Annotated in this window: 58 protein-coding genes, 1 pseudogene and 1 riboswitch (1 of these 60 cut by a window edge); of the genes and pseudogenes, 26 read left to right on the top strand and 33 right to left on the bottom strand. The window is 73.1% G+C overall.

All coding sequences use genetic code 11. From position 1 onward, the window contains the following. Positions 1-403: pseudogene (locus tag V6U81_RS14450) on the top strand (glycogen debranching N-terminal domain-containing protein); the annotation flags it as partial. 14 nt (positions 404-417) lie between these two features. Here V6U81_RS14450 and V6U81_RS14445 read toward each other — a convergent pair. Together V6U81_RS14445 and V6U81_RS14440 are read right to left on the bottom strand one after the other, a co-directional pair. Beyond that, the gene (locus V6U81_RS14445) at positions 418-1,101 is read right to left on the bottom strand and encodes a response regulator (protein ID WP_334489358.1); all 684 of its coding nucleotides are present in this window, start codon (positions 1,099-1,101) and stop codon (positions 418-420) included. 293 nt (positions 1,102-1,394) lie between these two features. Next, entirely contained in the window at positions 1,395-2,309 is a 915-nt protein-coding gene (locus V6U81_RS14440; protein ID WP_334489356.1) for a RecB family exonuclease, read from the bottom strand. Between the two features lie 144 nt (positions 2,310-2,453). Between V6U81_RS14440 and V6U81_RS14435 the strand changes: the two genes are divergently transcribed. The 3 genes from V6U81_RS14435 to V6U81_RS14425 all read left to right on the top strand — a co-directional run bounded on the left by V6U81_RS14435 (position 2,454) and on the right by V6U81_RS14425 (position 5,218). Continuing rightward, complete coding sequence (locus V6U81_RS14435; RefSeq protein ID WP_420884023.1) at positions 2,454-3,545, top strand: M50 family metallopeptidase; 1,092 nt, start codon at positions 2,454-2,456, stop codon at positions 3,543-3,545. After that, positions 3,542-4,564 carry a tRNA (adenine-N1)-methyltransferase gene (locus V6U81_RS14430; RefSeq protein WP_420884022.1) on the top strand — a complete coding sequence of 341 codons (1,023 nt, stop codon included), beginning with the start codon at positions 3,542-3,544 and terminating at the stop codon, positions 4,562-4,564. The genes V6U81_RS14435 and V6U81_RS14430 overlap by 4 nt, the downstream gene beginning before the upstream one ends. 81 nt (positions 4,565-4,645) lie before the next feature. After that, entirely contained in the window at positions 4,646-5,218 is a 573-nt protein-coding gene (locus V6U81_RS14425) for a hypothetical protein (RefSeq protein ID WP_334489351.1), read from the top strand. A 75-nt stretch (positions 5,219-5,293) separates the two neighbouring features. On the opposite strand, the gene V6U81_RS14420 is transcribed toward V6U81_RS14425, so the two are convergent. Next, positions 5,294-5,590, bottom strand: coding sequence for a ferredoxin (locus tag V6U81_RS14420; RefSeq protein ID WP_334489348.1), 297 nt, complete (start codon positions 5,588-5,590; stop codon positions 5,294-5,296). Positions 5,591-5,768: 178 nt separating this feature from the next. Between V6U81_RS14420 and arc the strand changes: the two genes are divergently transcribed. The 6 genes from arc to prcA all read left to right on the top strand — a co-directional run bounded on the left by arc (position 5,769) and on the right by prcA (position 11,916). Beyond that, a complete protein-coding gene (gene arc, locus V6U81_RS14415) occupies positions 5,769-7,550 on the top strand; it encodes a proteasome ATPase (protein WP_334489345.1) in 1,782 nt (593 codons plus the stop codon). A gap of 165 nt (positions 7,551-7,715) precedes the next feature. Beyond that, positions 7,716-9,233 (top strand): depupylase/deamidase Dop, encoded by a 1,518-nt coding sequence (gene dop / locus V6U81_RS14410; RefSeq protein WP_420884021.1) that lies wholly within the window; start codon positions 7,716-7,718, stop codon positions 9,231-9,233. 106 nt (positions 9,234-9,339) lie between these two features. Then, positions 9,340-9,555: a ubiquitin-like protein Pup gene (locus V6U81_RS14405; RefSeq protein WP_030332902.1), complete on the top strand. Its 216-nt coding sequence runs from the start codon at positions 9,340-9,342 to the stop codon at positions 9,553-9,555. 22 nt (positions 9,556-9,577) lie between these two features. Further along, positions 9,578-10,264: an endonuclease VII domain-containing protein gene (locus V6U81_RS14400; RefSeq protein WP_334489325.1), complete on the top strand. Its 687-nt coding sequence runs from the start codon at positions 9,578-9,580 to the stop codon at positions 10,262-10,264. Beyond that, on the top strand, positions 10,183-11,022 hold the full coding sequence (gene prcB / locus V6U81_RS14395) for a proteasome subunit beta (RefSeq protein WP_334489322.1): 840 nt from the start codon (positions 10,183-10,185) through the stop codon (positions 11,020-11,022). The genes V6U81_RS14400 and prcB overlap by 82 nt, the downstream gene beginning before the upstream one ends. Positions 11,023-11,082: 60 nt before the next feature. Further along, positions 11,083-11,916, top strand: coding sequence for a proteasome subunit alpha (gene prcA / locus V6U81_RS14390; protein WP_334489320.1), 834 nt, complete (start codon positions 11,083-11,085; stop codon positions 11,914-11,916). 90 nt (positions 11,917-12,006) lie between these two features. On the opposite strand, the gene V6U81_RS14385 is transcribed toward prcA, so the two are convergent. The 6 genes from V6U81_RS14385 to rfbB are packed head-to-tail and all read right to left on the bottom strand — an operon-like array spanning position 12,007 to position 17,298. Then, positions 12,007-13,035, bottom strand: a complete 1,029-nt coding sequence (locus tag V6U81_RS14385) for a glycosyltransferase family 2 protein (RefSeq protein WP_334489317.1) — start codon at positions 13,033-13,035, stop codon at positions 12,007-12,009. After that, positions 13,032-14,339, bottom strand: a complete 1,308-nt coding sequence (locus V6U81_RS14380; protein WP_334489314.1) for a lipopolysaccharide biosynthesis protein — start codon at positions 14,337-14,339, stop codon at positions 13,032-13,034. Before V6U81_RS14380 ends, V6U81_RS14385 begins: the two co-directional genes overlap by 4 nt. Further along, entirely contained in the window at positions 14,336-15,037 is a 702-nt protein-coding gene (locus tag V6U81_RS14375; RefSeq protein WP_334489311.1) for a glycosyltransferase family 2 protein, read from the bottom strand. Before V6U81_RS14375 ends, V6U81_RS14380 begins: the two co-directional genes overlap by 4 nt. Continuing rightward, positions 15,030-15,416, bottom strand: coding sequence for a DUF2304 domain-containing protein (locus V6U81_RS14370; RefSeq protein ID WP_334489309.1), 387 nt, complete (start codon positions 15,414-15,416; stop codon positions 15,030-15,032). Before V6U81_RS14370 ends, V6U81_RS14375 begins: the two co-directional genes overlap by 8 nt. Continuing rightward, positions 15,413-16,300, bottom strand: a complete 888-nt coding sequence (rfbD, locus tag V6U81_RS14365; protein WP_334489306.1) for a dTDP-4-dehydrorhamnose reductase — start codon at positions 16,298-16,300, stop codon at positions 15,413-15,415. Before rfbD ends, V6U81_RS14370 begins: the two co-directional genes overlap by 4 nt. Continuing rightward, entirely contained in the window at positions 16,297-17,298 is a 1,002-nt protein-coding gene (gene rfbB / locus V6U81_RS14360) for a dTDP-glucose 4,6-dehydratase (RefSeq protein WP_334489303.1), read from the bottom strand. Before rfbB ends, rfbD begins: the two co-directional genes overlap by 4 nt. A gap of 88 nt (positions 17,299-17,386) precedes the next feature. On the opposite strand from rfbB, the gene rfbA reads away from it, so the two are divergent. The 4 genes from rfbA to V6U81_RS14340 all read left to right on the top strand — a co-directional run bounded on the left by rfbA (position 17,387) and on the right by V6U81_RS14340 (position 20,570). After that, complete coding sequence (rfbA, locus tag V6U81_RS14355) at positions 17,387-18,268, top strand: glucose-1-phosphate thymidylyltransferase RfbA (protein ID WP_334489300.1); 882 nt, start codon at positions 17,387-17,389, stop codon at positions 18,266-18,268. After that, complete coding sequence (locus V6U81_RS14350; RefSeq protein ID WP_334489298.1) at positions 18,265-18,888, top strand: dTDP-4-dehydrorhamnose 3,5-epimerase family protein; 624 nt, start codon at positions 18,265-18,267, stop codon at positions 18,886-18,888. Before rfbA ends, V6U81_RS14350 begins: the two co-directional genes overlap by 4 nt. A gap of 68 nt (positions 18,889-18,956) precedes the next feature. Next, positions 18,957-20,315, top strand: coding sequence for a Pup--protein ligase (pafA, locus tag V6U81_RS14345; RefSeq protein ID WP_334489295.1), 1,359 nt, complete (start codon positions 18,957-18,959; stop codon positions 20,313-20,315). A gap of 60 nt (positions 20,316-20,375) precedes the next feature. Beyond that, the gene (locus tag V6U81_RS14340; RefSeq protein WP_334489293.1) at positions 20,376-20,570 is read left to right on the top strand and encodes a hypothetical protein; all 195 of its coding nucleotides are present in this window, start codon (positions 20,376-20,378) and stop codon (positions 20,568-20,570) included. A gap of 15 nt (positions 20,571-20,585) precedes the next feature. On the opposite strand, the gene V6U81_RS14335 is transcribed toward V6U81_RS14340, so the two are convergent. Together V6U81_RS14335 and V6U81_RS14330 are read right to left on the bottom strand one after the other, a co-directional pair. Continuing rightward, a complete protein-coding gene (locus V6U81_RS14335) occupies positions 20,586-21,671 on the bottom strand; it encodes a DUF3866 family protein (RefSeq protein WP_334489290.1) in 1,086 nt (361 codons plus the stop codon). 52 nt (positions 21,672-21,723) lie between these two features. Further along, positions 21,724-22,737, bottom strand: coding sequence for a cation diffusion facilitator family transporter (locus tag V6U81_RS14330; RefSeq protein ID WP_334489287.1), 1,014 nt, complete (start codon positions 22,735-22,737; stop codon positions 21,724-21,726). A 116-nt stretch (positions 22,738-22,853) separates the two neighbouring features. Here V6U81_RS14330 and V6U81_RS14325 point away from each other — a divergent pair, with 116 nt between their 5' ends. From V6U81_RS14325 to tatC, 5 genes are all read left to right on the top strand, one after another. After that, entirely contained in the window at positions 22,854-23,852 is a 999-nt protein-coding gene (locus V6U81_RS14325; RefSeq protein WP_334489284.1) for a helix-turn-helix transcriptional regulator, read from the top strand. After that, positions 23,849-24,868 carry a helix-turn-helix transcriptional regulator gene (locus V6U81_RS14320; RefSeq protein WP_334489281.1) on the top strand — a complete coding sequence of 340 codons (1,020 nt, stop codon included), beginning with the start codon at positions 23,849-23,851 and terminating at the stop codon, positions 24,866-24,868. The genes V6U81_RS14325 and V6U81_RS14320 overlap by 4 nt, the downstream gene beginning before the upstream one ends. A gap of 10 nt (positions 24,869-24,878) precedes the next feature. Beyond that, positions 24,879-25,127, top strand: coding sequence for a hypothetical protein (locus V6U81_RS14315; protein WP_334489278.1), 249 nt, complete (start codon positions 24,879-24,881; stop codon positions 25,125-25,127). A 214-nt stretch (positions 25,128-25,341) separates the two neighbouring features. Then, a complete protein-coding gene (tatA, locus tag V6U81_RS14310; protein WP_334489275.1) occupies positions 25,342-25,683 on the top strand; it encodes a Sec-independent protein translocase subunit TatA in 342 nt (113 codons plus the stop codon). Positions 25,684-25,701: 18 nt separating this feature from the next. Beyond that, positions 25,702-26,655 carry a twin-arginine translocase subunit TatC gene (tatC, locus tag V6U81_RS14305; protein ID WP_334489272.1) on the top strand — a complete coding sequence of 318 codons (954 nt, stop codon included), beginning with the start codon at positions 25,702-25,704 and terminating at the stop codon, positions 26,653-26,655. A gap of 89 nt (positions 26,656-26,744) precedes the next feature. Here tatC and V6U81_RS14300 read toward each other — a convergent pair whose 3' ends face one another. The 6 genes from V6U81_RS14300 to V6U81_RS14275 form a co-directional block, all read right to left on the bottom strand. Next, positions 26,745-27,062, bottom strand: a complete 318-nt coding sequence (locus V6U81_RS14300) for a putative quinol monooxygenase (protein ID WP_334489269.1) — start codon at positions 27,060-27,062, stop codon at positions 26,745-26,747. A 158-nt stretch (positions 27,063-27,220) separates the two neighbouring features. Continuing rightward, the gene (locus V6U81_RS14295; protein ID WP_334489266.1) at positions 27,221-27,967 is read right to left on the bottom strand and encodes an amino acid ABC transporter ATP-binding protein; all 747 of its coding nucleotides are present in this window, start codon (positions 27,965-27,967) and stop codon (positions 27,221-27,223) included. Then, positions 27,964-28,749 (bottom strand): amino acid ABC transporter permease, encoded by a 786-nt coding sequence (locus V6U81_RS14290; RefSeq protein WP_334489264.1) that lies wholly within the window; start codon positions 28,747-28,749, stop codon positions 27,964-27,966. The genes V6U81_RS14295 and V6U81_RS14290 overlap by 4 nt, the downstream gene beginning before the upstream one ends. A 43-nt stretch (positions 28,750-28,792) precedes the next feature. Then, positions 28,793-29,647: an ABC transporter substrate-binding protein gene (locus V6U81_RS14285; RefSeq protein WP_334489261.1), complete on the bottom strand. Its 855-nt coding sequence runs from the start codon at positions 29,645-29,647 to the stop codon at positions 28,793-28,795. Between the two features lie 102 nt (positions 29,648-29,749). Next, a complete protein-coding gene (locus V6U81_RS14280) occupies positions 29,750-29,893 on the bottom strand; it encodes a hypothetical protein (protein WP_334489259.1) in 144 nt (47 codons plus the stop codon). Between the two features lie 32 nt (positions 29,894-29,925). After that, positions 29,926-30,037: riboswitch (SAM riboswitch) on the bottom strand. A gap of 169 nt (positions 30,038-30,206) precedes the next feature. Beyond that, positions 30,207-31,193, bottom strand: a complete 987-nt coding sequence (locus tag V6U81_RS14275; protein ID WP_334489256.1) for a sigma-70 family RNA polymerase sigma factor — start codon at positions 31,191-31,193, stop codon at positions 30,207-30,209. A 116-nt stretch (positions 31,194-31,309) separates the two neighbouring features. Here V6U81_RS14275 and V6U81_RS14270 point away from each other — a divergent pair, with 116 nt between their 5' ends. After that, a complete protein-coding gene (locus V6U81_RS14270; RefSeq protein ID WP_334489253.1) occupies positions 31,310-31,954 on the top strand; it encodes a maleylpyruvate isomerase family mycothiol-dependent enzyme in 645 nt (214 codons plus the stop codon). Positions 31,955-31,998: 44 nt separating this feature from the next. On the opposite strand, the gene V6U81_RS14265 is transcribed toward V6U81_RS14270, so the two are convergent. Beyond that, a complete protein-coding gene (locus V6U81_RS14265) occupies positions 31,999-32,367 on the bottom strand; it encodes a winged helix-turn-helix transcriptional regulator (protein ID WP_477463332.1) in 369 nt (122 codons plus the stop codon). A gap of 104 nt (positions 32,368-32,471) precedes the next feature. Here V6U81_RS14265 and V6U81_RS14260 point away from each other — a divergent pair, with 104 nt between their 5' ends. Next, complete coding sequence (locus V6U81_RS14260) at positions 32,472-33,320, top strand: SDR family oxidoreductase (protein WP_334489246.1); 849 nt, start codon at positions 32,472-32,474, stop codon at positions 33,318-33,320. Between the two features lie 83 nt (positions 33,321-33,403). Continuing rightward, the gene (locus tag V6U81_RS14255; RefSeq protein WP_334489241.1) at positions 33,404-33,940 is read left to right on the top strand and encodes an RNA 2'-phosphotransferase; all 537 of its coding nucleotides are present in this window, start codon (positions 33,404-33,406) and stop codon (positions 33,938-33,940) included. Here the strand turns inward: V6U81_RS14255 and V6U81_RS14250 are convergent. Further along, entirely contained in the window at positions 33,928-34,314 is a 387-nt protein-coding gene (locus V6U81_RS14250; protein WP_334489370.1) for an STAS domain-containing protein, read from the bottom strand. The two genes, V6U81_RS14255 and V6U81_RS14250, sit on opposite strands and share 13 nt — an antisense overlap. A 419-nt stretch (positions 34,315-34,733) precedes the next feature. Between V6U81_RS14250 and V6U81_RS14245 the strand changes: the two genes are divergently transcribed. Continuing rightward, entirely contained in the window at positions 34,734-35,444 is a 711-nt protein-coding gene (locus V6U81_RS14245; protein WP_334489237.1) for a GAF and ANTAR domain-containing protein, read from the top strand. 8 nt (positions 35,445-35,452) lie between these two features. Here the strand turns inward: V6U81_RS14245 and V6U81_RS14240 are convergent, their stop codons facing one another. The 6 genes from V6U81_RS14240 to V6U81_RS14215 form a co-directional block, all read right to left on the bottom strand. Continuing rightward, positions 35,453-36,205, bottom strand: a complete 753-nt coding sequence (locus V6U81_RS14240; RefSeq protein WP_334489234.1) for a GAF and ANTAR domain-containing protein — start codon at positions 36,203-36,205, stop codon at positions 35,453-35,455. A 224-nt stretch (positions 36,206-36,429) separates the two neighbouring features. Continuing rightward, entirely contained in the window at positions 36,430-37,446 is a 1,017-nt protein-coding gene (locus V6U81_RS14235) for a LacI family DNA-binding transcriptional regulator (protein ID WP_334489231.1), read from the bottom strand. A gap of 146 nt (positions 37,447-37,592) precedes the next feature. Further along, positions 37,593-38,027 carry a Rieske (2Fe-2S) protein gene (locus tag V6U81_RS14230; RefSeq protein ID WP_334489228.1) on the bottom strand — a complete coding sequence of 145 codons (435 nt, stop codon included), beginning with the start codon at positions 38,025-38,027 and terminating at the stop codon, positions 37,593-37,595. A 14-nt stretch (positions 38,028-38,041) separates the two neighbouring features. Beyond that, positions 38,042-38,602 carry a DUF6529 family protein gene (locus tag V6U81_RS14225; protein WP_334489367.1) on the bottom strand — a complete coding sequence of 187 codons (561 nt, stop codon included), beginning with the start codon at positions 38,600-38,602 and terminating at the stop codon, positions 38,042-38,044. Positions 38,603-38,676: 74 nt separating this feature from the next. Further along, the gene (locus V6U81_RS14220) at positions 38,677-39,417 is read right to left on the bottom strand and encodes a hypothetical protein (RefSeq protein ID WP_334489226.1); all 741 of its coding nucleotides are present in this window, start codon (positions 39,415-39,417) and stop codon (positions 38,677-38,679) included. Positions 39,418-39,491: 74 nt separating this feature from the next. Next, complete coding sequence (locus tag V6U81_RS14215; protein ID WP_334489225.1) at positions 39,492-40,862, bottom strand: glycosyl hydrolase family 18 protein; 1,371 nt, start codon at positions 40,860-40,862, stop codon at positions 39,492-39,494. A gap of 179 nt (positions 40,863-41,041) precedes the next feature. Between V6U81_RS14215 and V6U81_RS14210 the strand changes: the two genes are divergently transcribed. The 3 genes from V6U81_RS14210 to V6U81_RS14200 all read left to right on the top strand — a co-directional run bounded on the left by V6U81_RS14210 (position 41,042) and on the right by V6U81_RS14200 (position 43,907). Beyond that, positions 41,042-42,307 (top strand): ROK family transcriptional regulator, encoded by a 1,266-nt coding sequence (locus V6U81_RS14210; RefSeq protein ID WP_334489222.1) that lies wholly within the window; start codon positions 41,042-41,044, stop codon positions 42,305-42,307. Positions 42,308-42,323: 16 nt separating this feature from the next. Further along, positions 42,324-43,016 (top strand): ElyC/SanA/YdcF family protein, encoded by a 693-nt coding sequence (locus tag V6U81_RS14205; RefSeq protein WP_334489221.1) that lies wholly within the window; start codon positions 42,324-42,326, stop codon positions 43,014-43,016. Between the two features lie 93 nt (positions 43,017-43,109). Then, positions 43,110-43,907: a glycosyltransferase family 2 protein gene (locus V6U81_RS14200; RefSeq protein ID WP_334489219.1), complete on the top strand. Its 798-nt coding sequence runs from the start codon at positions 43,110-43,112 to the stop codon at positions 43,905-43,907. 58 nt (positions 43,908-43,965) lie between these two features. On the opposite strand, the gene V6U81_RS14195 is transcribed toward V6U81_RS14200, so the two are convergent. From V6U81_RS14195 to V6U81_RS14160, 8 genes are all read right to left on the bottom strand, one after another. After that, positions 43,966-44,925 (bottom strand): acetyltransferase, encoded by a 960-nt coding sequence (locus V6U81_RS14195; protein WP_334489216.1) that lies wholly within the window; start codon positions 44,923-44,925, stop codon positions 43,966-43,968. A 195-nt stretch (positions 44,926-45,120) separates the two neighbouring features. Then, positions 45,121-47,004, bottom strand: coding sequence for a ricin-type beta-trefoil lectin domain protein (locus V6U81_RS14190; RefSeq protein ID WP_334489213.1), 1,884 nt, complete (start codon positions 47,002-47,004; stop codon positions 45,121-45,123). Between the two features lie 184 nt (positions 47,005-47,188). After that, entirely contained in the window at positions 47,189-48,601 is a 1,413-nt protein-coding gene (locus V6U81_RS14185; RefSeq protein ID WP_334489210.1) for a GH1 family beta-glucosidase, read from the bottom strand. A gap of 50 nt (positions 48,602-48,651) precedes the next feature. Then, positions 48,652-49,659 carry an ABC transporter ATP-binding protein gene (locus V6U81_RS14180; RefSeq protein ID WP_334489208.1) on the bottom strand — a complete coding sequence of 336 codons (1,008 nt, stop codon included), beginning with the start codon at positions 49,657-49,659 and terminating at the stop codon, positions 48,652-48,654. Next, entirely contained in the window at positions 49,656-50,702 is a 1,047-nt protein-coding gene (locus V6U81_RS14175) for an ABC transporter permease (RefSeq protein ID WP_334489206.1), read from the bottom strand. Before V6U81_RS14175 ends, V6U81_RS14180 begins: the two co-directional genes overlap by 4 nt. A gap of 4 nt (positions 50,703-50,706) precedes the next feature. Next, positions 50,707-51,687: an ABC transporter permease gene (locus V6U81_RS14170; protein ID WP_334489204.1), complete on the bottom strand. Its 981-nt coding sequence runs from the start codon at positions 51,685-51,687 to the stop codon at positions 50,707-50,709. Between the two features lie 55 nt (positions 51,688-51,742). Beyond that, a complete protein-coding gene (locus tag V6U81_RS14165; RefSeq protein ID WP_334489201.1) occupies positions 51,743-52,798 on the bottom strand; it encodes an ABC transporter ATP-binding protein in 1,056 nt (351 codons plus the stop codon). A gap of 83 nt (positions 52,799-52,881) precedes the next feature. Further along, positions 52,882-53,655, bottom strand: partial view of an ABC transporter substrate-binding protein gene (locus tag V6U81_RS14160; RefSeq protein WP_334489199.1) — the 3' end only. Its footprint extends 900 nt past the window's final position; the window shows 774 of its 1,674 coding nt (coding positions 901-1,674); its start codon lies off the right edge, out of view; the stop codon is at positions 52,882-52,884.

Below are 53,655 nucleotides of genomic sequence, written 5' to 3'. Positions count from 1 at the left end.
CTGGCCCTTCGACAACGCGTTCATCGCCTGGGGCCTTCGGCGCTACGGCTTCACCCACGAGGCGGGACGCATCGCCGAGGGGATCATCGACGCGTCCCGGTATTTCGATGGGCGCCTGCCGGAGGCCTTCGGCGGCTACGACCGCGAGCTGACCGGGCACCCGGTCTCGTACCCCGCAGCGAACAGCCCGCAGGCCCTGGCCACCGGAGCGCCCCTTCTGTTGGTACGCACCGTGCTCGGCCTCGAGCCGTACGGGGAGGATCTGGTGGTCGCGCCGGCGGTGCCCGAGCGGTTCGGCCGGATCGAGCTGCTCGACATTCCAGGGCGGTGGGGCCGGGTCGACGCCATCGGCGCGGCGAACGCCCGGGAGAGGGAAGCATCCGGACGCATGAGCACGGCGTAACGGTGACCGGGGGGTCACCGTTGAGGACGTACCAGGCCCGTCTCGTACGCCAGCACCACCGCCTGCACCCGGTCACGCAGCCCCAGCTTGGTGAGCACGTGCCCGACGTGGGTCTTGATGGTGGTCTCGCTGATCGACAGGGCGACGGCGATCTCGGCGTTGGACAGCCCACGGGCCACCTGCACCAGCACCTCGCGTTCCCGCTCGGTCAGCGTGCCCAGCACCTTCGGCGGCGTGAACGCGGGGTCGGGCAGCGCGTCGGCGAACCGGGTCAGCAGCCGCTTGAGGATCCGCGGCGCGAGCACCGCCTCCCCGGCGGCCACCGTCCGGATCGCGGTGACCAGGTCCTCGGCCGGCACGTCCTTGGTCAGGAACCCGCTGGCCCCGGCGCGCAGCGCGCCCACCACGTACTCGTCCAGGTCGAACGTGGTCAGGATGAGCACCCGCACCGGCAGGCGGGCGTCGACGATCGCCCGGGTGGCGGCCAGCCCGTCCAGCCGGGGCATCCGGATGTCCATCAGCACCACATCCGGCAGCAGCCGGCGGGACAGCTCCACCGTCTCCTGGCCGTCCCCGGCCTCGGCCACGACGTCCAGGTCGTCGTGGGTGCCCAGCACCATCCGGAAGCCGGCGCGCAGCAGGGGCTGGTCGTCGGCGAGCAGGATCCGGACCGGTCGCCCCGCCGTGACCTGCCCCATCCGCGCCCCCCGTCGTGCTCGCCGTCCGCAGGCTCCCACCGTAGAGGGCCACCCGTGGCCGGCGGCGCCCGGCTGGCCTGCCGTGAGAGCGGCGTGCCGGCGGTGATCGAACGCGGCCCTGGCCCAGCTAACCGTGCGTGGCGGCGGTGATCGAACGGACCCTGGCCCGGCTAGCCGGGCGCACCGGCGGCCGTGCCGCTGGCCGCCGGCCGCCGCGACGGGCCGCCCGTTACTCCCGGCCTCCCGTGGCAGGGCGGCCCGTTACTCCCGGCCTCCGGTGGCAGGGCGGAGGTTCACTCGTCGGCGCCGGGGGCGGCCGGGGCGGACCGGGCGTCGCGCAGCGGATCGGGGGCCGCCGGCCGCTGCGGGAACGGCGGCGGGGTGCCGCCGAAGGTCGGGCAGTGCGCCTGGTGGCTGCACCAGTCACAGAGCCGGCTCGGCCTCGGCCGGAAATCCTGCCGGGCGGTGGCCTGCTCGATCGCCTGCCAGAGCGCCACCACCGTGCGCTCGAAGCGCAGCAGCTCGTCGGCGTCGGGGGAGTAGTCGCAGACCTCGGCGTCCTTGAGATAGAGCAGGCGCAGCACCCGGGGCACCACGCCGCGGGTCCGCCAGAGCACCAGCGCGTAGAACTTCAGCTGGAACAGCGCCCGCGCCTCGAACGCCTCCCGCGGCGCCCCGCCGGTCTTGTAGTCGACCACCCGCAGCGCGCCGTCCGGCGCCACATCGAGCCGGTCGAGGTAGCCCCGGATCAGCAGCTCGTCGTCGACCACCGCGGAGATCAGGCTCTCCCGCTCGGCCGGCTCCAGCCGGCGCGGGTCCTCCACCGCGAAGTAGCCCCCCAGCAGGGCGGCCGCCGAGCGGAGGAACTCTGCGGCGCCCACCTCGTCGCCCGGGGCGAACAGGCCGGCGAGCTCCGGCTGCTCGGTGACCAGCCGGTCCCACTGCGGGGCGACCAGGTCACCCGCGGCGTCCGGGGTGCGCCCGCCCGCCGGCAGATCGAACAGCCGCTCCAGCACGGCGTGCACCAGCGTGCCCCGGGCCTGCTCGACGGTCGGCCGCTCGGGCAGCCGGTCGATGCTGCGGAACCGGTAGAGCAGCGGGCAGGTCTTGAAATCCGCCGCCCGGGACGGCGACAGCGACGCCCGGACTGTGGCGGGCAACGCTGCCGCCGGGGTGTCCTGCTGGTCGATCACCGGTTCCGCCGTCATGCCCCGAAGGTTAGGGCACCGGTGTGACAGCGCCGTGATCGCCGCACCGGTGCATGATCTCCACCGCGTAGCATCGGGCCGGTGGAGACCCGCACCCGCGCCCCGCGCCGGCCCGGCCGGCGCACGAGCGTGACCGTCGGGCGGGTGTTCGGGGTGCCGCTGCGCCTCAACGTCTCCATGCTGCTGCTCACCCTGCTGATCACCGTGGCGTACGCCGAGTTCGCCCGGGACCGGCTGGGCCTGCCCCCGCTCGGCGGCTACCTGATCGGCCTGGGGTTCGTGATCTCGCTGCTCGGGTCGGTGCTGCTGCACGAGCTGGGCCACGCCCTCACCGCCCGGCACTTCGGCATCGGTGTGCGCGGGATCACCCTGGAGCTGCTCGGCGGCTACACCGAGCTGGACCGGGACGCCCCGACCCCCCGGGTGGAGCTGCTGGTCTCGCTGGCCGGTCCGGCGGTCTCCGCGGTGCTCGGCGCGCTGGCCGTCGCCGCCACCCTGGCCCTCCCGCCGCACACCCTGGCCCACCAGCTCGCCCTGCAGGTGGCGCTGAGCAACGTCATCGTGGCGCTGTTCAACGCCCTGCCCGGGTTGCCGCTGGACGGGGGCCGGGCGCTGCGCGCCGCGGTCTGGGCGGCCACCCGTGACCGGCACCGGGCCACCGAGGTGGCCGGCTGGGTGGGCCGGGCCGTCGCGGTCGCCACCGCCGTCGGAGTCGTCTGGCTCACCGTCGAGGAGCTCCTCGTCCCCCTGGCGCTGCCGCTGATGCTGCTGGTCGCGCTCACCCTCTGGCGGGGCGCCGGCCAGTCCGTCCGGTACGCCCGGATCAGCCGCCGGGTCCCGCTGATCGACCTGTCCCGGCTGGCCCGCCCGATCTTCGGCGTACCCACCGGCACCCCGCTGGCCGAGGCCCAGCGTCGGCGCGACGCCCAGGCCCCGCCCGGGGCTGCGCTCGCCGTGCTCGACGGTGCCGGTCGGCCGGTCGCCCTGGTCGAGCAGGCGGCGGCGGACGCCGTACCCCCGCAACGCCGGCCCTGGGTGGCGGTGGACGCGGTGGCCCGGTCGCTGGCCGGACTGCCCACCGTGCCGGCCGGGCTCGACGGCGAGCGGGTGATGGCGGCCGTGCGGGCCCACCCGGGCGCACGGTACGTGGTGACGTCAGGCGAAGATGTCGTCGGCGTTCTGCACATCGCGGATCTCGCACAGGTCCTCGAACCCACACGGAAGATGAACAGGTGACCGCAGCACATCCCCCCGCCCTCCCGGCCCAGAACGGCACGCCGGTGCCCGCCGCCATCCCGGAGCTGCCCCCGGTGCACCGGGGGCCGTTCCGCCCCGGCGACCGGGTCCAGCTGACCGACCCGAAGGGGCGGATGCACACGGTCATCCTGGAACCCGGCAAGGAGTTCCACACCCACCGCGGCATCCTCAAGCACGACGCGCTGATCGGGCAGCCCGACGGCAGCGTCGTCACCACCTCCGGCGGCGGGACGGCGTTCCTCGCGCTGCGTCCCCTGCTGTCGGACTACGTGCTCTCCATGCCGCGCGGCGCGCAGGTCATCTACCCCAAGGACTCCGCGCAGATCGTCGCCATGGGCGACATCTTCCCCGGCGCCAAGGTGCTGGAAGCCGGCGCCGGCTCCGGCGCGCTGAGCTGCTCGCTGCTGCGCGCCGTCGGCACCGGCGGCGAGCTGCACTCCTACGAGATGCGCGACGACTTCGCCCAGATCGCCCGGCGCAACGTGGAGGCGTTCTTCGGCGCCCCGCACCCGGCCTGGAAGCTGCACGTCGGCGACGTCGCCGACTGCCCGGAGACCGGCTTCGACCGGATCATCCTGGACATGCTCACCCCCTGGGAGACCCTCGACATGGTCGAGCGGGCGCTGCTGCCCGGCGGCGTGTTCATCGGCTACGTGGCCACCACCCCGCAGCTCTCCGAGCTGGTGGAGGCGCTGCGCGAGCGCGGTGGCTGGACCGAGCCGCGGGCCTGGGAGTCGCTGGTGCGCGACTGGCACGCCGAGGGGCTGGCCGTCCGGCCGGACCACCGCATGATCGCCCACACCGCCTTCCTGGTCTCCGCGCGTAAGCTCGCTCCGGGCGTCACCGCCCCGCCGCGGCGCCGCAAGCCCAGCAAGGGCGCCGAGGCGTACGCCGAACGCAAGCAGGCGCTGCGCGAACTGGCGGAGGCCCGCCAGGCGGCGGCCGCGCAGGCCGCCGGTGCGGCGCCGACCACCGCGGACGAGGTGGAGCTGCCGTGACGGTGGTGCGGGGCGGCTGGGAGTGAACGGGTGGACTCCGCCGGCCGGTGCGGGTCGGCGGCACGACCTGGTGGAGGTGGCATGAGTCGGCCCGGCTTCGGCGGCGGCGACCTGCCGGCCGTGTTCCCCGACTGGTCGCCCTACACCGACCTCGAGTCGGCGGCGCGGGCGTACCTGCGTGACCCGGACATCGCCCTGGAGGCGCTCGGCGGGGTGCTGCGCGGGGCGTCGGTGCTCGGCTTCACGCTGGAACGCTTCGTCAACGAGGTCAACGGGGTGTGGCAGGAGGTCGTCGTCTGCGACGGCAGCCGGCTGGTGCTCTGGCACGGCGAGGACGTGCCGCCGGGGGAGGGGCCGCCCGGCTCGATGACCTCGTCGCTGCGGGTGGTGCCGGTCTCCACGGTCACCGAGGTCGGCTGCCGGCGGCGGCTGACCCGGTCCGACAGCGGTGAGGTACGGGTCGACAGCATCGACGTCTACCTGCTGCTGACCTCGCTGGACGAGGCGCCGCCCGGCGACGAGATCGTCGGCGCGCCGCGGCACGACGCGCTGCGCTTCGGCAAGACCCTCGACGACGGCGGCGCCGGCCAGATCGCCCGGCTGGAGGAGTTCGCCCGGCTGGTCGCCTCGGTGGTCGGCCGCCCGATGCTCTGACCGGCCGGGCCCGGGAACCGACACGGGCCGCGGACGACGTCGTCGTCCGCGGCCCGCTTCGTCGTCTGCCGACGGTCAGTCGTCCTCGGCCTCCGGGCCGGCGACCTCGACGCCGTCGCTGCCGCGCACCACGTGGATGCAGTCGCCCGGGCACTCCTTCGCGGAGTCGATCACCTCGAGGCGCAGGTGCTCCGGCACGTCGACCCGGCTGCCCGGGGCCAGCCGCAGCTCGCCGTCGGGGCCCTTGACGTATGCCAGGCCGTCGACGTCGAACTCGAAGACCTCCGGCGCGTACTGCACGCAGAGCCCGTCACCCGTGCAGAGATCCTGGTCCACCCAGACCTGCAACTGGTCGGTCGCGACCTCGGCCACCGGTGCACCCCCCATGTTCTCCCGTCCCACCCCCCGACGGTACCCGAACGCCCGGACCTGCCCCTCACGCGTCCCTTGGCGATCAAGGTTCGGTGACGAGGGCGTTGCGTGGGACCGAATCGGCCGCATAGCGGCTAGTGTTAGGGCAGAACGTTCAAGCCCCCCGGGGAGGTGGGACGTGGCACGCAGCGACGACGCGGACTCGCGCGCCGCACGGTGGGAGAAGGAAGCCCACGATCTCTCCACGCAGGTCGCGTTCCTGCAAGAGGAACTCGCTCTGGTGCGGCGCAAGTTGACCGAAAGCCCCCGACACGTCCGGCAGCTCGAAGAGCGGCTGGCGGCCACCCAGGCACAGTTGGCGCGGCTCACCGAGAACAACGACCGGCTCGTGAGCACCCTCAAGGAGGCTCGCGCGCAGATCGTGACGCTCAAGGAGGAGATCGACCGGCTCGCCCAGCCGCCCAGCGGCTACGGCGTCTTCCTCGCAGCGCACGACGACGGCACGGTGGACATCTTCACCGGCGGACGCAAGCTCCGGGTCGCCGTCTCGCCCTCGCTGGACGCCGCCGAGCTGCGGCGTGGCCAGGAGGTCCTGCTCAACGACGCCCTCAACATCGTCGACGCGTTCGGTTACGAACGGGTCGGCGAGGTGGTCATGCTCAAGGAGATCCTGGCGGGTCCCGAGGGCGCTGCGGGTGACCGGGCGCTTGTGGTCTCGCACTCCGACGAGGAGCGGATCGTGCACCTCGCCGAGACCCTGATCGGCACGCCGATCCGGGCCGGCGACTCGCTCATGATCGAACCCCGTTCGGCGTACGCGTACGAGCGGATCCCGAAGAGCGAGGTCGAGGAGCTGGTCCTGGAGGAGGTGCCCGACGTCGGCTACACCGACATCGGTGGCCTCCAGTCGCAGATCGAACAGATCCGCGACGCCGTGGAACTGCCCTTCCTGCACGCCGACCTCTTCCGTGAGCACCAGCTCCGGCCGCCGAAGGGCATCCTGCTCTACGGTCCGCCCGGCTGCGGCAAGACGCTCATCGCCAAGGCGGTGGCGAACTCGCTGGCCAAGAAGATCGCCGAGCGGGAGGGCAAGGAGAAGCACACCAGCTTCTTCCTCAACATCAAGGGCCCCGAGCTGCTCAACAAGTACGTCGGCGAGACCGAGCGGCACATCCGGCTGATCTTCCAGCGCGCCCGGGAGAAGGCCGGCGAGGGCACCCCGGTGATCGTCTTCTTCGACGAGATGGACTCGATCTTCCGGACCCGTGGCTCCGGCGTCTCCTCCGACGTGGAGAACACCATCGTCCCGCAGCTGCTCAGCGAGATCGACGGTGTCGAGGGGCTGGAGAACGTCATCGTGATCGGCGCCTCCAACCGGGAGGACATGATCGACCCGGCCATCCTGCGCCCCGGCCGGCTCGACGTGAAGATCAAGATCGAGCGTCCGGACGCCGAGGCGGCCAAGGACATCTTCTCCAAGTACATCCTCTCCGGGCTGCCCCTGCACCCGGACGACCTGGCCGAGCACGGCGGCGACCCTCAGGCCACCGTGGCGGCGATGATCGACGCGGTCGTACTGCGGATGTACTCCGAGACCGAGGAGAACCGCTTCCTCGAGGTGACCTACGCCAACGGCGACAAGGAAGTCCTCTACTTCAAGGACTTCAACTCCGGCGCGATGATCCAGAACATCGTCGACCGGGGCAAGAAGATGGCGATCAAGGAGTTCCTCACCTCCGGGCGCAAGGGGCTGCGGTTGCAGCACCTGCTCGACGCCTGCGTCGACGAGTTCCGGGAGAACGAGGACCTGCCCAACACCACCAACCCCGACGACTGGGCCCGCATCTCCGGCAAGAAGGGCGAGCGGATCGTCTACATCCGCACGCTCGTCTCCGGCGGCAAGGGCGCCGAGGCCGGCCGGTCCATCGAGACCGCCAGCAACACCGGCCAGTACCTCTGAGAAGGACCAGCTCCGACGGAGGCCCGTGGCGCGCGACGCGCCGCGGGCCTCCGCGCTTGGAGGCCGACACGTACGCCCGCCGGTCGGCACGCCCCCATCCCGCGTGCCGGCGACTACGCTCGACGTGACGGCGCACCGGGATGGGCGAGCGAAGCGGGTAGGTCGATGAGCGTCAGACGAATCATGGGCACCGAGGTCGAGTACGGCATCTCCGTGCCCGGCCAGGCCGGGGCCAACCCGATGGTCACCTCGTCCCAGGTGGTCAACGCCTACGGGGCGCGCCCCGAGCTCAACCGTGGCGGCCGGGCCCGGTGGGACTACGAGGAGGAGTCGCCGCTGCGCGACGCTCGCGGCTTCACCTACTCCGGCGCCGCGTACGACCCGGCCGAGGCGCTCGCCGACGAGGACCTCGGCCTGGCCAACGTGATACTCACCAACGGTGCCCGGCTCTACGTCGACCACGCCCACCCGGAGTACTCCACCCCCGAGGTGACCAACCCCCTCGACATCGTCCGCTGGGACAAGGCGGGGGAGCGGGTGATGGCCGAGGCGTCCCGCCGGGCCGCCACCATCCCCGGCACCCACCCGATCCACCTGTACAAGAACAACACCGACAACAAGGGCGCCAGCTACGGCGCCCACGAGAACTACCTGATGCGGCGGCAGACCCCGTTCGCCGACATCGTGGCGTACCTGACGCCGTTCTTCGTCACCCGGCAGATCGTCTGCGGCGCCGGCCGGGTCGGCATCGGCCAGGACGGCGGCCAGAGCGGCTTCCAGATCTCCCAGCGCGCCGACTTCTTCGAGGTCGAGGTCGGGCTGGAGACCACCCTCAAACGGCCGATCATCAACACCCGCGACGAGCCGCACGCCGACGCCGACAAGTACCGCCGGCTGCACGTCATCATCGGCGACGCCAACCTCTCGGAGATCTCCACCTACCTCAAGGTGGGCACCACGGCGCTGATCCTCTCCATGATCGAGGAGAAGGCGCTCGGCAGCGACCTGGGCATCGCCGACCCGGTCGCCGAGCTGCGCGCGGTGAGTCACGACCCGGGCCTGACGCACCTGATGCGGCTGCGCGACGGCCGGAAGCTGACCGCGCTGGACGTCCAGTGGGCGTACCTGGAGCGGGTCCGGTCCTTCGTGGACGACCGGTACGGCAACGACGTCGACGAGCAGACCGCGGACGTGCTGGCCCGCTGGGAGAGCGTGCTGGACCGGCTCGGCCGGGATGCCTTCCTCTGCGCCGACGAGCTGGACTGGGTGGCCAAGCTGCGGCTGCTCGAGGGCTACCGGGAGCGCGAGAAGCTCTCCTGGGGCTCGCACAAGCTCCAGTTGGTCGACCTCCAGTACTCCGACGTCCGGCCGGAGAAGGGCCTCTACCACCGGCTGGTCTCCCGCGGCTCGATGAAGACGCTGCTGACCGACGAGCAGACGCGTACCGCGATGACCGAGCCGCCGGAGGACACCCGGGCCTACTTCCGGGGCCGCTGCCTGGCCCAGTACGCCTCCGAGGTGGTCGCCGCGAGCTGGGACTCGGTGATCTTCGACGTCGGCCGGGAGTCCCTGGTCCGGGTGCCGATGATGGAGCCCGAGCGGGGCACCCGCAAGCACGTCGGCGCGCTCTTCGACCGGTGCGACACCGCCAAGGACCTGTTGGAGACGCTGACCGGCAACTGAGCCGTACCGGACGGACGCCCGTCGAGTGCCGGAAGCTGGCGCGCGGCGGGCTTTTCGTCGCTCCCGCGAGGTAAGTTCATCGCAGACGATCGTGGAGGAGGCAGCAATGGCCACTCATGACAGCGGCGGCCAGTCGCAGTCCGGCAAGTCCCGCCAGGGCGAGGAGATCGAGGACGTCACCACCGAGGCCAACCCCGAGGTGGCCGAGCGACACGCCGAGATCACCGAGGACGTCGACGACCTGCTCGACGAGATCGACTCCGTTCTTGAGGAAAATGCCGAGGAATTTGTCAGGGGGTACGTACAAAAAGGGGGCCAGTAGGGCATAGCCGGTCAATTCGGACATGCCTAGCTCCCCAAATGATCGCGACGGAGAGCGCCGCTGTCGCGACTGCCGCGAGTGGAAACCGCTCGAGCAGTTTTGCAGTAACAGCAAGCGTCCCGATGGACGTGGCAGCTACTGCAAACCGTGCTTCAACCTGCGCTCGAAGGCCAGCTATGCCAAGCGGCTGAAGGAGCAGCAGGGCCGGGACGTCCGTTCCGCACCGGTGGTGCCGGATGGACACCGCCGGTGCCCGGCATGCGGCGAGACGAAGGCGCTCGCGGACTTTCCCCGTAACCGCTCCGCCCGGTCTGGCTACGGCCGATACTGCAAGCCTTGCCACAACGACAAGGGCAACGAGACCCGGCAGCGGCTCTACGGCGGTAGCCGCGAGTACCACCTGCGGCACCGCTACGGCGTGGGGCAGAAGGAGTTCGACGAGCTCCTCGCCGAGCAGGGCGGCGTCTGCGCGATCTGCGGCGGCGCGGACCCGCAACATCTGGACCACGATCATCGCACCGGATGGGTGCGCGGGATACTCTGCTTCAACTGCAACGGTGGTCTTGGCCAGTTCCGTGACAGTCCCACGAGGCTGGCCAGGGCGATCACGTACCTGAGAGGAACCACGTGGCAGCGGGCTTTGATCCATCCGGGCGTCTACCAGATGTGTTCACCAACGCGGGGACGTCCTCCTTCACCTCGTTCCTGAGTCGGGTGGCCCCGGAGATGCTGCCCGGCCGGCGGCCGCTGCCGCCGGGCATGGCCGCCGACCTGGCGCCGCACGCGACGACCATCGTGGCCATCTCCGCCGCCGGTGGTGTCGTCATGGCCGGCGACCGGCGAGCCACCATGGGCAACCTGATCGCCCAGCGCGACATCGAGAAGGTGCACCCGGCCGACGCGTACTCGCTGGTCGGCATCGCCGGCACCGCGGGCATCGGGATCGAGCTGATGCGACTGTTCCAGGTGGAGCTGGAGCACTACGAGAAGATCGAGGGCGCGATGCTCTCGCTCGACGGCAAGGCCAACCGGCTCGCCTCGATGATCCGCGGCAACCTCGGCGCGGCGATGCAGGGCCTCGCGGTCGTCCCGCTCTTCGCCGGCTTCGACCTGGCCGCGAGCGACCCGGCCCGGGCCGGTCGGATCTTCAGCTTCGACGTCACCGGCGGCCCCTACGAGGAGACCGGCTACGACGCGATCGGCTCCGGCTCGCTCTTCGCCAAGTCCGCGCTGAAGAAGCGCTTCCGCGCCGGCATCTCGATCGACGACGCGACCCGCCTGGCCGTCGAGGCGCTCTACGACGCCGCCGACGACGACACCGCCACCGGCGGGCCGGACCTCACCCGTCGGATCTACCCGGTGGTGATGACGGCGACGGCCGAGGGCACCCACCGGCTCACCGACGCCGAGACGGCGGCGATCGCCGAGTCGGTCGTCGCCGGCCGGATGGAGAACCCGGGCGGCTGACCCCGCTCCCGTCCACCTGTCAGCAGTCGTCAGCACAGCGCCCGAAGGAGAACCGCCGCCGTGGCCATGCAGTTCTACGCCTCGCCCGAGCAGATCATGCGCGACCGCTCCGAGCTGGCCCGCAAGGGCGTCGCCCGGGGCCGGAGCGCGGTGGTCCTCAGCTATGCCGGTGGGGTGCTCTTCGTCGCGGAGAACCTCTCCAGCGCCCTGCACAAGGTCAGTGAGATCTACGACCGGATCGGCTTCGCCGCGGTCGGTCGCTACAACGAGTTCGAGAACCTGCGCCGCGCCGGGGTGCGGATGGCCGACCTGAACGGCCTGAGCTACGACCGGCGCGACGTCACCGGCCGGGCCCTGGCGAACGCGTTCGCGCAGACGCTGGGGTCCATCTTCACCGAGCAGTCCAAGCCGTTCGAGGTGGAGATCTGCGTGGCGCAGGTCGGTGCCACCGCCGAGGACGACGAGCTGTACCGGATCACCTACGACGGCTCGGTCAACGACGAGCCGGGTCGGATGGCGATGGGCGGCCAGGCTGAGGCGATCACCGGGGTGCTCAAGGCGCAGCACCGGCCGGAGATGTCGCTCAGCGAGGCGGTCAAGGTGGCCGTGCAGGCGTTGAGCAGCGTCGGCGGTGAGGGCGGCGCCTCCCGGACGATCGCCGCCAACCAGCTCGAGGTGGCGGTGCTGGATCGCGGCCGGGTGGGGCGTACGTTCCGGCGGGTGACCGGGGCGGCGCTGACCGGGCTGCTGGACGGCGACGCGTCGGCCGACGCGGCGCCGGCCGGTGGGCGGGCGAAGACGCCGACCGTGCCCACGGAGGAGGCGCACAAGCCGACGACGTCCGCCGGGTCGGCCGACCTGGAGGGTGTTCGGCCGGAGCAGCCGGAGGCGTAGCGCGCGCACGTCACGCGGGGGTCGGGGTGTCATCCCGGCCCCTGCGGCGTGTCCGGGCCGCGTGGGCCGCGGCCGGCGGCGGGACCTGACTCAGCGCGTGCGCAGCAGCGGCTTCGCGGCGGCCCAGTAGCCGGCGGCGATGACGTTGTAGATGGCCATGCCGGGGGGCGACTCGACGTTCGACGGGTCGACCTTCGCGGTCATCAGCTCGGCGATCAGCCCGTCGGGCACGGTCCGCTCGTCCTGGAGCCGGCGGCGGCGCGCGCGCAACCAGGCACGGTTGGCCCAGAGCCAGCCCCAGCCGCGGACCTTCTCCCGGCTCCAGCCGCCGAGCAGCGCGGCGACCAGCATGGCCGCCTCGGTGAGCAGCAGCATCGGCGCGAGCACCGCCAGGGTCCGCGTCTCGTACGCGGTGAGCAGGGAGATCAGCCGGTTCCGCTCGAGCAGGTAGTGCTTGAGCTTGTTGCGGGAGAACTCGTAGTGGTGCACGACCACGGCGTCCGGGACGTACTCCTGGCGGAGCCCGCGCTGCCACAGCCGCAGGCTGAGTTCGGTGTCCTCGTGGTAGGCGAAGTACTCGGCGGCGAAGCCGTCCAGCTCCCGCCAGAGCTCGCGGTTGATGACGAAGCAGCAGCCGCTGACCGAGGGGACGGTGGTGCGCACGGCGTGCGCGCTGGCGGGTTGGCCGTTGCCGCCGGCCCAGGAGAGGCCGATGAAGTGCAGCGGGTTGCCGGAGGTGTTGATGATCTCGGGGTTCTCGGCGAGCCGGATGGAGGCCATCGCCGCGCCGACGCCGGGTTCGCCGGCGACGGCGACGGTCCTGGCCAGGGCGTCGGGTGCGACGATCGCGTCGGAGTTGACGAAGGCGAGCCATTCGCCGGTCGCCTCGGCCGCGCCGATCCGGCAGCCGCCGGAGTAGCCGGTGTTCGTCTCGGGGCGGATCACCCGGACGCCGGGGAGACCCTTGACGATGTCGATGCCGTCGCCGGTGCAGCCGTTGTCCACGACGATCAGCTCGAGGTCGAGGCCGGTGGAGTCGAGGACGGCCCGGGCGGCGTCGACCAGGTAGGGCTCCGCGCCGTAGGCCAGCATCACGGCGGTCACCTGTGGGTGGGTCATCGCGGGCCTCCGGATACTCCAGCGGTGGCCGCCTCGTCGAGGGGCCGCGTCGGTGCGGGGGTGGGGGAGCCGCCGCGCAGCAGCAGCGCCATGACGGCGACGACCACGACGGAGGCGGCGGTGTACGCCAGTTCGACCCGCAGCGCCACCGGCGCCGGGGTGACGGTGACGGCGACCAGGGCGGCCACGCCGACGGTCCAGGCGAGTGCCTGCGCGCGGTGCCGGTCGAGGGCGAGCAGCGCCTGGCCGAGCACCATCGCCCACAGGTAGGCGAGGGTGGCGACGGCCAGCCAGGCGAAGTCGCCGTGGCCGAGCACGTCGGGGGCGTCGAAGAGGGTACGGACCAGCCAGGGGCCGAGCAGCACGGCGCCGATCGCGCCGGTGACGCCGAGCGCGGTGACGATGCCCAGGGCGCGGCGCAGCAGGCCGTGGAAGGCGGCACGGTCGCCGGTGGTGGCGGAGGTGGCCAGGCCGGGCAGCAGGGACGCCTGCAGTGAGCCGAAGACGAAGAGCGGGATGCGGACCAGCACCAGCGCGGAGAGCAGCGCCCCGGCGGTGGCGACGTCGGACGGGGCGAGCAGCCGTACGTTGATCACGCCGACGTTGACCACCGCCTGGGAGAGCAGGCTGGAGACGGCGAGCAGGCCGAGGCCGTGCAGCAGGGCGCTCCAGGCGACCGGTACGCCGCCGCCGACGGCGCGCAGCACCGGCGGGAGGGTGACCAGGACGGCGAGCAGCGGGGCGGCGACGAGTACCGCGCCGTACCAGACCGGGTCGGTGACGCCGGTGAGGCCGAGCAGGGCGACCATCGCGATCCGCAGGCCGCCGTCGACCCCGAGCTGGGTGCCGTACCAGGGGAAGTGTCCGAGGCCGGCGAGGACGCCGCGGGTGGTGTAGGAGACGGCGGTCGCGGCGAGCGCGCCGATCAGCACGGCGACCATGGTGTCGTCGCCGGCGAAGAGCCGGTCGGCGATCGTCCGGTGGCCGGCGAGGACCGCCACGGCCATCACCGCGAGGACGGTGACGGCGAGCACGCTGGCGCGGCTGAGTACCGGCCCGGGTGGCAGGCCCTGGCTGCGGCGGGCGGCGACCACCCGGGCGGTCTCCTGCTCGAAGGGGAGGAAGACGCCGATACCGAGGGTGAACACGATCGACCAGAGCACCGACAGCGACGAGTAGTCGGCGGCGTCCAGGGCGTGCCCGGCCACCGCGAGGTGGACGTAGGAGGCCAGCCCGAGCAGGGCCAGCCCGACGCCCACGGCGAGGGTGCCGGGTGGGACGAGGTCCTTCAGTCGACGGATCACCGGCGGATGAGGGCGAGGGTGAGCACGGCGAAGGCGCGGCCGAGGTAGATCATGGCCTTGGCGGGGGAGTGGCTGGGGGTGCCGGCCATCCGCCGGCGCATCGCCACCGGCACCTGGCGGATCCGGTATCCGCGCCGGGCGGTGTGCACGAGCGTCTCCACGGTGTCGCCGAGGTACTCGGCCGGGTACCAGCCGGCGAACATCTCGATGACCCGCCGGTTGGCGGCGCGGAACCCGGAGGTGGTGTCGGTGAGCCGGGTGCGGGCGATCCGGGAGAGCACCGCGGAGAGCATCACCATCGCCCAGCGGCGTGGGCCGCGAACGATGTAGTCGCCCTCCCCGGCGAACCGGGCGCCGATGACCAGGTCGTTCTCGTCGAGCAGGTCGACCAGCTTGGGCACGTAGCGGGGGTCGTGCTGGCCGTCGGCGTCGATCTGGACGGCCACGTCGTAGTCGTGGTCGCGGGCGTACCGGTAGCCGAGCCGCATGGCCCCGCCCACCCCGAGGTTGTACGGGAGTTTGGCGACCAGGGCGCCGGCGGCGGCCGCCACGGCGGCGGTGCGGTCGGTGGAGCCGTCGTCGACGACGAGGACGTCCACGCCCGGCAGTTCGCCGCGGACCTCGCCGACGACGTCGGCGATGGAGCCGGCCTCGTTGAGCGCCGGGATGATGATCAGGGTGCGCTTGCCGTTAACCATCGTGGGACACCAGCCCGTCGCGCGCGGCGCCGTTCCGGGCCGCCCGTTCCGCGTCGATCTCGGCGCGGAGCAGGGCGAAGTCCTCGGCGAGGGTGCGGGTCTCCTCCTCCAGGGCGCTGACTTCCCAGCTCAGGTGCACGCAGACCAGCAGGAGGAAGACGATGCCGAGGAAGAGCACCAGGCTGACGCCGGAGACCACGCCGAGGAAGCCGGCGACGTTGTCGAGCAGTCGGGGGAACAGCGACAGCGGGATGACGATGACCAGCACGCCCAGCCAGAGCATGCCGTACTTCTCCCGGAGCTGGCGACGGCGCAGCAGCTCGACGATCGTCCCGAGCAGGATCAGGCCGGTCAGTCCGGTGACCAGGGTGAGCTTCATGCGACCTTCCACGGGGCGGGTGGAGTGGCGGAGTCGAACGCGTCGGCCAGGGTGTCGCGCCAGTGCGGCAGCGCGGGCAGGCCGGCGGCGGCCCAGCGGTCGTGCGATAGCACACTGTACGCGGGGCGGGGGGCGGGACGTGGATACCGGTCGCTGGTGGTGGGTCGGATCCGGTCCGGGTCGAGTCCGGCCAGGGTGAACGTGGCCCGGGCCAGCCCGTACCAGGTGGTGTGCCCGGAGCAGGTGCCGTGGTAGGTGCCGGCGGCGGCCCGGCCGGCGAGCGCGGCGTCGGCCAGCGCGACGAGCTGGGTGGCCAGGGCGTACGACCAGGTGGGTTGGCCCTGCTGGTCGTCGACCACGTCGAGGTGGTCGCGCTGCCCGGCGAGGCGCAGCATGGTGGCCACGAAGTTGGGCCCGTGCGCGCCGTAGAGCCAGGCGGTGCGCACCACGTACCCGGTGTCGGGCAGCAGCCGGGTCACCGCCCGTTCGCCGGCGAGCTTGCTGCGCCCGTACGCGTTGACCGGGTCGGTGGGGGCGTCCTCCGGGTAGGGGCTGGTGGCGTCGCCGGGGAAGACGTAGTCGGTGGAGACGTGCAGCAGCCGGGCGCCGGTGGCGGCGCAGGCGGCGGCGAGGTGCGCCACGGCGTCGCCGTTGACCGCGGTGGCCGCCGCCTCGTCGGTTTCCGCCCCGTCGACGTCGGTCCAGGCCGCCGCGTTGAGCACCACGTCGTGGCCGGTGACGGCGACCCGGACCGCCGCGGCGTCGGTGACGTCGAGCTCCTTGCGGGTCGCGGCGGTCACCGTCAGGTCCGGGCGGTGCGCCAGGACGGCCAGCAGGTCCCGGCCGAGCATCCCGCCGGCGCCGGTGACGAGGACGCGGGTCATGCCGTCTTCGCCGCCTTCAGCGGCTCCCACCAGGCCCGGTTGTCCCGGTACCAGCGGACGGTCTCGGCCAGGCCGCGGTCCAGGTCGATGCTCGGGGCGTACCCCAGCTCGGTGTTGATCTTGGTGATGTCCAGCGAGTAGCGGCGGTCGTGGCCCTTGCGGTCGGCGACCGGGACGACCCGGTCCCAGCCGGCGCCGCAGGCCTCCAGCAGCCGGCCGGTCAGCTCCTTGTTGCTCAGCTCCGTGCCGCCGCCGATGTTGTACACCTCGCCGGCGCGCCCCTTCTGCTGCGCCAGCGCGATGCCCCGGCAGTGGTCGTGCACGTGCAGCCAGTCCCGGACGTTGCCGCCGTCGCCGTAGAGCGGCACGGTGCCCCCGTCGAGCAGGTTCGTCACGAAGAGCGGGATGACCTTCTCCGGGAACTGGTACGGCCCGTAGTTGTTGGAGCAGCGGGTGACCACCACGTCCATGCCGTGGGTGCGGTGGTACGCCAGGGCGAGCAGGTCGGAGCCGGCCTTCGAGGCCGAGTACGGGGAGTTCGGCGCCAGCGGCCAGGTCTCCGTCCAGGAACCGGAGTCGATCGAGCCGTACACCTCGTCGGTGGAGACGTGCACGAAGCGGCCCGTGCCGTGCCGCAGCGCGGCGTCCAGCAGGGTCTGGGTGCCCAGCACGTTGGTGGTGACGAAGGGCGCGGCCCCGGCGATCGACCGGTCGACGTGCGACTCGGCGGCGAAGTGCACGATCACGTCGTGGCCGGCGACCACCTCGTCGACCACGACCGGGTCGCAGATGTCGCCCTGCACGAACCGCAGCCGCGGATCGTCGCGGACCGGGGCGAGGTTCGCCAGGTTGCCGGAATAGGTGAGCTTGTCCAGCACGGTCACCGCGGTGGGCCCGACGTCGGGCACCCCGGCGGCATCACCGCCGGGCACACCCAGCAGCATCCGTACGTACTCCGACCCGATGAATCCGGCTCCGCCGGTGACGAGGATCCTCACGGGTCCGGAAGTGTACGCGAGCTGACCTGCCTCTCAGGTGCCCGTGACCCTGGTGTCCGGTTCACATCGCGGCCGGTACGCTCCGCGGGTGCGTGGAATCCTTCTCGCCGGTGGCACCGGCTCCCGACTCTGGCCGATCACCCGGGCGGTGTCCAAGCAGCTGATGCCGGTCTTCGACAAGCCGATGATCTACTACCCGCTCTCCACCCTGGTGATGTCCGGGGTGCGGGAGATCCTGGTCATCACGACGCCGGAGGACCAGGCCCAGTTCCAACGGCTGCTCGGCGACGGCTCCCAGTGGGGCCTGCGCCTGGAGTACGTCGCCCAGCCCCGCCCGGAGGGCATCGCGCAGGCCTTCGTGCTCGGTGCGGACTTCATCGGTGACGAGCCGGTCGCGCTGATCCTGGGTGACAACATCTTCCACGGCGCCGGCCTGGGCCGGCAGCTCGCCGCCAACACCGACCTGGTCGGCGGCCGGGTCTTCGCGTACCCGGTGGCCAACCCGGAGGCGTACGGGGTGGTGGACTTCGACGTCGACGGCAGGGTCCTGTCGATCGAGGAGAAGCCGGAGAAGCCGAAGTCCCGGTACGCGGTGCCGGGGTTGTACTTCTACGACAACCGGGTCGTCGACATCGCCCGCAAGCTCACCCCGAGCGCCCGGGGCGAGCTGGAGATCACCGCGGTGAACGAGGTGTACCGGGAGTCCGGCGAGCTGTCGGTGACCGTGCTGGACCGGGGCACCGCCTGGCTGGACACCGGCACCTTCACCTCGATGATGCAGGCCGGCGAGTTCGTCCGGGTGATCGAGGAGCGGCAGGGCATGAAGATCGGCTGCGTCGAGGAGGTGGCCTGGCGGGCCGGCCTGATCGACGACGCGCGGCTGCGTGAGCTGGCCGCGCCGCTGGCCAAGAGCGGCTACGGCGACTACCTGCTCGGCCTGCTGGCCGAGGGGTCGGAGGCGGCCCGATGAAGATCCGTCCGCTGAGCATCGAGGGCGCCTGGGAGATCACCCCCCAGCAGCACGGCGACCCGCGCGGGCTGTTCACGGAGTGGTACCGCTTCGACCGGCTCGCCGAGGCGGTCGGCCACCCGTTGCGGCTGGCCCAGGGAAACCTGTCGGTCTCGGCCCGCGGCGTGGTGCGCGGCATCCACTTCGCCGACGTCCCACCCGGCCAGGCCAAGTACGTCACCTGCGTACGCGGGGCGGTGCTCGACGTGATCGTCGACCTGCGGGTCGGCTCGCCGACCTTCGGGCGGTGGGAGGGCGTCCGGCTGGACGACGCCGACCGCCGCGCGGTCTACCTCGCCGAGGGGCTGGGGCACGGCTTCTGCGCGCTGACCGACGACGCCACGCTCAGCTACCTCTGCTCCACCACCTACAACCCGAGCGGCGAGCACGCGGTGCACCCGCTCGACGAGGACCTGGCGATCGAGTGGCCGGCCGAGGTGCCGCAGCTCTCCGCCCGGGACGACGCCGCGCCGACCCTGGCGCGGGCCCGGGAGTCCGGGCTGCTGCCCGACTTCGCCGTCTGCCGGTCGTTCACCGCCGGGCTCGGGCCGGACGGAATGTCGTACTCGGACGGGATTTGATCGACCGGAGAGGATGAGCTGTGCCGCGACAGTGACGAACGGGGCCTCCGGGCGGCTAATGTCACACCATGGAGCGGCGAATCTTCGGCCTCGAGACCGAGTACGGCGTCACCTGCACCTACCGGGGGCAGCGACGGTTGTCCCCCGACGAGGTAGCCCGGTACCTCTTCCGCCGCGTCGTGTCGTGGGGGCGGTCGAGCAACGTCTTCCTGCGCAACGGGGCCCGGCTCTACCTCGACGTCGGATCCCACCCGGAGTACGCCACCCCCGAGTGCGACTCCGTGGTGGACCTGGTCGCCCACGACCGGGCCGGTGAGCGGATCCTCGAAGGGCTGCTCATCGACGCGGAGAAGCGGCTGCACGACGAGGGCATCGCGGGCGAGATCTACCTGTTCAAGAACAACACCGACTCGGCCGGCAACTCGTACGGCTGCCACGAGAACTACCTGGTGTCCCGGCACGGCGAGTTCGGCCGGCTCGCCGACGTGCTGATCCCCTTCCTGGTCACCCGACAGTTGATCTGCGGCGCCGGCAAGGTGCTGCAGACCCCGCGCGGGGCGGTCTACTGCCTGTCCCAGCGGGCCGAGCACATCTGGGAGGGCGTCTCCTCGGCGACCACCCGCAGCCGCCCGATCATCAACACCCGCGACGAGCCGCACGCCGACGCCGAGCGCTACCGCCGGCTGCACGTCATCGTCGGCGACTCCAACATGAACGAGGTCACCACGCTGCTCAAGGTCGGCTCCGCCGACATCGTGCTGCGGATGATCGAGGCCGGCGTGGTGATGCGCGACCTGTCGCTGGAGAACCCGATCCGGGCGATCCGCGAGGTGTCGCACGACATCACCGGCCGGCGCAAGGTCCGGTTGGCCTCCGGCAAGGAGGTCAGCGCGCTGGAGATCCAGCAGGAATACCTCGCCAAGGCGACCGAGTTCGTGGAGCGGCGCGGCGGCGACCAGACCGCCAAGCGGGTGGTGGAGCTCTGGGGCCGGGTGCTGCGCGCGGTGGAGACCGGTGACCTGGAGCCGGTCTCCCGGGAGATCGACTGGGTGACCAAGCTGCGCCTGATCGAGCGCTACCAGCGCAAGCACGACCTGTCGCTGTCCCACCCCCGGGTGGCCCAGATGGACCTGGCCTACCACGACGTGCGCCGGGGCCGGGGCCTCTACGCGCTGCTGGAGCGGCGCGGCGACGTGGACCGGATCGCCACCGACCCGGAGATCTTCGAGGCGAAGGAGACCCCGCCGCAGACCACCCGGGCCCGGCTGCGCGGGGAGTTCATCCGGCACGCCCAGGAGAAGCGGCGCGACTTCACCGTCGACTGGGTGCACCTGAAGCTCAACGACCAGGCCCAGCGCACTGTGCTCTGCAAGGACCCGTTCCGGGCGTACGACGAGCGGGTCGAGCGGCTGATCGCCAGCATGTGACGTTCCGGCGGCCGGTGCGGCACGCACCGGCCGCCGGCCCACCGGTACGCTGGCGTGGCGATGAACACTTCCGAATCCTCCGACCGCGAGCGCGGCGCCGAGAAGCTGAACTGGGTCGAGCGTCGGCGCGAGAAGATCCGCGAGGAGATCGCGCGCAACCGTCGCGGCGAATACACCGTGCCGACCTGGGTGCTGGTGGTCGCCCTGGTCGCCATCGTCGGGGGCTGGTTCGCCCTCATCTTCCTCGTCGGCTGACCCGCCCCCCGGCGCTCAGCCCGGCAGGCCCGCCGCGTGCCGTCCGGCCGCCGCCGCGGCCAGGAAGTAGGCGTGGTCGGCGTCCAGGCCACGACCCATCGTGGACAGCTTCACCGGCAGGGCGCGCAGCGCGTCGTCCAGGCCGTCGGTGGGCACCCGGACCAGGGCGTGCCGCGCCGCGAGCGGGGCCAGCGCGGCGTCCACCTCGGCGGCCAGCGCCGGTGCCAGGTCCGCCGGCACGACGAGGTCCGCCGGGGCCAGGGCGACCCGGCCGTACGCGGTGAGGCTGTGGTGCGACACCCCCCGGTGCCGGGGGCGGGGGTCGGCGTCGGAGATCCGCAGTGAGCCGACCGGCCGACCGCCGAGCGCGGCCACCGCGTTCACCGCCTCGCCGACGGCCACCCCGGAGAAGCCCCACCGGGTGCCGGTGCCCAGGTTGCCGGGGCCCTGGGCGACGATCGCCACGTCGGCGCGGAGCACGTGCCGGGCGGCCAGCAGCCCGCTGTGCAGGGTGGCGGCCTCCAGGTCACCGCCGAACGCCTGCCCCACGCTGACCGTGCCGACCAGGCGGTCGCGCAGCCCGTCCAGGGTGCGGGAGAACCAGGCGGGCAGCGCCCCGCCGTCGGTGAGCAGGTAGGCCACCCTGGCCCCGGGGGCGTCGGCGTGGACGCCGGCCAGGATCGCCGGCAGCGCCGAGTGCAGGTCGGCGGTGACCACCGGCAACCCGTCCAGTCCCTCCGCGGCGGCGAGCAGCTCGTGGTGCGGCGAGGCCTCCTCGTCGACGCCGAGCATGATCGGTTGCAGCGGGGTGTACCGGGCCTTGACCAGGTGCCCGGCGTCGCGGGTGTCGCCGCCCTGCGGCGGGTCGGCGGGCAGCCGGTCGGGCAGCGCCACGACCAGCGCGTACCCGCCGGTGCCGAGGCCCATCAGCAGGGCGCCGGCGTTGAGCAGCACCCGGTCGCCGGGCTCCGGGTCGCCGACCAGCGCGGGGTAGGCCAGGGCCCGCATGGTGGCCCCGTCGGGCAGGGCGACGTCGAGTTCCACCGCGCCGGCCCAGCGCCGCCGTACCGTCGTGACCGTTCCCGAGCGCCATCGCACCATGCCGGCGACGCTATCGGCGACGCCGCCGGGCGCCGCTCCCGGGGGCGGCGGCTCAGGGCTGGCCGGTCGGCCGGGTCTCCTGGTCCACCGGCCGTTCCTGCTCGTCCTGGGTCCGTCGGGCCCGCCGGCCGTCCTTGCCGGGCATCGAGCGGGTGGGGTCGAGGAAGACGTACCCGATCTCCGGGTAGCGCTCGGTGAGCCGGCGCTCCGCCTCGTCGGCGGCGGCCTCGATGTCCGCGCCGGTGGCGTCGTCGTGGAAGTCGACCTTGGCGGCGACCAGGATGTCCTCCGGGCCGAGCTGCATCGTCATCAGGGTGTCGATCCGGTTGACCGTGGGCAGGCCGGCCAGCTCCCGCTCGATCTCCCGGTGCAGCCGCTCGGGCACGGCCCGGCCGACCAGCAGCGACAGGTTGCTCTTGGCGAGAATCGTGGCCACCACCAGCAGCAGCAGGCCGATCGCGATCGAGGCCAGGCCGTCCCAGAGCTCGTCGTCGGTGTATTCCGACAGGCCGAGCCCGATTCCGGCGATGAGCAGGCCGGTCAGGGCGGCGCTGTCCTCCAGGAAGACCGCCTTGACCGTGGTGTCGGCGGTCAGCCACAGGAATCGGCGCGGGGTGGTCCGCCAGCGGCGGGACTCGCGGCGGATCTGCCGGGCGGCCCGGGTCAGGGAGATCGACTCTATGGCGAAGGAGACCGCCAGCACGATGTACGACGCCAGGTAGTTGCCGGTGTGCTTGTGCACGAGGATGGTGGTCACGCCGTGGGTGATGGCGAACCCGGCGCCGGCGACGAAGGTGAAGAGCGCGGCGAGGAACGCCCAGACGTAGCTCTCCTTGCCGTACCCGAAGGGGTGCCGGGTGTCCGCGGGCCGCGCGCCCCGGCGCAGCGCCAGGTAGAGCAGCACCTCGGTGGTGGTGTCGGCGACGGAGTGGGCGGCCTCGGAGAGCATCGCCGCGGAGCCGGAGATCAGCCCGGCGACCAGCTTGGCGATGGCGATGGCGAGGTTCGCCGCACCGGCGACGACGACGGTGCCGACGCTCTCGGTCTTGACTTCCGCTTCCGACATGCGGTCACCCTAAGTCTGTCCGGTCGACGTCGCCCCGGGAGTGGACGCGGAGGTCCACCACACGCCGCGCCCGCGCGGGTGCACCCGCGCGACGTGTGGGCTGCTAGCGTTCACACGTGTCGCGCAGCCGTACCGAACGCCTGGTCAACCTGGTGATCTGCCTGCTGTCCACGCGACGGTTCCTGACCGCCGCGCAGATCGCCGCGACCGTGCCCGGTTACGAGCACGATCCGGACGACCCCAAGGAGCACGAGGCCTTCCAGCGCAAGTTCGAGCGGGACAAGGCCGAGCTGCGGGAGCTGGGGGTGCCGCTGGAGACGGGCACGGCCAGCGTCTTCGACGCCGAGCCCGGCTACCGGATCGCGCACCGGGAGTACGCGCTGCCGGACATTCCGCTCGCGCCGGACGAGGCCGCGGCCGTGGGCATCGCCGCCCGGCTCTGGCAGCACGCCGGGCTGGCTGCCGCCGCCTCCTCCGGGCTGGCCAAGCTGCGCGCCGCCGGCGTCGACGTGGACCCCCAGGCCACCCTGGGCCTGGAGCCCATGGTCACCGTGGACCCGTCGTTCGCGCCGCTGACCGCCGCCGCCCGGGACCGGCGCCAGGTCAACTTCGACTACCGGGTGCCCGACCGCGACGATCCGACCCGCCGCCGCCTCCAGCCGTGGGGCGTGGTCTGCTGGCGTGGCCGGTGGTACGTGGTCGGCCACGACCTGGACCGGGAGGCGACCCGCTGCTTCCGGCTCTCCCGGGTGGTGGGCGCGGTCCGGGTGACCGGCGAACCGGGCGGCTACCAGCCGCCGGCCGGCGTCGACCTGATCAGCCACGTGGCCCGCTGGTCCGGGCCGGTCGAGCGGACCGGCCGGGCCACCGTGCTGGTCGCCCCGGGTCGGGCCGCAGGCCTGCGGCGCTGGGCGGTGCAGAGCGGGCCCGGGCCGGACGGCGACCGGCTGGTGCTGCCGTACGCCGACCCGGAGCACCTCGCCGGCCAGCTCGTCGGGTACGGCCCGGACGTGCGGGTGCTCGACCCGCCGGAGGTGCGCGACGCGGTGATCCAGCGGCTCAAGGAGATCGCCGCCCGGCACGACGAGCTGACCGTGACCGGGGGTGCCCGGTGACCCGCCCCGCCGCCCGCGGCGCCTCCCGGACCTCGGCCGACCGGCTGGCCCGGCTGCTCAACCTGGTGCCCTACCTGCTGGCCCGCCCCGGCATCGAGATCGCCGAGGCGGCCGACGACCTGGGGGTCACCGAGCGGCAGCTGCGCGAGGACCTGGAGCTGCTCTGGGTCTGCGGGCTGCCCGGGTACGGTCCGGGTGACCTGATCGACATGGCCTTCGACGGCGACCGGGTCACCATCACCTACGACGCCGGCATCGACCGGCCGCTGCGGCTCACCCCGGACGAGGCGCTGGCCCTGGTGGTGGCGCTGCGGATGCTCGCCGAGACGCCCGGGGTGGCCAACCGGGAGGCCGTGGAACGGGCCCTCGCCAAGATCGAGAACGCCGCCGGCGACCTGGTCGGCGCGCCGGTGGCGGTGCGGCTGCCCGGGGAGAGCAAGCGGGTACGCGAGCTGCGCGACGCGGTGGAGCGGCGCCGGGCGCTGCGGATCACCTACTACACCGCCGCCCGGGACGAGAGCACCGAGCGGACCATCGACCCGCTGCGGATGCTCATGGTCGACGGCCGGGCGTACGTCGAGGCGTGGTGTCGCCGGGCCGAGGCGGTCCGGCTGTTCCGGGCCGACCGGATCGACGCGGTCGCGGAGCTGGACGAGCCGGCCGTGGTGCCGCCGCAGGCGCGCCCGCACGACCTGAGCGACGGGGTGTTCCGTCCCACGCCCGACCTGCCGCTGATCACCGTGCGGATCGGCCGGGGGGAGCGGTGGATCACCGAGTACTACCCGTGCGAACGGATCGACGCCGACGGGGACCACTGGCTGGTCTCGCTGCGGGTGACCGACCTGGGCTGGGCCCGCCGGTTCGTGCTGGGGCTCGGGCCCGACGTGACGGTGGTCGCCCCGGTCGAGCTGGCCGAGCAGGTGCGCGCGCAGGCGGCCGCCGCGCTCGAGGCGTACGCCAGCCCGGTGGGCGGCGCGCCGTCGGCCGATCCGGCGGAGCCGGCGGTCACCCAGTAGGCTGACCGCCGTGGTGAAGTGGATCGTGCTCGCGGTGGTGCTGTTCGCGCTCGTCGTGCTGGCCCTGGCGGTCCGGCCGGTGCTGGCGCGGCTGCCCCGGCTGCGCCGGGCGGCGGTGGCGCTGCAGCGGCGCCAGGCCGAGGCGGAGACGCTGCGGGCGTCGGCCGAGGTGCTCCAGGAGCGGGCCGAGGCGTTGCAGCAGCGCGCGGCCGTCGCGCAGGAGCGGATCGAGCTGATCAAGGCCAAGCGGGGGAAGTGATCGATCACGGTCGGTGCATCGCGCGCCGGCTGCGCGATCGGCGTCCGTTTCGCGTACGGATGAACGTGTCCAGGTGGTTGACGGGACATCCCGGGGTGGTCAAGACTTCACCGGCCGGGCACCGTTGGCAGTGGCCCGGCGGGTGGCAACGGCTCTCGACGCACGTACGATGGGCTGCGACACACCCTTCGACACAGAGCGACTGGAGCTTCCCATGGGTGCCCTCAAGCCGTGGCACATCGCCGTACTCGTGGTCGTGCTGATTCTGCTCTTCGGCGCGAAGCGGCTCCCCGACGCGGCCCGCTCGCTGGGCCGCTCGCTGCGGATCATCAAGGCGGAGACCAAGAGCCTGCAGGACGACGACCGCGACCTGGCCGAGAAGGCCGACGCGCAGGCCGGCTACCAGCCGCTGCCGCCGTACGCGGGCCAGCAGCCGCCGCAGCAGCAGCCGTACGGCGGGCAGCCCTACGCCCAGCCGCAGCAGCAGTACGCCCCGCAGCCGCAGCAGCCGGTCGCCCCGCCGGTCGACCCGGTGCAGCGCGTCCGCGAGAACTGACCGAAAGGCCCGACCACCGTGGCCTTCGCGCTTCGTAAGCGCGGCCCGAGCGAGTTCGAACGGGCCGCCGACGGGTCGATGACGCTCATGGAGCACATCCGTGAGCTGCGCAACCGTCTCTTCCGCGCCTCGCTGGCGATCATGGTCGGCTTCGGATTCGGCATCTGGCTGGCCGGGCCGGTGCGGCATCTGCTCTCCAAGCCCTACTGTGACCTGCCGCAGGCGATCGACCCGGCCACCGGGCAGTGCAAGTTCGTCCAGCTCGGCGTGGCCGATCTCTTCCTCCTCAACCTGAAGATCGGCCTCTGGGTCGGGTTGATCATCGCGGCGCCGGTCTGGCTCTACCAGCTCTGGGCGTTCATCGCGCCGGGCCTGCACCGGCACGAGCGGCGGTACGCCTACATCTTCACGGCGCTCGCCGCGCCGCTCTTCGCGGCGGGCGCCGTGCTGGCCTTCTTCGTCACCACCAAGGGCCTGGAGTTCCTGCTCGACATCTCCGGCCCGGACATCGCCACCACCCTCGAAGTGACCCGCTACATCTCGTTCGTCACCAACCTGATCCTGCTGTTCGGGGTGGCGTTCGAGTTCCCGCTGGTCGCGCTGATGCTCAACTTCGTCGGCCTGGTCAGCGCGCGCAAGCTGCTCAGCTGGTGGCGAGTGGCGATCTTCGTGTTCTTCGCCTTCTCCGCCGTCGTCACGCCGACGCCGGATCCGTTCGGCATGACGGCGTTGGCGATCTGCCTATCCGCGCTCTACTTCGGCGCGGTCGGCATCGCCTTCCTCAACGACCGGCGCAAGGGCCGCGGCAAGGAGGTCTACTCGGGCCTCGGTGACGACGAGGTGTCGCCGCTGGAGCTGGACGACGAGCCGGTTGCCGCCGGCTCCCGGGTCGACTTCTCCGGCCCGATCGAGGCGCCCGCCCCGGTCGCCGCGCCGGCGCCGATCGAGCGCCGCTACGACGACATGACCTGACGGCTGCCGCCGCCACGACGACATGACCTGACGGCTGCCGCCGCCACGTCCGACGACGCCGCCCCCGTTCACCGGGGGCGGCGTCGCTGCTACCGCTCGCCGTCGGGCAGGCCCTTGCTGACATCCGGCTCCAGGAACTCGACCCGCTGCGCGGCGACCAGCGGGTCCTTCGCCGCGTGGAACGCGATCACGTGCGGAGCCTGCTCGTGGGCCTGGAACGCGGCCTCGTCGGCGTACACCTCGTAGAAGACCCGGGCCAGCGGCTCATCGGCCACCCGGTGCGTGGCGTAGACCAGCGTGCCGGGCTCCGCGGCCCGGATCTGCGCCACCGCCTGCCGCGTCAACGCGTCGAAGCCGGCCGCCGACTCCTCGTCGCGGATGTCGAAGCGGACCACCAGAGCGATCACGCGTACCTCCGAAGCTCGTCGTCTCCGGCCGGTTCGGGCCGGCCGCCGGGATCACCGGATTCGATTTCCCGGTCACACTCTGCCCGCGTCGCCGGCTACCGCATCCCGCCGCCCCGGCCACTCGGCCGCATCAGCACCGAGGTGAGCACCCGGTCGACCTACAGCACCTGGGACAGGAAGCGGCGCAGCCGCGGGTGCTCGGGCGCCTCGAAGACCGCGGCCGGCTCGCCGGCTTCGAGGACCACGCCGTGGTCCATGAAGGCGACGGTGTCGGCGACCGAGCGGGCGAAGCCCATCTCGTGGGTGACCACCACCATCGTCATCCCGCCGGCAGACAGGTCCGCCATCACCGCGAGGACGCCCTTGACCAGCTCCGGGTCGAGCGCGGAGGTGGCCTCGTCGAAGAGCATCACCTGCGGTTGCAGGGCCAGCGCCCGGGCGATCGCCACCCGCTGCTGCTGCCCGCCGGAGAGGTGCGCGGGCCGGGAGTCCGCCTTGGCGGCCAGCCCGACCAGCTCCAACTGGGCGCGGGCGACCCGGACCGCCTCGTCCTCGGGCAGTTTCCGGATCTTCCGCAGTGCCAGGGTGATGTTGCGCAGCACGGTCATGTGCGGGAAGAGGTTGAACTGTTGGAAGACCATGCCGACCCGCTGGCGCAGTGCGTCCGGGTCGTCGCGCAGCACGCTGCGCCCGTCGAGGAGCACGTCGCCCCGGTCCGGTTCGATGAGCCGGTTGATGGTGCGCAGCAGGGTCGACTTGCCGGAGCCGGACGGGCCGATCACGCAGGCGGTGCCGCCGCGGGCGACGTCGAGGTCGGCGCCGCGCAGCACCTTGTTCGCGCCGAACGCGAGGTGCACGTCGCGGACGGCGAGGCTGACGGAGGTGGTGGTGGCGGTGTCGGTCATCGCTGGTCCTTTCCGGTCGGCAGCGCGGCCTCGCCGGCCACCGCCAGACCTCCGTCGTCCTCGGGTGGCACGGTCCCCGCACGGCCCTGGCGCAGCCGCCGGTCGATCGCGTTCACCGCGTGGGTCAGCGGCACGGTGAGCAGCAGGTAGAACAGACCGGCGAGCAGCAGCGCGGACTCGTTGCCGGTGGTGGCCGCGTAGTCCTGGCCGATCCGGAACAGCTCCCGCTGGCTGGCCACCAGGCCGAGGAAGTAGACCAGGCTGGAGTCCTTGATCAGGGCGATCAGCTGGTTGACCCAGGCCGGCAGCACCCGGCGTACCCCCTGCGGGACGATCACCAGGCGCATCGCCTCGCCCCAGGAGAAGCCGAGCGCCCGGGCGCCCTCCAACTGGGCGGCCTCCACGCTCTGGATGCCGGCGCGGAAGATCTCACCGATGTACGCGGCGGCGATCAGCGACAGCGCCAGGATGCCCAGCGGGTACGGGTTCGGGCCCCAGACCTCCATGCCCAGCGGCGCCAGGCCGACGCCGATGAGCAGGATGGTCGCCGCTGCCGGCAGGCCGCGGAAGATGTCGGTGTAGAGCCGGGCCGGCCAGCGCAGCCAGCGGGTACGGGAGATGCCGGCGATGGCCAGCAGCATGCCGAACAGCGAGCCGAGCAGGGCGGCGGTGATCGCCAGGATCAGCGTGTTGGGCAACCCGACGGTCAGCATCTCGGGCAGCGCCTCGCGCATCGCGTCGGTGTCGAAGAAGGTCTCCCACAGGGTGCCTAACGTGTCCATCTAGTTCGTCACCGTCCGCCCTGCTCGCTCGTCGTCCGTACCGTCAGGAGGCGGCCGAGGCCGACGGCGCGGCGACCGCGCCGCTGCCCGGCGTGAAGTCGGCCGGGATCGGCCGGCCCGGGTAGTACTGCTCCTGGAGCCGGGTCCAGGTGCCGTCGGCGATCACCTGGTCGAGGCCGGAGTTCAGCGCCTCGCGCAGCTTGTCGTTGCCCTTGGCCACCGCGTAGGCGGTCGGGGCGGGGCTGAGCTGCTTCGCGGCCACCTTGATCTTGCCGTTGCTGTCGGCGGCGGACTTCTCGCCGATCTCCGCCGGGGCGATCCAGGCGTCGGCGGTGCCGGCCTTGAGCTGGTTCAACGCGCCGTTGTAGTCGGGCACCCGGACCGGGTTGAGGTTCTTGCCGGTGGCGTAGTCGTCCTGCACGGTGCCCTGGACGACGACCACCCGCTTGCCGGCGAGCTGGTCGAAGCCGGTGATCGTGGACCCGGCCGGCACATCGAGTCCGAAGTAGCCGAAGTCGTAGCCGTTGCCGAAGTCGACGGTCTTCCTACGCGCCTCGGTGATGGTGATCGAGGAGCTGCCCACGTCGAACTTGTGGCTGTTGACCTGGGCGAGCAGCGCGGAGAAGTCGGTGCCGACGAACTCCACCTTGAGGCCGACCTTGCCGGCGACGGCGGTGAGCAGGTCGTTGTCGAAGCCGGTGAACTTGCCGTCCTTGAGATACACGTTCGGCGGCGCGTCGGTGAGCGTGCCGGCGCGCAGCACGCCCGGCTGGAGCAGCTCGTACGGGTTGTCGGCGGCGCTGGTGGAGTCGTCGCCGCAGGCGGTCAGCGTGGTGGCCGCCAGGACGGCCGCGGCGCCGAGGGCCGCGACCTTGGACAGGGCAGGAAGGAAGCGCACAGGTGTCTCCGGGTTGATCGGTCGGCGGGCATGGAGGCACGCCGGGAGACGGCGCGCCCGACGGGCGCACCGCCGCGAGTGGTACGAGGAAGAGGGGGTCGTCTACTGCGCGGTGGGGCGGCGACAGCCGTCGCTGCAGACCCGCATCAGGTCGACGTGCCGCCGCTTGACCAGCGCGACGCCGGCCGACCGTCCGGCCGACGGGGCCGCGCCGGACAGGGGCGGGGCGGTGCGGTGAGCAGACATGGTTCTCCTGGGTCGGGGATGACCTGGGAACCAGGCCACGCTTGCACCGGTGCCACACCGGTGCCTGGTCCTCACCCGGAGCACCCCACCGTGGAGGAGGGTTGCCGGCCAGCGAGCCGGGGCTTGACGCTGGCGCTCATGACCTGCCCGAAAGGCTAACAGCACCGCCCGGCCGATCGTCCAGCCGTTATGACGGCCCTCACGTCCGCTCCTTACCGGGTCTCTCGTCCGGCGTCCTGCCCGGGAGTGCGTTCCGGGCGCCGTCCGCGTGTCGCACCCGGACCGGTGCGGGGCCGGGGTGTCCAGGTGGGACTCAGCCGGCCGCCGGATCCAGCGGCTCGCCGGACGGGAGCCGGAACAACGGCTGCAGCCGGTCGACGTCCAGGTAGCTGGTGAGGCCCCGGATCGTGCCCCCGTCCACGTCGAGCAGGACCAGGGCGAACGGGGTGTGGACGCCGCCCGGGCCGGGGCGGGTCTGCCAGAAGGCGGGCGAGCCGTTCGCCGCGACAGGCTGCAGCCGGGCACCCGCGCACCCGGCCGCTGGGTCCGACAGCGCCCGCCCGACCGCGTCCCGCCCGCGCAGCCACCAGCGCAGCGGTGGCATGGACATGATGACGTCCTGGTGGAGCAGGGCGACCAGCGTCGCCACGTCGTGCTCCTCGAACGCCGCGCAGTAGCGGGCGAGCAACTGCCGCTGGGCCGCGTCGGCGGGGCGCGACACCTCCCCGGGGGTGGGGTTCGCGGCCCGCAGGGTGACGCGGGCCCGATTCAGGGCGCTGGTCACCGACGCCACGCTGCTGTCCAACAGCCGGGCGACCTCCTCGGCCCGCCAGCAGAGCACGTCGCGCAGGATGAGCACGGCGCGCTGCCGGGGCGGCAGGTGTTGCAGGGCGGCGACGAAGGCCAGCCGGACCGCCTCCCGTTGCAGGGCCAGCTCCGCCGGATCGCCGTGCTCCGACAGCACCCGGGCGTCGGGGACCGGCTGGACCCAGAACCGCTCGGGGGTGGCCTCGCCGAGGGGTGAGCCGGGGGTCGCGGCGGGGCCGAGGTCCATCGCCCGGGCCCGCCGCTGCGCGCTGCGCAGCATGTCCAGGCAGACGTTCGTGGCGATGCGGTAGACCCAGGTCCGTGGGGAGGCGCGCCGCTCGTCGTAGCGGTCCCGCGACCGCCAGGCCCGCACCAGCGTCTCCTGCACCGCGTCCTCGGCCTCGAAGCCCGAGCCGAGCATCCGGTAGCAGTAGCCGGTGAGTTCGGTGCGCAGCGGCTCCCACGGGACGTCGCCCGGTGTCTCCTCCCGCACACCGCGACCATACGCGCCGGGACCGACGGCCCCGCACCGCTCAGTTTCCGCCGGCCGGCCCGTACCTCCTGGAGAGCCCCCGCGACGGGGGACCGATCGGACAGGAGAGCGACCCGATGAGTGACGACGAGCTGCGTGCTGCGGTGACGGCCGAGCGCCGCGAGCAGGCCCGACTGCTGGCGGCCCTGCGACCGGAGCAGTGGGACGCCCCCACCCTCTGCGACGGTTGGCGGGTACGGGAGGTGGTCGCGCACACCACCATGCCGTTCCGCACGTCGGTGGCCCGCGCGCTGTGGGAGCTGGCCCGGGCCCGGGGTGACATCAACCGGATGGCCGACCGGGCCGCCCGCCGCGACGCCGCCCGGATGTCGACCGACGAGCTGGTCGCGGCGGTGGCCGACAACGTCGACCACCGGTGGACCCCGCCGGGCGGGGGCGTCGGCGGGGCGCTATCCCACGACGTCGTCCACGGTCTGGACGTCACCGTGGGCCTCGGCCTCGACCGTCGGGTGCCGCCGGACCGGGTGGCGCTGGTGCTGGCCGGCATGTCGCCGCGGAACGTGCGGTTCTTCGGCACGGACCTCTCCGGGGTCGCGCTGCGGGCCACCGACCTGGACTGGGGGCTCGGGGAGGGCACGCCGCTGCGCGGCCTCGCCCAGGACCTGCTGCTGGTGGTCTGCGGGCGCCGGCTGCCGCCGGGACGGCTCGACGGTCCCGACGCGCCCCGCTTCTCCCGTCCGGGGGACCGGTCCGGCCGCTGAGGTGAACGCCCCGCCGGCCGGGGTCGGTGCCCGTCCGGCCCGGGTCAGCGGGCGTCGTAGCGGGCCCGGGCCCGCTCCACCTCGGCCAGGTGGGTGGTAGCCCACGCCTCCAGGCCGGAGACCAGGTCCAGCAGGCTGCGGCCGAGATCGGTGAGCGCGTAGTCGACCCGGGGCGGCACGCTCGCGTGCACGGTACGGGTCACGATGCCGTCGCGCTCCAGCCCGCGCAGGGTCTGGGTGAGCATCTTCTGGCTGATCCCGCCGATGCGCTCGGCCAGCTCGCCGTAGCGGCGGTCGCCCTCGGCGAGGGTGAGCACCACCAGCACGCTCCACCGGTCGCCGATCCGGTCGAGCACCTGCCGGCTGCCGCAGTTGCGGTTGAACGGGTCGGGTTCCACGTGGTCACTCTCCATCAGTGCGTGACTTACTTCAAGGTGCCTACTCTCCAACGGGAAGTATTGGGAAATGCTTCCCGTTGGTCCGGGGGTAACCCCAACCACGCACGAAGGAGCCCGTCATGTCGATCGTCGTCACCGGTGCCACCGGCCAGCTGGGCCGCTTGATCGTCGAGTCGCTGCTGCGCCGGGGCGTATCGGCCGGGCAGATCGTGGCGCTGGGCCGGGACGTGAGCCGCCTCAGCGATCTCGCCGACCGGGGCGTCGTCGTCCGGGCCGCCGACTACACCGACCCGGCGTCGCTGCGGGCCGCGTTCGCCGGCGCCGAGAAGCTGATGTTCGTCTCCGGCAGCGAGGCCGGCCGGCGGGTGGCGCAGCACCGCAACGTGATCGCCGCCGCCCGGGAGGCCGGCGTCGGACTGGTCGCCTACACCAGCATCGCCCACGCCGACACCGCCGAGATGGCGCTGGCCGCCGAGCACCGGGTCACCGAGGAGGAGCTGCGCGCGTCCGGCCTGCCGTACGTCCTCCTGCGCAACAGCTGGTACCTGGAGAACTACACCGGCCAGCTCCCGACGTACCTGGCCCACGGGGTCGCCGGTTCGGCCGGCAACGGGCGGGTCAGCGCCGCCACCCGCGCCGACTACGCCGAGGCCGCCGCCGAGGTGCTCACCACCGACGGGCACGCCGGCCGGACCTACGAGCTGGGCGGCGAGGCGTTCACCCTGACCGAGCTGGCCGCCGAGGTGGCCCGGCAGAGCGGCCGCGAGGTCGGCTACACCGATCTGCCGGTCGAGGCGTACACCGCGCTGCTGGTCTCCGCCGGCCTGCCCGAGCCGTACGCGGCCACCCTCGCCGACGCCGACCGGGGCCTGGCCCGCGGCGAGCTGTACGTGCCGGTGCAGGACCTGGAGAAGCTGATCGGCCGCCGGCCCACCTCGCTGGCCGAGGCCGTCCACGCGGCGCTCTGATCCGGTACGCCGCGCCCCCGGGGCCGCCCGGGGCGCGGCGGCAACCGTCGATCACCGGCGCGTCGATGCCGCACAATGCCACCATGGAACGCGGTGCGCTGGTGCGGCTGAGCAAGCGGATGTCTCTGGCGCTGCGGCACGACCCCGGACGCTTCGGCCTCGCCCCGGACCAGGGCGGCTGGGTCGCCGTGACCGACCTGCTGGCCGCCATGCGGATCGACCGGGCCGCCCTCGACCAGGTGGTCGTTGGCAACGACAAGCAGCGCTTCGCGATCGAGCGGGGCGTCGACGGGGTGGAACGGATCCGCGCCAACCAGGGCCACTCCTTCCCGGTCGAGCTGGGCCTGACCCCGACGCCGCCGCCGGCCCGCCTCTACCACGGCACCGGCGCCGCCGCCCTCGACTCCATCCGGGCCACCGGACTGCACCGGGGCGGGCGGCACCACGTACACCTCTCGCCCGACGTGGAGACGGCCCGGCGGGTCGGCGCCCGGCGGGGCGGCGCGGTGGTGGTGCTCGCCGTCGACGCGGCCGCGATGGCCCGGGACGGCCACGCTTTCTACCGCAGCGCCAACGGGGTGTGGCTGACCGACGTGGTCCCATCGGCCTACCTGAGCTGAGCGGGCGCCGGCCCGGGCCGGGCGGCGACGGTCACGGACGGGAGCATCCCGTCCCGTGGCGTGCCGTCGGGGTGCGCCCGGACGGTCGGCGCGGTCGTTCCGGTCAGCCGCATCAGGCGGGTGACGCAGCGCGCCGGGTCGCGCAGCGTGAGGACACCGCCGGCCGCCCGGATCCGGTGCTCCGCCTCGGTCAGCGCGGTCAGCCCGTGCAGGTCGATGAAGCGCACCCGGGAGAGGTCCAGCAGGACCCGGGAGCCCGGTTCGTCGCACAGGTGCGCCGCGAGTTCCACGATCAGATGCGCATTGCTCATGTCGACCTCGCCGTGCACCTGGACCACGGTGACGGCGCCCTCGCGTTCCCAGGCGAGGGTCATCACCGGGGAGAACGGAGCGGGTAGGAGCCTGGGATCGGCCGGAACTCGGCCGTCGGGTGGACTGGTGGACATCGCGCCCCCTGGGATCGACCTGGCGGCACCGCGATGGGTGCCTGGTCCCGGGCGCGTGTCTCGACCCGGTCCGACGCTACCCGCTGCGGCCCGTTCGCACACCTCCGGGGCTGGGCCGGGCCGCCGGCGAGCACCCTGCGGTCGGGCTGGCGCAGGGCGACGGGTCACGACGGCGAGTAGGGTTCGGGGTGCCGCGGCGCCCCCGGGCGTCGCGTGCCCCGGCAGCCGTTCCGTCCGGACGGAGCGCTCGCCGCGGGTCGGGCCGGGCGCCGGTCCGACGTCCGACGCCAGCCGCGCGTCCCTCCCCGTCGCACCCACGAGGGGCGCCTGTGCAGTGAGGGGCCGTAATGGCTGAGACCCCGATGTCCCCGCAGGACGCCCTGACCGAACTCGGCCGGATCCGGCTGGACACCGCCGGGGTCGACGACGTGCTCCAGACCGTCGCCGAGCTGGCCCGACGCACCCTCCCGGGAGCGATCGAAGCCTCGGTGACGCTGATCCGGGGGACCACGGCGGAGAGCGTGGCGTACACCGGGGACCTCGCCCTGCAACTGGACGAGTGGCAGTACCAGGAGGGGCGGGGGCCCTGCCTCGACGCCTCGGTCAGCGGCGACGCGCTGTCGGTGACGGACACCGCGGTCGAGGACCGCTGGCCGGTGTGGGCCGCCCGGGCCCGGACGGTGGGCGTCGGCAGCTCGTTGTCGATCGGGCTGCCCATCCAGGAGGCGGTGGTCGGCACCCTCAACATCTACGCGGGGGCGCCGTCCGCGTTCGACGAGGCCTCCGTGGAGCTGGCCAAGGGGTTCGCCGCGTACGCCGCCGTGGCGCTGGCCAACGCCCACCTGTACGCCGGCGCCACCGCACTGGCGGAGCAGATGCGGGTGGCGATGGAGAGTCGGGCGGTGATTGAACAGGCCAAGGGCATCATCATGGGGGAGCGGCGGTGCAGCGCGGAGGAGGCGTTCAGCATCCTGGCGAAGCTCTCCCAGGACACCAACCGCAAGCTGCGCGACGTGGCCGCGCTGCTGGTCGCGCGGGCCAGCGGCACCGACCGCTGACCCGACGGTCAGCGATCGGCCCGCGGTGCCCGCTGCGGGGCCGGCTGGCCGGGCACGGACGGGGCCTGGGTGACCTGACGGACGAGCGCCTCGGCGACGTCCCGGACCTTGCGGTTGGAGTTCTGTGACACCTTGGCCAGCATGGCGAACGCCTCGTCGGCGGTGCACCGACGCTGACCCATGATGATCCCCTTGGCCTGCTCGATCACCGCGCGACTGTGCAGCGCCGCCTGCATCTGCTGGGCCAGCGTCGCGGTGCTGTCGTAGAGATGGGCGTTGGCCAGCGCCACGGCGGCGTGGTCGGCGAAGGTCTGCGCCGCCTGCGCCACGTCCTCGAAGACACCCGCGGTCGTGCCGTAGACGTTCAGCGCCCCGACCACCGCCTCCTGGATGGGCAGCCCGATCGACATCGAGGCGCCGGCCCCGGCGGCGTGGGCCCGGGCGGCCCACTCCGGCCAGCGGCTCTCCGCCGACATGTCCGGGACGATCATCACGGTGCCGGTGGTCGCCGCGTCCAGGCACGGCCCCCGACCCTGCTCGTACTGCCACTCGTCGAGCTGGAGGGCGAGCTCACCGGTGTACGCCGCGGTGTGCGCCTCGGTGTCGTAGACCAGGGTGACCGACACCTCGGCGGCGCCCGGGATGCTGTCCCGGGCCACCTGGGCGATGCGGGTCAGGACGGCGTCGAGGCTCGTCTCGTCGTGGCGGATCATGGCCAGCTGGGCGAGCGCCTCGGCGAGGTCCAGCGGTGACTGCGGCATGGCGTCTGACGTCCTTGCGAACCGGCGCGGTCGATCCGGCGGAGCCGGGCAGCGCGTGACGGGATCGGTCCACGCCCCGTCGGCCGCGGGTGCGGCTCCACGGAGTGCGGACCGGGGACCAGCGCCGCTGCTTGACGCTCGCTCGCGACGCCCGCCGGGGCGCCGGTGCAGGGATCCACTGTACCGTCCCGTCCGCTCCCGGTGCTGGCGGCACCGTCCGTGACTCAGGACGCCCGGCGGGTGCTCTGCCGCACGATCAGCGGGGTGGCCAGTTCGATCCGGCTGCTGTCCAGTTCCTCGCCGGCGATGAGGGAGAGCAGCATCCGGGTGGCCATCCCGGCCATCTCGGTGAGCGGCTGGCGGACGGTGGTCAGCGGCGGGGCGGACCAGCGGGCGCCGTCCAGGTCGTCGAAGCCCACGATGCTCATGTCGTCCGGGACCCGCGCGCCGCGCTCGTGGAGCGCCTCGTAGGCGCCGAGGGCCATCTGGTCGGCGCAGGCGAAGACGGCGGTCGGTGGGCGGGAGAGGTCCAGCAGCGCGTTCATCTCGCGGTGGCCGCTGGGGGCGAGGAAGTCGCCGTGCCGAACGTACCCGGCCGGGACCCGGCGGCCGGCGGCGTTCATCGCGGCCCGGTACCCGTCGACGCGGGCCCGACTGCACCCGACGCCGGGCGGGCCGCCGATCACGGCGATCCGGCTGTGCCCGAGACCGAGCAGATGGTCGGTGGCCGCGACGCCGCCGGCCCAGTTCGTCGCGCCGACCGACGGGATTCCGGCGTCGGGTCGCCCGGCCGGGTCGATGATCACCACGGGGATGCCGAGCTCGCCGAGCTGACCGTGCTGGCCGGGGGAGAGGTCGGAGAGGACGAGCAGCACCCCGTCGCAGCGGCGGGCGGAGAGCTGTTCGATCCACCGGCGGTCGGGGCGGGTGCGGTGCCGGCCGCGCGCGGCGGAGACCACGACGCCGATGCCGGCGCGGTAGGCGAGTTCCTCCACGCCGTCGAGGATCTGCATCGCCCACGGGCTGCCGAGATCCCGGAAGATCAGGTCGATCAGGCCGGCGCCACCGGCCGGCCGGCCGCTGCGGCGGGCGGTGTAGCCGCGCCGGTCGAGCAGGTCCTGGACCCTGGCCCGGGTGGCCGGCGAGACATCCGGCCGGCCGTTGAGGACCTTGGAGACGGTGGGGATGGACACCCCGGCGGCGGAGGCGATCTCCGACAGCGTGGTCCGCTGGTCCGGCATCCCGCTCTCCTCCGGTCGGCGCCCGTACCGCCGGAAGGGTATCGAAAGTTTCGACGGTCGACCGTCGACGTCTCCGCCACTCGGGAACGGCCGCCGGGCCTCCGCAGGCCGCCCACATTTTCCGAGAATTGTCGGGCGTCCCGGGGTCACGCCAGCCGGACGCTGTCGCCGTCGACCGCCACGGCGACCCCGGGCAGCGGCCGCCGGGCCGGGCCGCCGCGCACCGAGCCGTCGGCGATGTCGAAGGCGCTGTTGTGGCAGCCGCAGACGATCGTGCCGTCCCGGACCGTGGTGACCGTGCAGCCCTGGTGGGTGCAGGTGGCCGAGAACGCCCGGACGTCCTCCTCGGTCGGCCGGGTCAGCACGACGCCCTCCGCGGCGAGGATCATCCCGCCGCCGACCGGGATGTCGGCCAGCGTGGCCAGCGGGCGCGCCGGTCCGTCGGGTGCGGCGCCGTCGGCCGGCGGGGGCGCGGCCGGGGCGGCCGGTTCGCCGTACGTCTGGCAGCCGGCCAGCAGCGCGGTGGCGCCGGCCACGCCGAGCACCGCCCGCCGGCGCGGGCAGCCGAGGATGTCGTCCATGTCGCGGTCTCCCGTCAGGTGCCGACGCCGACGGTGGTGAACCACCACAGCGACGAGGTCAGCCAGATCCCCGTGAGGATCGCGAAGACCAGCCCGCCGACGAACGGCAGGAACCAGCCGGCCAGTCCCGGCTTGGGCAGGGCCAGCATCTTCGTGGTGAAGGCGCCGAAGAACAGGCAGCCGAGCAGCGAGTGGACCAGCGTCCGCAGGTCGTGGTCGGCGAAGCCGAGCGCGTAGAGGCAGTGCACCGCCACCGGCACGGTCAGCAGGAAGGCGACCCGGCCGGACCAGCGGTGCACCGTGCCCGCCCAGGATGGCGAGAAGCCGCCGAGCCGGCCCCACATCGCCAGCGCGGAGAGCAGCTGCACCACGGCGAAGGCCGCGGCGCCGCTGCCCAGCCACACCTTCACCGCCTGCGGGCTGGAGAACCCGGCGAGGTTGACCGCGATTCCGGTGGGTTCGTGGACCCGGCCGTACACCCCGAGGGCCACCGCGACGGCGGCCCCCACCAGCAGCGGGACGGTCAGCGAGGCCCGGGGCACGCCGACCGGGGCGGGTGGCGGGTCGGGCGCCATCGGATCGGCCAGCACCCGGACGTTCACCGTGTCGAGATCTCCGGTGTCGGTCAGGGGCCGGTGGGGGCCGCTCATCACTCGTCCGCACCCGGTCGCGCCGCCACCGGTTCGGCGGTGACGGTCGTGCCGGCGACGATCGTGGTGCCGAACGCCGGGTCCAGCGGCGGGGCGGGCACCGGCGTGCCGTCCCGGGTGACGATCCCGACCTGGCTGCCGTCGGGCAGCAGGATCCAGCCACCGTCCACCCCGGCCTGACGCTGCCGGGCCGTGGCGCGGTAGAGCACCGGCGCGGGCGAGCGGGTCGCCGTGGCGGTGAACGACCATCGCCGGTCGCCGACGACCAGCTCACCGGAGGCGCGGCCGTCGCCGAAGGTGCCGGTCAGCGTCGCGTCCTTCTTGCCGGTCAGGGCGAGCCGGCCGGCCGCGGCGGTGCCCCGCAGCCAGACCTCCAGCCGCCTGCCGTCGCAGACGTACGCCACCGCCTCGCCGTCACGGGCGGTGATCGCGATGGTGGCGCCCCCGTCGAGCCGGCCGGTCCAGTTGGCGGTCACCTTCCTCACCGGCGGGGTGGGCGTGGGGGTGGCCGATGCCGGGGCGCCCGGGCGACCGCGCTGCTCGGACGGTTCGGCGGGGGTGGCCGGTACGGCGGGCGGTGTGGCGGTGGCGGCGGACGGGGCGGCGGAGGCGGAGGCCGCCGGGGCGGCCACCGGGGCCGTCCGGTCGCTTCGCGGCGCCGCCTGGGCGCTCATCGCGAACAGCACGGCGGCCGTCCCGGCCCCGGTGAGCAGGGTCAGCAGCGGGGTGATGCGCTTCATGAGCAGCTCCCTTCACCCAGGACGTACGGCTGCGGAGCCCTCTTCGTTCAATGTCGACCGACACCGGCCGGGCCTCACCGGCCCTGGAGCGCGCGGACGTTGTCGCCGAAGGTCCAGCCCTTCGCCCCGTCCCAGTTCAGCGACCAGGTCATCAGGCCCTTCAGCCCGCCCCGGTAGGTGTTCCACGCCTGGGCCACCGCCGAGGGGGCGAGGTAGCCGCCGCCCGCGCCCGGTTGCGCGGGCAGGCCGGGCACCTGCCGGTCGTACGGCACCCGGATGGTGGTGCCCTGCACGACGAGGCCGGTGTTGAGGCAGTCGGTCTGCGCCGTGAAGCCCTGGACGGTCCCGGCGGCGTACGAGTCGCCGGAGCAGCCGTACATGCTGCCGTTGTAGTACTGCATGTTCAGCCACCAGAGCCGGCCGTTGTCGGCGTACTTCTTGACAATCGGCAGGTACGCCCCCCAGATCGAGCCGTAGGTGACGCTGCCGCCGGTGACGTACGCGGTCTCCGGGGCCATGGTGAGGCCGAAGTTCGACGGCATCTGGGCGAGCACCCCGTCGATGATGCGGATGAGGTTGGCCTGCGAGGGGGAGAGTCGGGTGATGTCGCCGCTGCCGGTCAGTCCGGTCTCGATGTCGATGTCGATGCCGTCGAAGTTGTACCGCTTGAGGATCGGCACGACGGTGGCGACGAAGCGGTCGGCGACGGCGGTGGAGCCGAGGTCGATCCCGGCGGCCGCGCCGCCGATCGAGAGCAGGACGGTCAGGCCGGACGCCTTGGCCCGGCACACCTCCGCCGGGGTGGGCACCTTCACGGTGGCGTCCATCCCGTCCTCCCAGAGCACGGTGCCGTCGGCGCGGATCACCGGGAAGGCGGCGGTGACCACGGTGTACCCGTGGGCGGGGATCCGCGGGTCGGTGATCGGGATCCAGCCCAGCGGGGGGTGGACGCCGTTGGCCGCGCCGTCCCAGTTCTCCCAGTACCCCTGGAGCACCTTCCCGGTCGGCCGCGACCGCACCGCGCAGGTCTCCGACCCGGGCGGCGTGGACGTCGCCGTCGGGGACGGGGTGGACGTCACCGTCGGGGACGGCGTGGACGTGGCGGTGGGGGACGGTGTGGGCGCGGGCGTCGACGTCGGCGTGGGGGAGGGTGTGCCACCGCTGTCACAGGCGCCGAGGTCCTTCCAGAGTGACGGAGCGGCGACGGGGTTCCAGCCGGCGCCCGGGGGCGGGGTGTGGGTGACCAGTGCCTCGTAGAGCCGGCCGGCGTAGGTGACCCGGGTGCCGGCGGGGTAGGTGACGCCCTCGACCCAGGTTGGCGCGGTGCAGGCCACCAGGGTGCTGTCCGCGCCGGTCGTGGCGAGGCCGGCGGTGGCCGGCAGGGCGGCGGCGGTGACCAGCACCGCGCCGGTGATCAGGACGGTCGTTCCGCGCCGCAGTCGCATGACATGCCTCCTCGTCGATGGAGGCGAGATTAACAGTTAGGTTTGTTAAATGTAAATGACTCGCATCGACGATCGTGAAACTGTTCTGCCGGATCTTGGTTCATGGCATTAATCGTGCTGTTGATGCATCCTGGGGGTGGTCGCCGGCCGGTGGCGCCCAGGGGAGGACGGCGGCGGACATGGACGCCAGACGCACCACCGTGCGCGACATGCGCCGCGCCAACCGCTCGGTGCTGCTCACCCGGATCTGGCTGGACGGCCCGCTCAGCCGCCACGAGCTGGGCCAGACCACGGCGCTGAGCCTGGCCAGCGTGAGCAACCTGGTCGGCGAGATGATCGACGAGGGGATCGTCGAGGAGGCCGGCTCGGTCGAGTCCGACGGCGGCCGGCCCCGGGTGCTGCTGCGCGTCGCCCCCGGCTACGGCTACCTGGTCGGCGCCGACGTCGGCGAGACCCGGGTGCAGGTCGAACTCTTCGACCTGTCGATGACCGCGCTGGCCAAGGCGGAGTACCCGATCGCCGTCGCCGAGCCTGACCCGGACGAGGTCGTCGCCCACCTGCTGCACGGGCTGGACGCGGTCGTCGCCCAGGCCGGCGTCGACCCCACCGCGGTGCTCGGCTTCGGGGTGGCGGTCTCCGGGACGGTGGAGCGTACCGCCGACGCGGTCGTGCACGCCCAGACCCTCGGCTGGGACGGCGTACCCCTGGGCGCCATGCTCCGGGCCGGCACGCAGATCCCGGTGCACGTCGACAACGGCGCGAAGACCCTCGGCCAGGCCGAGATGTGGTTCGGCGCCGGCCGGGGCGCCCGGCACGCCGTCGTCGCGCTGGTCGGCTCCGGGGTCGGCGCGTGCGTGGTGGCCGACGGGGTGGGCTACCGGGGCGCGCACAGCAGCGCCGGCGAGTGGGGGCACACCACGATCGTCTACGGCGGGCGCCGCTGCCGCTGCGGCAACCTCGGCTGCCTGGAGGCGTACGTCGGCGCGGAGGGGGTGCTGGACCGGTTCCGCCAGGCCAACCGGGGGCGCCCGGCGGCCGGCGCGGACGAGGAGAGCGCCTTCGGTGAGCTGCTGCGCTCGTCGAGCCGAACGGCGCAGAAGGTCCTCGACGAGACGGTCGGCTACCTGGGCGCCGGAGCGGCGACCCTGGTCAACCTCTTCAACCCCGAGCGGGTGGTGCTCGGCGGGTGGGCCGGCCTGGCGCTGGGCGAGCGGTTCCTGCCGCAGATCCGCGAGGCCACCGCGCGGCACGCGCTGCGCCAGCCGTACGCGCAGACCTCTATCGAGCTGTGCCAGCTCGGGCCCGACGCGGTCGCGATGGGCGCGGCCACCCTGCCGATGGCCCGGCTGCTGCGCGACGGCGGCGTCCCCCGCGGCGGCCCGGCCACGGTGAGCACGACGGTGCCTCCGCGTCCGGCGCGCCGCCCGCGCACGCGGACCCGCTGACCCGCTACCCGCGGCCATGACATCGCCGACCGCCCTGGTGCTCGTCGTGTTCGGGCGGGGCGTCCGGTGCGTCGACGGCCGGTACGCCCTCACCCCCGCCGGCAGCGCCCGGGTGCGCGCGGCGGCGGAGTACGTCACCGCGCGGGAGGCCTCCTTCCGGCGCGCCATCGGGCAGGGCCGGTCGCCCCGGATCGTGTTCGCGGGGGGCTGGGCCGAGGCGTGCGAGGGGGCGGACGCACCGCCGGTCGGGTTCCGGGAGGCCGACCTCATGCGGTGCGAGGCGCGCGCCGCCGGTCTCGACCGGTACGCGGACCTGCGCGTCGAGGCCGGCTCCCGCAGCACCCTGGAGAACCTCGTCCACGCCGTCCGGGACGGGCTGCTGGCCGGACAGCACTTCGACGCGCGGCATCCACTGGGGATCGTCTCGCACGCGTGGCACCTGCCCCGGATCAGGTTCCTCGCCGGCAGGGTGCTCGGCCTGCGCGGCGCGGCCCTGCTCGACGTGGCCGCGACCAGCGGTGAGCCAGCCGGCGCCGGGCGGACCGAACGGGCCGTCCATCTCGCGTCCAGGTTGGCGTTCCTCGGCGCCGGCGACGCCTCGGCCCTGCTGCGTCGGGAGCGGACGATCGTGGCCTCGGTACGGCGGGTCGAACGGTGGGCGGCGACCGCCCGGGCGGTCCGGGGCGCCGGCGACCGCCGAAGCTCGTGACGGGAAAGGCGGGAGACGGGGCGTCGAACTGGGTAGGTGAGGGCCCATTCGAAGAGGCGCGCGTCGATGACGCCACACAAGGAGAAGCCACCCATGATCGTGCTCCTGCCCGTGTTCCAGCCGGGGAGACGACTGCCCGCGCTGGTCACCGAGCTGCGTGCCGCCGCACCCGATCTCCCGATCGTGGTGATCGACGACGGCAGCGACGACCCGGCGTCCTCGGATGCCCTCCGGGCGGCCCGCGACCTCGGGTGCACCGTGCTGCGGCACCGGACGAACCGGGGCAAGGGCGTGGCCCTGCGGACGGGGTTCCACTTCGTCGTCCGGGAGTACCCCGGCCAGGGAGTGGTCTGCGCCGACGCCGACGGCCAGCACCGCACCGAGGACATCCTGCGGGTGACCGCGCGGGTGCGGGCCACCGGCCGGATGGTGCTGGGCGTACGGCAATTCCAGGGACGGGTTCCGCTGCGCAGCCGGGCCGGTAACGCGATCACCCGGCTGGTGTTCCGCGCCGTCACCGGTTGCTCGGTGCGCGACACCCAGACGGGGTTGCGGGCCTATCCCGCCGACCTGCTCACCTGGTTGCTGGGCGTGCCCGGGGACCACTTCGACTACGAGATGGCCGTCCTGCTGGAGGCGACCCGGGTCGGTCACCCGATCGAGCAGACCACCGTCGCGACGACCTACGTGGCGGACAGCGGGTCGTCGCACTTCGGTGCCGTCACCGACTCGCTGCGGATCTACCTGCCGGTGGTGCGGTTCGTCATCTCGCCGCACCGCCGCTCGGGGCACCCCGCGTCCGGCGGCCACCCGACCCGCCGACCGGAAGCGGTCGCGACCGACCGGCAACCTGACCCGACACCGTGGTCCTCGACGACCGCGAGCCGCTGAACGACGGGGTGCCGTGCGCGAGGTGCGCCCCGACCGGGTCGGGGCGCACCTCGACGACCTACTTCTGACCGGCCCGTGCGGCGACGGTCCCGGTGGCGTCCGCCGAGCCGGGCGTGGCGGCCGAGTCGGGCGGCGCGGCGGCCGGTTCGAAGACGACCCGGGCCCGCAGCTGCCGGAATCCGGTGCGTTCCAGCTCCGCCACCACCGCGACCCGGTGCGCGTCGACGTCGGCGATCACCTCCCGTGCGCCGCCGGCGGCCAGCACCCCGACCGCGTCGGCCAGCAGCTCACCGCGGACGGCCTCGTCGAGCAGGCCGAGGTAGGCGATGAGCGGGTAGCAGGCCTCCCCGGCCGCGCCGACCAGGCCGACGGGCCGCCCGGCGTCCATCGCGACGCGCCAGTCCGCGACCGCGGGCAGCCAGGCCAGCGGGTCGGTGGCCAGGTCCACGCCGCCGACCGCCCGGGCAACCTCCCTGCCGGTGAGCACGTCGGGGTCGGCGATGCGGGCAACCAGGGCGTTGATCTCCGCCGCGTCGGCGGCCGGGCGGAAGGCGAACCGGCCGGAGGTGGCCGGCAACGGCGTGCCCGTCCAGGAGCAGCGCAGCCGCTCCCCGCGCTCGACCAGCCCGGCGAGCCGGGCCGCCGCCATCGGCGCCTCCACCACCGCCCGCACCTCCGGCCGACGTCGCCAGTACGCCGGCATCGCGGCGTAGTACACGTAAGGGCCGCCGAGTGCCTGGTGGGCGGCGCGCAGCAGCGCGGCGCCCGCCTCCGGCTCGGCGTCCAGGTCGAACCGTTCGAGCCAGGGCGCGCCGACCGCGCCCGGCGGTTGGACCCAGGCCGCCCGGGCGACCACGCGGCCGGCGCGGAGGGCGACCCAGGTGCGCTCGGGCCGGTAGCCGCCGGCGGCGAGCCCGTCGGCGTAGGCGACCTTGCGAAGCTGAGGCAGCGGGTCGGGCATGGACTCGAACAGATTTTCCTCGCCCGCGACGAGCGGACGGATCACCAGGTCGGTCATGGATGGATCCTCCGGAAAGCGAGCGCCCCGGATCAGATCCGCGTGAACGCCGGGGCGCGGAGGGGGCGCAGAACATCGGACATTGTTCTGACCTCCTCCCGGCTCGACGGCGTGTCGAAAAACCTACTCGACGCACCACCGCTGTCGCAACGCGCCGGCCGGCCCGGCGCGCGTCCTCGCCGGGCCGGCCTTCGGTCACGCCGGCAGCGTCCATTTCTGGTTGGCGCCCCCGGTGCACGACCAGATCTGCGTCCTCGTGCCGTTGGCCGAGGTGTTCCCGGTGACGTCGAGGCACTTGTTCGCCTGCGGGTTCACCAGGTCCCGCCCGGCCGTCCAGACCCACTGTTGGGCGGGGGTGCCGTTGCAGGTCCAGAGCTGCACCCTGGTGCCGTCGGCGGTGCCGCCGCCGGACACGTCGAGGCACTTGCCGAGAGAGCGGATCGTGCCGTCGGCGGCCCGGGTCCACTGCTGGTTGGCGCCGCCGGTGCAGGACCAGATCTGGATCGGGGTGCCGTCGGCGGAGTTGTTGTCGGTGACGTCGAGGCAGGCGCCGCCCAGGCCGGTGATCGCCCCGGTCGGCGCGCCGCCACCGGACGGGCTGCCGGACCAGGTGAAGGTGGCGGTGGTGCGGGCCGGCAGCGAGTAGGTGAACGACTGGCTGCCCCAGGCCACCTTCACCGACTGGGTGGAGGTGCCGGGGTTGTGGGCGATCAGCGCCTTGGAGCCGTCCGGGTTGCGCCAGGCGACGTTCGGCACGGTGGCGTTCGCGGTGGAGGCGATCCGGTACGCCCCGGGCCGGACGAACTTCGTCAGGTGGCCGGTGGTGTAGTACTCCACCGTGTAGTCGACCTGGCCGGCGCGGGTCCCGCCCTCCTGCACGGTGATCAGCCCGGTGCAGGTGGCGCAGCCGCCGTTGTGCGGGCCCATGTTCTGGTTGACCGCGAGGCTCCACTTGACCACGCTCCGGCTCCAGTTCCGGGCGTAGTTGACGATGTCTGCCATGTCCTCGTTGTGCTGGTTGCCGATCCAGGTGCCACCCGAGTGCTCGGTGCTGAACTGCGGCACGGCCGGGTACTGGTCGTGCACCTGGCTGCCGACCGCCGGGTCACCCCAGTAGCCGTGCCAGGCGATGCCGCCGAAGAGCGGGTCGGTGCGGACCGCGGCGTCGGCGAGCAGGCCGGCGCCGATGGTGCCGTAGTCGCCGTAGTTCCAGTCGTGCACCAGCACCCGGGTGGTGATGCCGGCGGCGCGGAACGCCGGGTAGACGAAGTTCTTGGTCAGCTCGACCAGGCCGGAGGAGTTCCAGCTCATCCCGGGGTAGTCCATCGCGGTCGGGTTGCCGGCCTGACAGCAGTTCGGCTCGTTCTGCACCGAGAGGTAGTCGACCGGCACGCCGCGGGCCGCGTACGCCTGGATTGTCTTCACGAGGTACTGCGCGTAGGTGGCGTAGTACTCGTACCTCAGCCAGCCCATCTGGTCCATCCGGCCGTTGTCCTTCATCCAGCCGGGCGCGCTCCACGGCACCACCATCACCCGCAGCGCCGGGTTGAGCTGCCGGGCCTGCGCGGTGAGCAGCTCGACGTTCGTGTCGTAGCCGTTCGCGCCGAAGCCGGTGAGGTCGCAGCAGGTGTCGTCGAGGGAGATGTTGCCGGGCCGGGACAGGTCGGAGGCGCCGATCGGGTTGCGGACGAACGACAGGCCGATCCCGTCGGTCGGGCTGAACAGCCGGCGCATCACCTCGTCCCGGGTGGCGGCGCTGACCGGCCCGCCGCGCAGCAGGTAGGCGGTGGTGTCGGTGATCGAGGCGCCGGCCCCCTCGAACTGCTGGTAGCGGGTGTTCTCGTCGACGGTGATGGTGTGCGTGGCGGTCCCGCCGGCGCCGAAGGCGACCGGGCTCTGGGGTTGCAGGCCGCGGGTGACGGTCCGGCCGCCGGCGTCGGAGGTGGTGGTGAGCCAGACGTCGACCCGTTCACCGGCGGCCTGGGCGGCCGGTGGCGGGGCGAGGGCGACGGCGGCGAGGCAGACCGCCGCAGCGGCGACGGCCGACCGGCGGCGGGTGGTGGGGGGTACGGGGTGCACGGGTGCTCCCTTCGGCTGGGGCCGGCCCCTGGCCGGGAAACCAATCGATGGTCATGACTGAGGGAACACTGTCACACCTCTTATGTCAAGGCATGAAAAAAGCGCCCTGGGGAGGGCGCCTCGGATCGAGGGGCAGGGTGCGCAGGCCGTCCGGGACGTCCCGGACGGCCTGCCGCCCGACCGGTCACTGCTCGCCGCGGACCCGCCGGACCGTGTCGCGGTACCAGAGCGCACTGCGCTTCGGAGTGCGCCGCTGGGTGTCGTAGTCGACCCGGACGATGCCGAAGCGCTTGTCGTAGCCGTACGCCCACTCGAAGTTGTCCAGCAGGGACCAGGCGAAGTAGCCCCGCACGTCCGCCCCGGCCAGCCGGGCCCGGGCCACCGCGCGCAGGTGCTCGGCCAGGTACTGCACCCGGTCGTCGTCGGCCACGAAGCCGTCCGCGTCCGGCCGGTCGTCGAACGCCGCGCCGTTCTCGGTGATCACCAGCGGCACGCCCGGGTAGTCCCGACCCAGCCGGACCAGCAGCTCGGTGAAGGACTCCGGGACGATCTCCCAGTCCATCGCGGTGCGCGGCAGGTCCCGCCGGACGACCCGCTGCACCGGCCGGCCCGCGTCGTCCCGGTCCCGCCCCTGCTCGTCCACCCCGGAGAAGAGCTGCCCGAAGTAGAAGTTGACGCCCAGCACGTCGATCGGGGCGGAGATCACCGCCAGGTCGCCCTCCTCCACGGGCACCCGTACCCCCTCGCGGGCCAGGTCGGCCAGTACGTCGTCGGGGTAGTGGCCGTGGATCAGCGGGTCCAGGTAGAGCCGGTTGCCCAGCCCGTCCGCCGCCCGCGCGGCGTCCCGGTCCGCCGGGCTGTCGGTGGCCGGGTCCGCGGTGGCCAGGTTGACGGTGATGCCCAGCTCCACCGGCCGGGTGGCCGCCGCCCGCAGCCGCTGGACGGCCAGCCCGTGCCCGAGCAGCAGGTGGTGCGCGGCGGCGACGGCGTCGCCCAGATCCCGCCGGCCGGGGGCGTGCGCCCCGTAGGCGTAGCCGAGCATCGCCGAGCACCACGGCTCGTTCAGCGTGGTCCAGGTGTCCACCCGGTCGCCGAGGGCGTCGAAGACCAGCTCGGCGTAGTCGGCGAACCGGTACGCGGTGTCCCGGGCCGGCCAGCCGCCGGCGTCCTCCAGCTCCTGCGGCAGGTCCCAGTGGTAGAGGGTCACCCACGGGTCGACCCCCCGGCCGAGCAGCTCGTCGACCAGCCGGTCGTAGAAGGCCAGGCCGGCCCGGTTGGCCGGGCCGCGCCCGCCCGGCTGCACCCGCGGCCAGGCCACCGAGAAGCGGTACGTGTCCAGCCCCAGGTCGGCGATGAGCGCGACGTCCTGCGGCATCCGGTGGTAGTGGTCGCACGCGGCGTCGCCGGTGTCGCCGTTCGCCACCGCGCCGGGGACCCGGCAGAAGGTGTCCCAGATGGACGGTGTCCGGCCGTCCTCGGCCACCGCGCCCTCGATCTGGTACGACGAGGTCGCCACGCCCCAGCGGAAGCTCGGCGGGAGGGTGTCGATCGGGTCGGCCTGACCGGTCGTCGCCGGACGGGTGAGGTCGGTGTCCATGGTTCTCCTCGCGGTAGCGGGTGGATCGGTCGGGGCCGGGTCGGGCCGGGTCACCGGGGGACCGCCTCGGCCGTCGGATGCAGCCAGCAGGCGACGGCACGCGCCCGGTCGTCGTCGGCGGGCGCGCCGAGCGGGGGTAGCTGGCTGTCGCAGGGGGTGAATGCCCGGGGGCAGCGCGGGTGGAACGCGCACCCGGTGGGCATGGCGCGCAGGTCCGGCGGGGAGCCGGGAATGCCGGTCAGCTCCCGGCGCGGCCCGCGCAGCGCCGGGAAGGAGTGCAGCAGCCCGTCGGTGTACGGGTGCAGGGCGTGCCGGTACAGCTGCGCGGCGGGCGCCTCTTCGACGATCCGGCCGCCGTACATGATGGCGATCCGGTCCGAGAACTCCACCAGCAGCGACAGGTCGTGGGTGATGAACAGGACCGCGAAGCCGAGCCGCTGGCGCAGCTCGGCGAGCTGGCCGAGGATCTGCCGCTGCATCACCACGTCCAGCGCGGTGGTGGGTTCGTCCATGATGACGATCTGCGGCTCCAGAGCCAGCGCCATGGCGATCATGACCCGTTGCCGCATCCCGCCGGAGAGCTGGTGCGGGTAGCTGTCGAGCCGGTCGGCGGCGATGCCGACCAGTCGGAGCAGGTCGCGGGCCCGGGCCAGCCGGGCCGCCCGGGTGGTCCCCGGCTCGTGCGCCCGGATCACGTCGAGCAGTTGGGTGGAGACCTTGTGCACCGGGTTGAGCGAGTTCATCGCGCCCTGGAACACGATGGAGGTCTCCGCCCAGCGGAACGCCCGCAGCCGCGCCGGGGAGAGCGACAGCACGTCCACCGGCGGCCCGTCGACCGGGTGATAGACCACCTCGCCGCCGCTGACCACCCCGGGCGGGGGGAGCAGCCGGGTCAGCCCGTACGCCAGGGTGGACTTGCCGCTGCCGCTCTCCCCGGCCAGCCCCAGCACCTCGCCCCGGTGCAGGGTGAGGTCCACCTCCCGGACGGCGTGCACCGCCTCGTCGCCGAGCCCGTAGTCGACGCTCAGCTTCCTGATCTCCAGCACCGGCTCGCTCATCGGATCCCCTCCCTCTGCGCTGCGGTGGCGGGCTCGGCGCGCCGCGGCGGTGGCGTGGGCCGGGCCAGTACCGGGGTGAAGCCGACCCGCATCCGCACGAGGCGCCCGTCGGCGGTGCGGACCCGGGACCGGCCGCCGCTGCGCAACCGGGGGCTGACGAACTCGTCGATGCCGAAGTTGATCAGCGCGAGGGCGGTGCCGAGCAGCGCGATGGCCAGCCCGGCCGGCACGAACCACCACCAGGCGCCCTGCGCCAGGGCCTGCTGGCTCTGCGCCCAGAACAGGATGGTGCCCCAGTTCCACGAGGAGACCGACGAGATGCCGATGAAGGCCAGGGTGATCTCCGACAGCACCGCGAAGATGACCGTGCCGACGAAGCCGGAGGCGATGATCGCGGTCAGGTTCGGCAGGATCTCGAAGACGATGATCCGCCAGGTGCTCTCCCCGGTGGCCCGGGCCGCCTCGACGTAGTCGCGCCGGCGCAGCGACAGCGTCTGCGCGCGTAGCACCCGGGCGCCCCAGGCCCACGAGGTCAACCCGATGACCAGCGCGACGACCAGGTCGCCGGCTTCCGTGACGGTGGACGTGACGATGATGATCAGTGGCAGCGCCGGGATCACCAGGAACACGTTGGACAGGGCGGAGAGCCCGTCGTCGGCCAGCCCGCCGAGGTAGCCGGCGGTCACCCCGACCAGGACCGACAGCACGGTGGCCACCAGCCCGGCGGTCAGGCCGACCAGCATCACCCCCCGGGTGCCGACCAGCACCTGGCTGAACACGTCCTGGCCGAGGTGGGTGGTGCCGAACCAGTGCTGCGCCGACGGCGGCTGGAGCAGCTCGGCGCTGCGGGCGTCCGGGTCGTACGGGGCGATCCACGGGCCGATCACCGCGAGCAGCACGTACCCGCCGACGACCGCCAGCCCGGTCCCGGCCTTGCCGTTCGCGACGAAGCGCCAGCGGCGGCGCCGGGCGGCGGCGGACGGCTGGGCCATCGCCCCCTGCTTCGGGATGACCTGTTCGATGCTGGAGGTGGGAATGCTCATCGCCTCAGCCCTCCTTCCGGGTACGCGGGTCCAGCGCCAGGTACGCCACGTCGGCGAGCAGGTTCGCCACCAGCACGGAGAGCGTGATCACCAGGAAGATGCCCTGCATCAGCGGGTAGTCCTTGGCGCTGACCGCCCGGAAGAGCAGGAAGCCGAGCCCCGGATAGGAGAAGACGATCTCCACCAGCAGGGTGCCGCCGACGATGAAGCCGAGCGAGAGCGCGAAGCCGGCGACGTTCGGCAGCAGCGCGTTGCGGGCGGCGTAGTTCCAGGCCACCCGGCGTTCCGGCAGTCCCTTGGCGTGCGCCACGGTGATGTAGTCCTCGGCGGCGACGGTGACCATCATGTTGCGCATGCTGAGCATCCAGCCGCTCATCGACGAGATCAGGATCGTCGCGGCGGGCAGCAGGCTGTGTCGTACCGCGCTGCCCAGGAAGATGGTGTCCAGGGCCGGGACCAGGCCGGGCTCGTAGCCGCCGGAGGAGGGGAAGAAGCTGCCCGGTCCGGCCAGCACGGCGATCGCGACGAGCCCCAGCCAGAAGTACGGCACCGAGGAGAGGAAGGTGGTGGCCGGCAGCAGTCCGTCCAGCCAGGAGCCGCGCCGCCAGCCGGCGAGGACCCCGAGGCCGGTGCCGAGGGCGAAGCTGACCATGGTGGTGATGCCGACCAGGGCGAGCGTCCAGGGCAGGGCGTCGCTGATCACCTCGGACACCGGCGCCGGGAACGCGGTGAACGACAGCCCCAGGTCGCCGTGCAGGAGCTGCTGCCAGTAGTCGACGTACTGTTCCCAGATGCTGTCGTCGGAGTCGATGCCGAACAGCACGTAGAGCGAGCGGATCGCGTCGGTGCTGAGCTGGCCCTGGTAGCGGGAGATCAGCGACTTCACCGGGTCGCCGGGGATCATCCGGGGGATGAAGAAGTTGATGGTCAGCGCCGCCCACGCGGTGAACAGATAGAACGCCAGCCGGCGCAACAGGTAGGTCACGGTGCCTCCTCGGCTCGCGGCTGCGGGGCTCGCAAACCCGGCTCACTCCTCCCGCTCACGGCGTTCCCTCCGCCGGGTCGTAGAGCCAGCAGGCGGCCCAGTGGCCGGGCCGGTCGCCGACGTCGAGGCGCGGCGGCAGGTCGGTGGCGCACCGGGGCATCGCCGCCGGGCAGCGCGGGTGGAACCGGCAGCCGGCCGGTGGCCGGATCAGGCTGGGTGGCTCCCCGTCGCCGCGGTCCCGCTCGTCGGGCGCCGCGTCGCCGGTGATCCGGTCCGGGTCGGGCGCCGAATCGATCAACAGCTGGGTGTACGGATGGGCCGGCCGCTGGGTGACGGTCTCGCTGTCGCCCCCCTCGACCAGCCGGCCGGCGTACATCACCAGGGTCTCGTCGGCGAAGTAGCGGGCCGAGGCGATGTCGTGGGTGATGTAGAGGATGGCCAGGTGGAAGCGTTCCTTGAGGTCGCGGAGCAGGTTCAGCACGCCGAGCCGGATGGAGACGTCGAGCATCGAGACCGGCTCGTCGGCGAGCAGCACGTCCGGGTCGGCGCCGAGCGCCCGGGCGATGGCCACCCGCTGCCGCTGCCCGCCGGAGAGCTCGTGCGGGAACTTGTCCAGGTAACGCTCGGCCGGGGTGAGCGCGACCCGGCCGAGCAGGTCGGCCAGCGCCGCGTCCCGTTCGGCCGGGGTACGCCCGGCGTTGCCGTGGATGCGCAGCGCCCGGGTCAGGTGGTAGCGCACGGTGTGCACCGGGTTCAGCGAGGCGAACGGGTCCTGGAAGATCAGCTGCACCCGCCGGGCGTACGCCCGGAAGGGCCGGCCGCCGCGGACGGTGATCGGCTCGCCGCGCAGCCGGACGGTGCCGGCGGTGCGGGGGTAGAGCTGCGCGAGCAGTCGGGCGACCGTCGACTTGCCGGAGCCGGACTCGCCGACCAGGGCGGTGACCCGGCCGCGGCGCAGGGTGAGGTCGACGTCGTCGACCGCGTGCACGGCCGGTGTGGTGCGGGAGAACAGGCCACGCAGCCGCCTGCGGACGGGGAAGTGCTTGGTCAGGCCGACCGCCTCCAGCACCTCCTCGCGGACGGCCGGGGCGTCCGTGGTGGTGGTCGTCATGCCGGTTTCCTGTCTGCTCGGAGAGGGGGTGAGCGTCCGCCGGGGTCCGGGCGGCGGGACCGCCGCCGCCCGGACGTCGGAGGTCAGGAACCGGCCGGCTTGAGGTGCAGCACGACGTCGACCGCGTTCGGCTGGGTGGGCTGGGCCGCGCCGTAGGCGTCGGCGTCGTCCGGCCAGCCGGTCCAGTTCTTGGTGCTGTAGGCCGCGCCGACGTTGTCCGCGCCGACCGGGATCATCGGGGCCTGCTCCACGAAGACCTTCTGGAGCGTGGCCAGCGCCGCGGTCCGCGCCGTGTCGTCGGTGGCGTTGGCGTACGCGGCCAGCGCCGCGGTGGCTTCCCGGTTGTCGAAGCGGCCGAAGTTGCCGGCCGGGGAGGCCTTGCCGATCGGCTTGAGCAGCCGGCCGTCCATCACCGTCTGGTAGATGTCGTACGGGGTGGCGCCGCCGTTGGTCCAGCGGAAGGTCGCGTCGAACTTGCCTTCCTCGACGTTGCGGAACCAGGCGTCCTGGTTGGCCTTGTCCACGGTGGCCGTGATGCCGATCTTGGACAGGTTGTCCCGCACGATCTCCAGGCTGGTCTGGTAGTCCGACCAGCCGGCCGGGTCGGTGAGGGTGAGCTTGACCGGCTTGCCGGTCGGGTCCAGCAGCGTGCTGCCGGAGTAGCGGAAGCCGGCGTCGGTGAGCAGCTTCTTGGCCGCGTCGACGTCGACCTTGTGCTCCTGGCCCCGGTACTCGGCGGAGATGTAGGCGTCCCCGGCCGGGCTGGGCAGGCCGGTCACGCTGCGCACCAGGGGGTGGAAGTAGCCCGCCTCGGCCTGGTTGAAGATGTCCTCCCGGTTGATCACCAGGTTCATCGC

The sequence above is a fragment of the Micromonospora lacuserhaii genome, from assembly GCF_036902735.1.
Lineage (GTDB): Bacteria > Actinomycetota > Actinomycetes > Mycobacteriales > Micromonosporaceae > Micromonospora.
The sequence above is the reverse complement of the archived record's forward strand: the minus strand, read 5'-3'. Positions and strand labels throughout refer to the sequence as shown.

Excerpts from the sequence above, each read along its gene's own strand:
- V6U81_RS14180 (WP_334489208.1), bottom strand. The coding sequence starts at position 49,659 with ATGAGCGAGCCGGTGCTGGAGATCAGGAAGCTGAGCGTCGACTACGGG.
- V6U81_RS14200 (WP_334489219.1), top strand. The coding sequence starts at position 43,110 with ATGATCGTGCTCCTGCCCGTGTTCCAGCCGGGGAGACGACTGCCCGCG.
- V6U81_RS14165 (WP_334489201.1), bottom strand. The coding sequence starts at position 52,798 with ATGACGACCACCACCACGGACGCCCCGGCCGTCCGCGAGGAGGTGCTG.
- V6U81_RS14290 (WP_334489264.1), bottom strand. The coding sequence starts at position 28,749 with ATGGACACGTTAGGCACCCTGTGGGAGACCTTCTTCGACACCGACGCG.
- V6U81_RS14245 (WP_334489237.1), top strand. The coding sequence starts at position 34,734 with ATGGCTGAGACCCCGATGTCCCCGCAGGACGCCCTGACCGAACTCGGC.
- V6U81_RS14445 (WP_334489358.1), bottom strand. The coding sequence starts at position 1,101 with ATGGGGCAGGTCACGGCGGGGCGACCGGTCCGGATCCTGCTCGCCGAC.
- V6U81_RS14335 (WP_334489290.1), bottom strand. The coding sequence starts at position 21,671 with ATGGTGCGATGGCGCTCGGGAACGGTCACGACGGTACGGCGGCGCTGG.
- V6U81_RS14225 (WP_334489367.1), bottom strand. The coding sequence starts at position 38,602 with ATGGCGCCCGACCCGCCACCCGCCCCGGTCGGCGTGCCCCGGGCCTCG.
- tatA (WP_334489275.1), top strand. The coding sequence starts at position 25,342 with ATGGGTGCCCTCAAGCCGTGGCACATCGCCGTACTCGTGGTCGTGCTG.
- V6U81_RS14425 (WP_334489351.1), top strand. The coding sequence starts at position 4,646 with ATGAGTCGGCCCGGCTTCGGCGGCGGCGACCTGCCGGCCGTGTTCCCC.
- dop (WP_420884021.1), top strand. The coding sequence starts at position 7,716 with ATGAGCGTCAGACGAATCATGGGCACCGAGGTCGAGTACGGCATCTCC.
- pafA (WP_334489295.1), top strand. The coding sequence starts at position 18,957 with ATGGAGCGGCGAATCTTCGGCCTCGAGACCGAGTACGGCGTCACCTGC.
- V6U81_RS14260 (WP_334489246.1), top strand. The coding sequence starts at position 32,472 with ATGTCGATCGTCGTCACCGGTGCCACCGGCCAGCTGGGCCGCTTGATC.
- V6U81_RS14265 (WP_477463332.1), bottom strand. The coding sequence starts at position 32,367 with ATGGAGAGTGACCACGTGGAACCCGACCCGTTCAACCGCAACTGCGGC.
- V6U81_RS14400 (WP_334489325.1), top strand. The coding sequence starts at position 9,578 with ATGCCTAGCTCCCCAAATGATCGCGACGGAGAGCGCCGCTGTCGCGAC.
- rfbD (WP_334489306.1), bottom strand. The coding sequence starts at position 16,300 with ATGACCCGCGTCCTCGTCACCGGCGCCGGCGGGATGCTCGGCCGGGAC.
- V6U81_RS14340 (WP_334489293.1), top strand. The coding sequence starts at position 20,376 with ATGAACACTTCCGAATCCTCCGACCGCGAGCGCGGCGCCGAGAAGCTG.
- V6U81_RS14230 (WP_334489228.1), bottom strand. The coding sequence starts at position 38,027 with ATGGACGACATCCTCGGCTGCCCGCGCCGGCGGGCGGTGCTCGGCGTG.
- V6U81_RS14210 (WP_334489222.1), top strand. The coding sequence starts at position 41,042 with ATGGACGCCAGACGCACCACCGTGCGCGACATGCGCCGCGCCAACCGC.
- V6U81_RS14240 (WP_334489234.1), bottom strand. The coding sequence starts at position 36,205 with ATGCCGCAGTCACCGCTGGACCTCGCCGAGGCGCTCGCCCAGCTGGCC.
- V6U81_RS14270 (WP_334489253.1), top strand. The coding sequence starts at position 31,310 with ATGAGTGACGACGAGCTGCGTGCTGCGGTGACGGCCGAGCGCCGCGAG.
- V6U81_RS14250 (WP_334489370.1), bottom strand. The coding sequence starts at position 34,314 with ATGACCCTCGCCTGGGAACGCGAGGGCGCCGTCACCGTGGTCCAGGTG.
- V6U81_RS14350 (WP_334489298.1), top strand. The coding sequence starts at position 18,265 with ATGAAGATCCGTCCGCTGAGCATCGAGGGCGCCTGGGAGATCACCCCC.
- V6U81_RS14185 (WP_334489210.1), bottom strand. The coding sequence starts at position 48,601 with ATGGACACCGACCTCACCCGTCCGGCGACGACCGGTCAGGCCGACCCG.
- V6U81_RS14280 (WP_334489259.1), bottom strand. The coding sequence starts at position 29,893 with ATGTCTGCTCACCGCACCGCCCCGCCCCTGTCCGGCGCGGCCCCGTCG.
- V6U81_RS14215 (WP_334489225.1), bottom strand. The coding sequence starts at position 40,862 with ATGCGACTGCGGCGCGGAACGACCGTCCTGATCACCGGCGCGGTGCTG.
- V6U81_RS14405 (WP_030332902.1), top strand. The coding sequence starts at position 9,340 with ATGGCCACTCATGACAGCGGCGGCCAGTCGCAGTCCGGCAAGTCCCGC.
- V6U81_RS14330 (WP_334489287.1), bottom strand. The coding sequence starts at position 22,737 with ATGTCGGAAGCGGAAGTCAAGACCGAGAGCGTCGGCACCGTCGTCGTC.
- V6U81_RS14220 (WP_334489226.1), bottom strand. The coding sequence starts at position 39,417 with ATGAAGCGCATCACCCCGCTGCTGACCCTGCTCACCGGGGCCGGGACG.
- V6U81_RS14370 (WP_334489309.1), bottom strand. The coding sequence starts at position 15,416 with ATGAAGCTCACCCTGGTCACCGGACTGACCGGCCTGATCCTGCTCGGG.
- V6U81_RS14195 (WP_334489216.1), bottom strand. The coding sequence starts at position 44,925 with ATGACCGACCTGGTGATCCGTCCGCTCGTCGCGGGCGAGGAAAATCTG.
- V6U81_RS14255 (WP_334489241.1), top strand. The coding sequence starts at position 33,404 with ATGGAACGCGGTGCGCTGGTGCGGCTGAGCAAGCGGATGTCTCTGGCG.
- V6U81_RS14205 (WP_334489221.1), top strand. The coding sequence starts at position 42,324 with ATGACATCGCCGACCGCCCTGGTGCTCGTCGTGTTCGGGCGGGGCGTC.
- V6U81_RS14175 (WP_334489206.1), bottom strand. The coding sequence starts at position 50,702 with ATGAGCATTCCCACCTCCAGCATCGAACAGGTCATCCCGAAGCAGGGG.
- V6U81_RS14440 (WP_334489356.1), bottom strand. The coding sequence starts at position 2,309 with ATGACGGCGGAACCGGTGATCGACCAGCAGGACACCCCGGCGGCAGCG.
- V6U81_RS14385 (WP_334489317.1), bottom strand. The coding sequence starts at position 13,035 with ATGACCCACCCACAGGTGACCGCCGTGATGCTGGCCTACGGCGCGGAG.
- V6U81_RS14295 (WP_334489266.1), bottom strand. The coding sequence starts at position 27,967 with ATGACCGACACCGCCACCACCACCTCCGTCAGCCTCGCCGTCCGCGAC.
- V6U81_RS14375 (WP_334489311.1), bottom strand. The coding sequence starts at position 15,037 with ATGGTTAACGGCAAGCGCACCCTGATCATCATCCCGGCGCTCAACGAG.
- V6U81_RS14235 (WP_334489231.1), bottom strand. The coding sequence starts at position 37,446 with ATGCCGGACCAGCGGACCACGCTGTCGGAGATCGCCTCCGCCGCCGGG.